Raw genomic sequence first — 54,311 nt, 5'->3', positions numbered from 1 at the left:
CAGCGCCGCCCAGACGCGGCCTTTGAGCACGCGTTTGTGGATGGCATTGCATTCCTCAAGAATCGGCAAAAAAGCACCGCCCGAGAAAATCGCCTGGAGCTGGGCGCGGATGTCGGTTTTCCAGCTGGCGCGCAGCGTGTGGTCCTGCAGTTGCGGGAACAGGGTGGCTACCCCAGCAAGCCAGCCAGACCAGAGCGTGCGCACGTCTGCCACCAGCGCCAGCGCCTGGGCTACGCGGTCCTCCAGCAGTTCGGCTGAGGGAATGTCGTTGGCGTCGTCCGATTTACCCAGCGGCAGGTTGCCCTTGAGGAAGAACGCTTCCAGCTCGTCGCACAGGCGTATTTTGTTGGCCAGGCTGAGCTCGATATTGATCTGCTCGATCCCGTCGGTGTACTCCGCCATGCGGGGCAAAGGAATCACCACGTCTTCATTGATCTTGAAGGCGTTGGTGTGTTTGGAGATAGCGGCGGTGCGCTTGCGGTCCAGCCAGAATTTCTTGCGGGCGTCGGGGCTGATGGCGATAAAACCTTCGCCGTGGCGCGAGTTGGCGATGCGCACGACTTCCGACGTAGCGCGCGCCACGACATCGGCATCGTCACCGGCAATGTCACCAAAGAGCACCATTTTCGGCAGGCCGCCGTGCTTTTTCGACTTGGTCGCATAGCCGACCGCCTTCAGGTAGCGGTCATCCAGGTGCTCCAGCCCCGCCAGAATGGCGCCGCCGCGCTTTTGCTCGGCGAACATGAAGTCCTTGATCTCGACAATGCTAGGCACTGCGTCCTTGGCATTGCCAAAGAACTCCAGGCACACCGTGCGGGTGTGGGCCGGCATGCGGTGCACGATCCAGCGAGCGCTGGTAATCAGGCCGTCGCAGCCCTCCTTCTGGATGCCGGGCAAACCGCTCAGGAATTTGTCGGTGACGTCCTTGCCCAGGCCTTCCTTGCGGAATGTTTTGCCGGGAATATCCAGTCGCTCGGTGCGAATGGGGGTTTTGCCATCGGCTTCGAAGTAATGGAGGTCGAAGCTGGCCATTTCGGCGTCGTGGATCTTGCCGAGGTTGTGGCCCACGCGCGTGACTTCCAGCCACTGCGCTTCGGGCGTGACCATGCGCCACGACGCCAGATTGTCCAGCGCGGTGCCCCACAGCACGGCTTTTTTGCCGCCCGCGTTCATCGCGATATTGCCGCCAATACAGGAGGCTTCCGCAGAGGTCGGGTCGACTGCGAAAACAAAACCGCCGCGCTCGGCCGCATCGGCCACGCGCTGCGTCACCACGCCCGCTTCGGTCCAGACGGTGGCGACCGGTTTCTCAACGCCCGGCAGCGAGACCATTTCGACCTCGGTCATGGCCTCGAGCTTTTCGGTGTTAATGACGGCCGACTTCCAGGTGAGCGGAATCGCCCCGCCGGTGTAGCCGGTTCCGCCGCCGCGCGGAACAATGGTGAGGCCGAGCTCGATACAGGCCTTGACCAGGCCGGCCATCTCGACTTCGGTGTCAGGCGTAAGCACGACGAACGGATACTCCACACGCCAGTCCGTCGCATCGGTGACATGCGACACCCGCGAGAGGCCGTCGAACTTGATGTTGTCGTGCAGGGTCAGCTTGCGCAATTTGCGCTCGGTCAGCCGGCGCAGGTCGTACATTTCGCTGAAGGAGGTGTAAAAGCGGGTGACGGCGCCGCGCGCTGCCTCCAGCAGCTCGCCCACAATGGCGTCGCGCTGCTGGTCCGCCTCCGGTGTGCGGCGTTTTTCCACCTCGGTCAAGCGGTGCTGCAGGGCGTCCACCAGCATCTTGCGCCGTTTGGGGTTGTCCAGCAGGTCGTCTTGCAAATAGGGGTTGCGCTGTACCACCCAGATATCGCCCAGCACTTCATACAGCATGCGTGCAGAGCGGCCGGTGCGGCGCTCGTCACGCAGGCGGTTCAGCAGGTCCCACGCCCGTTCGCCCAGCAGGCGGATGACCACTTCCCGATCGGAAAAAGAGGTGTAGTTATAAGGAATCTCGCGAATGCGAGCTTCGCCGGCCTTTGCGTCATCGGCAAAGACGTTCAATTCTTGAAGGGTAGTAGGGGCGTTCATCGTGAAAAACCAGCGGCTTCGGACCCGTGTCCAGCGCTGTTGCCCTATATTACCGCAGCGCAACATGAGCCGCGGCCCGGTTAAAGTCGTATGTGGCCTTATGGAAATCCCGCTTGTCGGCAGGCGTTCAAATCGCTTAAATCGCTTGTCACAAACAGTTTTTAAACTGTCTCGTTTAACCTGGCGCGCCCAACACGCGTCCAATTCCCAGGAGTTTTGATGAAAAACCGTCTTTCCGCGTTCGCTTTTGCGGCCCTAGGCCTCTGCATGCCTTTGGCCAGCCAGGCCCAGACCGAGATCCAGTGGTGGCATTCGATGACGGCCGTCAACGGTGAATGGGTCAATGACCTGGCCAAGCAATTCAATGAAAGCCAGAAGGAATACAAGATTGTTCCCACGTTCAAGGGCACGTACGACGAGTCCATGACCGCTTCCATCGCGGCCTTCCGCGCCGGCAATGCCCCTCACATCCTGCAGGTGTTTGAAGTGGGCACCGCCACGATGCAGGCCAGCAAGGGCGCCATCGTCCCGGTCGGCAAGATCATGCAGGACGCAGGAGAAAAGTTCGACCCGAAAGCCTACATCCCTGCTGTCGCCGGCTACTACACCGCGCCGAACGGCCAGATGTTGAGCTTCCCGTTCAACAGCTCCACCACCATCTTCTATTTCAACAAGGACGCTTTCAAGGCAGCTGGCCTGCCGACCGACAAAGCCCCCGTCACCTGGCCTGAGGTCGTCAATGCCGCCGCCAAACTGAAGGCATCCGGTCACAAGTGCCCCTTCACGACCGCCTGGCAAAACTGGACGCAGGTAGAGAGCTTCTCGGCTTGGCACAACGTCGAGTTCGCCACCAAAGCCAACGGCCTGCAAGGCATGGATGCGCGCCTGAAGGTGGATTCTCCGCTGCACGTGCGTCACATTGAGAACCTGGCCAACATGGCCAAGCAGGGCCTCTTCGTCTACAAGGGCCGCGGCAATGTGCCTGAAGCCAGCTTCATCTCCGGCGAGTGCGCCATGATCAACACCTCGTCAGGCTTTTACGGCAATGTGGCCAAAAACGCCAAGTTCGCCTACGGCATCGCGCCCCTGCCTTATTACCAGGACGTTCCCGGCGCGCCGCAGAACACCGTGATCGGCGGCGCCAGCCTCTGGGTCATGTCGGGCAAAAAGCCTGCCGAATACAAGGGCGTCGCCAAGTTCTTCAGCTTCATCTCCACGCCTGAAGTGCAATCGGCCAGCCACAAGCGCACGGGTTACCTGCCCGTGACGATGGCTTCGTATGATTTGACCGAAAAGTCCGGCTTCTACAAACAGAACCCGGGCACCGACGTTGCGGTCACGCAGATGATCCGCAAGGTCACGGACAAGAGCCGTGGCATCCGCCTGGGCAACTATGTGCAGATCCGCGCGATCGAGGACGAAGAGCTCGAGCAAGTCTGGAACGGCAAGAAAACGGCCAAGGAAGCGCTGGGCTCCATCGTCAAGCGCGGCAACGAGCAGCTTGAGCGCTTCCAGAAGGCCAACAAGAACTGATCACGCAAGAGACAGAGCCAGCCCGCACGTCGGGCTAAACTCGGCCCGCTGCGCCCTCTCCCCCTCACCGGGGAAGGCCCGGCGGGTTTTTATGTTTTAAGTACTCACCGTACTCACCAGTTTTTTGCCCACTGAAGGCCTTATGGAAAAACGCGTTGTCTTTCGATCCAGCTGGCTGCCCTGGCTGTTGCTGCTGCCGCAAATGGCGGTCATTCTGGTGTTTTTCTTCTGGCCTGCGGCACAGGCTCTCCTGCAATCGCTGCAGCAGCAGGATCCCTTCGGCACTTCCGTCGAATTTGTCGGGCTGGCCAACTTCCGGCAGCTGCTCGATGACCCGAGCTACGTCGAGTCGTTCAAGACCACTGCGTTTTTCTCGGTGATGGTGGCCGGCCTCGGCATCAGCCTGTCGCTGCTGCTGGCCGTTTTTGCCGACCGCATCACGCGCGGCGGCATGTTCTACAAAACCATGCTGGTGCTGCCCTATGCCGTGGCGCCCGCCGTAGCGGCCGTTCTGTGGGTCTTCATGTTTTCACCTTCGCTGGGCGTGGTGGCCTATGCCCTGGGCAAGATAGGCATCAACTGGAACCACCTGCTGGACTCTGACCACGCCATGGCGCTGATCGTGATGGCCTCGGTCTGGAAGCAGATTTCCTACAACTTCCTCTTCTTCCTGGCGGGCCTGCAGTCGATTCCCAAGTCACTGATCGAAGCCGCAGCCATTGACGGCGCAAAACCCTGGCGCCGGTTCTGGACCATACAGTTTCCGCTGCTGTCACCGACCACCTTCTTCCTGCTGGTCATCAATGTGGTTTACGCCTTCTTCGACACCTTCGCGATTGTCGATGCAGCCACACAGGGTGGCCCAGGCAAGGACACAGCCATCCTGGTCTACAAGGTGTATTACGACGGCTTCAAGGCCATGGACCTGGGAGGCTCGGCAGCGCAGTCAGTCGTCCTGATGGTGATCGTCGTGGCCCTCACCGTGATCCAGTTCCGCTACGTCGAGAAGAAAGTCCAATACTGATGAAAACGACAACAAAAAATACGACGGGAGCCTCCCATGGTTGAAAAACGCGGAACCCACGGCATCCTGGCCCACGTGATCGTGATCCTGGGTGTCTTCATCGTCGCCTTTCCCCTTTACCTGGCCTTCGTGGCGTCTACCCATACCGCACAGGAAATCGTGCAGGCACCCATGCCGATGCTGCCGGGCACGAACATGCTCGACAGCTACAAGGCTGCGCTGTTCGGGCGCGAAGCCGCCGTTGGCTCCAACGCGCCCGTGGCACACATGATGTGGGTCAGCTTTGTCACGGCGATGGTGATCGCCGTCGGCAAGATCGCGATCTCGCTGCTGTCGGCCTTTGCCATCGTGTACTTCCGCTTTCCGTTCAAGAAGACCTGCTTCTGGGCCATCTTCGTGACGCTGATGCTGCCGGTGGAGGTGCGCATTCTGCCGACCTACAAGGTGCTGTCGGACCTGAACATGCTCAACACCTATGCGGGCCTGACGGTGCCGCTGATTGCCTCCGCCACGGCGACCTTTTTGTTCCGCCAGTTCTTCCTGACGGTGCCTGAGGAGCTGACCGAGGCCTCTCGCATGGACGGTGCCAGCCCGATGCGCTTTTTCTTCGACGTGCTGTTGCCGCTGTCGAAAACCTCGATCGCTGCGCTCTTTGTAATCCAGTTCATCTACGGCTGGAACCAGTACCTCTGGCCGCTGCTGGCCACCACCAGCGAAGACATGTACCCGGTCGTTGTGGGCATCAAACGCATGATTGCCGGCGGCGACGGACAGAACGAATGGAACGTGGTCATGGCCACCGCCATTTTGGCGATGCTGCCGCCCGCCCTGGTGGTGGTGCTGATGCAGAAATGGTTCGTCAAGGGCCTGGTCGACACCGAGAAATAGAAGCTGCGGCCAAGAACAACAAAAAAACAACGAAGAACAACCCAGACAAACGGAAATACTGACATGGCATCCCTTTCATTCAACAACATCATCAAGCGCTACGGCTCGGGCAAAGACGCGCTACAGGTGCTGCACGGCGTGAGCGCCGAGATCAACGACCACGAGTTCATCGTCATCGTCGGGCCCTCGGGCTGCGGAAAATCCACCCTGCTGCGCATGGTGGCCGGGCTTGAAGAAGTCAGCGACGGACAAATTTCCATTGGCGGCAAGGTCGTCAACGACCTGGAGCCTTCCGAACGCGACATCGCCATGGTGTTCCAGAACTACGCGCTTTATCCGCACATGAGCGTGTATGACAACATGGCCTACGGCCTGAAGATCGCCAAAGTGCCCAAGGACGAGATCAAGACGCGTGTCGACAAGGCCGCCAAGATCCTGGAGCTGGGTCACCTGCTGGACCGCAAGCCGCGTGCCCTGTCAGGCGGCCAGCGTCAGCGCGTGGCCATGGGCCGCGCCATCGTGCGCCAGCCGCAGGTGTTTTTGTTTGACGAGCCGCTGTCCAACCTGGACGCCAAGCTACGCGTGCAGACGCGCCTGGAGATCCAGAAGCTGCACCGCGAGCTCGGCATCACCTCGCTCTTCGTCACCCACGACCAGGTCGAAGCCATGACGCTGGCGCAGCGCATGATGGTGATGAACGCCGGGCGCATGGAGCAGTTCGGCACGCCCGAAGAGGTCTACAACCGGCCGGCCACCACCTTTGTCGCAAGCTTCATGGGCTCGCCGCCCATGAATTTGCTCAAGCAAGCGCCCAATGCCGACTTCGGCGGCAAGCCGGGCGCCATTCTGGGCATACGGCCCGAGCACCTGACGGTGGGCGCCACCGGCTGGGCCGTGCAGGTCGATACCATCGAAATGCTGGGCGCCGAGCGGCTTCTGTATTGCCGTCTGGGCGAAGAATTCCTGATCGTGCGCACCGACGAAAGCCTGTCGACCGCGCCAGAAATCGGCGCCACCATTCATGTGACACCGCGTGCGGACCGCCTGCACTGGTTTGACGCCGAGACGGGGAAACGCCTGTAGCCCCTTCTGTATTCCGCGCAGTTCCAAGAGACGTCATGACAAATCCCGTATCCGCCGCCAATTGGCCGTACCCACGTTGGGTGGCACATCGCGGCGCTGGCAAGCTGGCGCCTGAAAATACCCTGGCCTCCTTCATGCTGGGAGCCAGTCACGGCTACCGCATGTTCGAATGCGACGTGAAACTCAGCGCCGATGGCATTCCCTTTTTGCTGCACGACGCCACGCTGGAGCGCACCAGCAACGGCAAAGGCGTAGCCGGCGAGCAGCCTTGGGAAGCTTTGGCAAAGCTGGACGCGGGGGGCTGGCACTCGCCGGCTTTCGCAGCAGAAGGCTTGGCAACTTTTGAGCGCATTGCGCGCTATTGCCTGGACAACGGGTATTTCCTCAATATCGAAATCAAGCCCACGCCTGGTACGGAAACCCACACAGGGACCGTCGTGGCCAATGAGGCGGCCCGGCTCTGGCAAGGCACGGCCATTCCCCCGCTGCTGACGTCTTTCCAGCCGCTGTCGCTGGAGGCCGCGCGTGCCGCCCAGCCGCAATTGCCGCGCGGCCTGCTGCTCGACGAACTCCCGGCGAACTGGCTGCAAACCGCCGCGCAACTGGGTTGCGTGGCGATTGTCTGCAACCACAAGCTGTGGAACGCGGATTCAGTGGCCGCAGCCAAACAGGCCGGGTTCAAACTGATGAGCTACACCGTGAACGACGAGGCCAACGTGCAAAGATTGCTGGCGCTGGGCACCGACGGCATCATCACCGATGCGGTGGACGTTTTTAAGCCCGACTAGCCGCTCAGGCCCGCCAGGCGCCCAATAGCACCCACTGGCACAGCGCCGCACCGGCCATCACCGCCGCGCAGGTCAGCATCTTCCCGTCATGGCCGAAGAACAGCAGGCCGGCGGCCAGAATCGCCACATTTACTATAAAAACAATAGCTGCTTGCGCCCACCAGCTATGGGCTAGCGGCCTTTTCGAGCCAAACAAACCGCCCAAAAGGCGGCTGGTTAACACCAGCAGCACGGCCACGGCAGCAGCAGGCGCGACAAAATTGAGCAGGTGATTGGCCAGCAGGTAAAAGGTCATGCGTTTGAGCGTTTGGAAGAACAGCCGAATGCCAGAAAAGCAGCCGGAAAAAGGCTATCAGGGTGATTGTCCGGTTTTCCCGCCTGCCGGACCGCTTCAATTTTATAATCGCAGGATGTCAGTCTGGGCCCTTGGGCTAAACCATACCACCGCACCGCTCGATTTGCGCGGGCGATTTGCCTACGCCCTTGACCAGGTCGAGCCCACTTTGCGCGCCCTGCGCGAGTCGCTGGCCCGTCAGCCTGAGGCCACGCTGCTGTCAACCTGTAACCGCACTGAAATCTACTGCGCCGGCGAAAAGACCGACCTGGACCACACCCTGGACTGGCTGGCCCACAGCGGCGGCGTTTCGCCCGCCCTGCTGCGCTCACATGCCTACACCCTGCAAGGCGACCAGGTCGCCCGCCACGCCTTCCGTGTGGCCAGCGGACTTGATTCGATGGTGCTGGGCGAGCCGCAAATCCTGGGCCAGATGAAAGACGCCGTGCGCGCTGCCGAAGACGCGGGCGCCATGGGCACCACCTTGCACCAGCTGTTCCAGCGCTCTTTTGCCGTGGCCAAGGAAGTACGCAGCAGCACCGAAATCGGCGCGCACAGCATCAGCATGGCAGCGGCCAGCGTGCGGCTGGCCGGCCAGCTGTTTGAAGATTTGAGCGACATCAAGGTGCTTTTTGTCGGTGCCGGCGAAATGATCGACCTGGCGGCCACCCACTTTGCCGCCAAAAATCCGAAAGCTATGGCCATTGCCAACCGCACGCTGGAGCGCGGCGAAAAGCTGGCTGGCCGCTTCGGCGCCGAGGTAATGCGCCTGGCCGACTTGCCCAGCCGCCTGCACGAATTCGATGCGGTCATCAGCTGCACCGCCAGCACGCTGCCCATCATCGGCCTGGGTGCGGTTGAGCGCGCCGTGAAGCTGCGCAAGCACCGCCCCATGTTCATGGTCGACCTGGCCGTGCCGCGCGACATCGAACCCGAAGTCAAAGGGCTGCCCGACATTTACCTCTACACGGTGGACGACCTGGCGCACGTGGTGCAGACCGGCAAGGACAGCCGCCAGGCTGCTGTGGCGCAGGCCGAGGTCATCATCGATGCCGGCGTGCAGAACTTCATGCACTGGCTGGGCCAGCGCCGCAGCGTGCCGCTGATCCAGCAGCTCAATGCGCAGACTGACGAGTGGCGCGCTCTGGAGATCGCGCGGGCCAAAAAGCTGCTGGCCAAGGGTGAACCTATCGACACCGTGCTGGACGCGTTGACCCGCGGCCTGACCCAAAAAATGCTGCACGGCACGCTGGCCGAGCTGCATGCAGGTGACGCCGGCAGCCGCGAAGCCACAGCGCAAACCGTGTCCAGGCTGTTTTTGCGCGGCCAGCTGCCCAAGATCAAGCCCGACGACAAAGAGCGTTAGCGGCCGCCGCTGCGCCGTGGCTGCTTCTGCAATCACCCCCATGTCCCTCGGCAGCGGCCCGCGCCGCCCAGCTGAACCCTTTTGAATGCCTTGCGGCTTCCCTTTTCTTCCTGCTTTCTGCTTGCATCGCCATGAAACCCTTTCTCCGCCAAACCCTGGACCGTCAGCTGTTGCGGCTTCACGAGCTGGACTCGCTGCTGTCCGCCAGCGACGTGGTGAGCGATCTGGACCGTTTCCGTTCACTGACCCGGGAACATGCCGAGGCCAGCGTGATCGCCGACCAGTATCTGCGGCTCACCGGCCGTGAGGCTGACCTCAGCGGCGCCGAAAGCATGCTGCTGGAAGCCAAAGACGACCCTGAAATGGCGGCGATGGCAGAGGAAGAAATTAGCGCGGCCAAAACCGACATCGCAGAGATCGACGAAGCCCTGCAACTGATGCTGATTCCCAAGGACCCTGACGACGCGCGAGCGGCTTTCATTGAAATCCGCGCCGGCACCGGGGGCGATGAGTCGGCCCTGTTCGCGGGCGACCTGTTCCGCATGTACACCCGCTTTGCCGAGCGCAACCGCTGGCAGGTAGAGATCATCAGCGAGTCGTCCAGCGAATTGGGTGGCTACAAGGAAGTCGTGCTGCGCATTGACGGCGCTACGGATGCCCTGGGCGTCGGCGTATACGGCAAGCTGCGGTTCGAATCGGGCGGTCACCGCGTGCAACGCGTGCCGGCCACCGAAACGCAAGGCCGCATCCACACCAGCGCCTGCACAGTGGCCGTCATGCCGGAGCCAGACGAGGCCGTGGCCATCCAGATCAACCCTGCCGATCTGCGCATCGACACCTACCGCGCCAGCGGCGCCGGCGGCCAGCACATCAACAAGACCGACTCGGCCGTGCGCATCACGCACCTTCCGACGGGCATCGTCGCGGAATGCCAGGAAGGCCGCAGCCAGCACAGCAACAAAGCCCAGGCACTCAAGGTGCTTACTGCACGCATCCATGAAAAAGACCGCTCCGAACGTGCCGCAAAGGATGCGGCCCTGCGCAAGGGGCTGGTGGGCACGGGCGACCGCAGCGACCGCATCCGCACCTATAACTTTCCGCAAGGACGGCTGACCGACCACCGCATCAACCTGACGCTGTACAAGTTGCTGGCCATCATGGAAGGCGACCTCGGCGACGTGATCACCGCACTGCAAGTGGCGCGCGGAGCCGAGCTCCTGGCGGATCTTGAAACCGCCAACAACGGTGGATGAGTCAGTTCTCAATGCCAAATGAGGCCCCAGCCCAATCAGAATGAGCGCGAGCAGCTATTATTTTTATAGCGCTTCGAGGAGGTGCGCGTGAACCCAGCCACCTTCGCGCAAGCCATCGCGGCCGCTCAGGCCTTGGGGCTGGAGCGCCTGGATGCCCAGCTGTTGCTGCTGCATGTGCTGGACCAGCCCGCGCATGCCCGGGCCTGGCTACTGGCCCATGACACGGACGCACTGGCAGAAGACGCCGCACAGCGCTTTCAGTCGCTGTGCCTGCGCCGCGCTGCCGGGGAGCCGCTCGCCTACATCGTGGGCAGCAAGGAGTTTTTTGGACTGACGTTCCGGGTGGACGCCCGGGTACTGGTGCCGCGGCCTGACACCGAAACCCTCGTGAACTGGACGCTTGAGCTGCTTCAGGCGCCTGGCATGCCAGCCCAGCCGGACATTCTGGATCTTGGCACCGGCAGCGGCGCCATTGCCCTGGCGATTGCCCACAGCCTGCGGGAAACGGGCCACCAAGGCCATGTGACGGCGGTGGATGTGAGTGCAGACTCTCTGGATGTTGCGCGAAGCAATGCGACTCGCCTGACACTGGACGTGAATTTCATCGAAAGCCACTGGCTGGAGAAAGTTAGCGGGTACTTTCACGTAATTGCGAGCAACCCGCCTTACATTGCCAGCGCAGACCCTCACCTGGAAGCCTTGGCCCACGAACCCTTGGGGGCCTTGGCGTCCGGCCCGGACGGGCTGGACGATATCCGGCAAATTGCCCGGCAGGCCCCCGGCAGTCTTCACCCCGGTGGCTGGCTGCTGCTGGAGCATGGCTACGACCAGGCAGAGGCGGTGCGAAAGCTGCTGCTTCGCGAGGGTTTTTTGCAGGTGCAAAGCCGGCGGGACCTGGCGGGCATTGAACGCTGCTCAGGCGGGCTTTGGCCAGGAGAACAGCGGATCCGCACGGGAAATCAAACGGCGGGATAATCGGGTGTTGAATTCTGGTTTCCAGATTCCATCTATTTGACATAACCCCGCCGAAACACCTGTTCGGCCCGGCGCGGGTTTCGGCCCATACCCAAAGGATTTCACCATGAGCACCACAGACCCCACCCAGCAACGTATCGCCGAGATCGTCAAATCAAGCGACGTGGTCCTTTTCATGAAAGGGACGGCCCAATTTCCGATGTGCGGTTTTTCCGGACGTGCCATCCAGGTGCTCAAGGCCTGCGGCGTGACCAAACCCGCCACGGTCAACGTGCTTGAGGATGAGGAAATTCGCCACGGCATCAAGGAATACAGCAACTGGCCCACCATCCCGCAGCTGTACGTGAAAGGTGAGTTCATTGGCGGCTCCGACATCATGATGGAGATGTACCAGAACGGCGAACTGCAGCAAGTGCTGGGAACGCCTGCCAACTAAATGAGGGTTGGGCGGCAGCCTTTGCGCCGCCGCCATCACAATGTGCGCGGAAACTCAGCGCGAATTTATCGCGTGTAGCCCGTGCAAGCGCCCGCGTTGACCGCGCCCTTGCATTCCCGTTTGAGCCTGGCATCCCGCTGGCCGGGTGTTTCGCCCGACCCGGTGATGAACTTAGCCTTGCTACCTGTGCCTGATTTCACCGCGGTCTTTTTGGCCTTGGTTTCGGTCTTTGAGGGTTTCACCCCCTCTTGCGCTGACTGAGCATTCACTGGGCCACCCAGCAAGGCGGTGGCCATCAGCAAAGCGGCGGCTTGCAGGTTGAAAAACTGCTTGTTGTTCATTCTCTTTCCTCCCTTTTTATCGCGACAGGCGGGTGACACCGCCCTGGTCTGACCCAAAGGCTATTGCAGCTTCGGGTCGCCAAATGGTTCGTCATCCGGAGGCGCATCGGCCGGTAACCGGAATCCCTCGCTGGCCCAAGCGCCCAGGTCGATGTTCTTGCAGCGCTCACTGCAAAAAGGACGAAACGGATTGCTGGGCGCGTAAATGCTGTCGCCGCCGCAGCCTGGGCACACGACCCGCTTGGCGCTTGTGGAATCTTTCTTCATCGCAGGCATGTCCAGGAACAGGTCTGAAGGTCAATAGGCAAATGTCAACGCGGCGCTGAAAAATCAGGAGCAGAGCGTCAGCTCAAATGCGGAATCCTCAGTGCTGGCATGCAAGCGGTCATCGTCGCCATGGCGCATGAGGCGCACCGACACAATCAGGCGATTGCCGCTGATTTCGGGGATCAGTCCAAGGGCGGGATCTATCCTGAGGCGCAGCAGCTGAAACGTACGGCCTTGCGGCAGCGTCTGCTGGTACTGGCCGGCAGGTGCCACCACTTTTTGCGGTGCCCCGGAATCACGCAGCAGCGTGAGCAGCACGCGGATGGACTCAGCCAGTGGTACCAGCGAGGTGATCCAGCGCTGCAGGTCCTGCTGGCGCGTTGCGGTATCGAGGTGCTGCCACGCATAGTAGGCAGGCAAATCAAATTCGCAAGTTCCCCCCGGAATGCCCACGCGGCTGCGGATGCTCATCAGCCAATCGTTTTCCGTCAACGACTGGCCAGCCTTGCCCGGCAGGCCGTTCAGGGCGGAGAAACAACCCTCCAGCTGACTGGTCACTTCGTCGAGAACAGCTTCCGAAATGGCCGGATTGCCGCGATAGCCATTGAGAATGTGCTTTTGCTTCTCGAGGTCTTTCAGCACGTCGGTCTTGAGATCGGCGCGTGCTCCCACGTCCATGATTTCGAAAATGGTCGTGATGGCGTAATGGTGATCCGTCGGGCTCTCACGCTCCACCAGTTCGCCAAGGCGGCGGAACAGGTGTTCAAGTCGCAAATAGGTGCGTATGCGTTCGTGAAATGGATACTCGTAAAGGATCACAGCGCTAAATTTCGTCGGCTTTAAATGAGGAGATTTGTTTGCGCATCATAGCCCGAAGCGCGCGGCAAGCTGTCGGACCTGGCCTTCCAGGTCAGCCAGAGTCAATCCGTCGTTATAAAGACAGACGTCGGCCGCCGCGAGGCGCTGCGCGCGGCTTGCCTGGCCCGCCATGATTTTCTCTACCACGTCCCGAGGCCAGCCATTTCGGACCGTCACGCGGTCGATCTGGGTCGCTTCGGCGCAGTCCACGACCAGAACCTGATCAAGCTGCTGTCGCCAGCGCCCCGACTCCACCAGCAGCGGGACATCAAAAATGACACACGCACTGCCGCCTGCGACCGCCTGCTCATATTGCCACAGGGTTTCCCGGCTTACCCAGGGATGCACAATGGATTCAAGCTTGCGCCGGGAAGAAGGATCGTCAAAGACCAGTTGCCGCATCCGATCCCTGTGCATGGCGCCTTCGGGCGTGACCATGCCGTCGCCGAACAATGCTGCAATTTCTGCCATGGCACTTCCACCCGCGGCCGTGACCGCTCGGGAAATGGCATCGGCGTCCACCAGGGTTGCGCCGTGTGCAACCAGAATCGCCGCGATCGTGCTTTTTCCGCTGCCGATACCGCCGGTCAATCCAATACGCAAAGCGGCACGGCGCATGGCATCACAGGCCAACAAACCGCAAAATGGATTGCGGCCCGAAAATCATGGCCGTGAACCCCGCGCCGGCCAGGAAAGGCCCAAAGGGCACATAACCACCCTCACGCAAGCCTGTGGAGAACTTCAGCGCAATGCCTATAACGGCACCTATCACCGAAGCCATCAGAATCATGGGAACCAGCGCAGGCCAGCCGAACCAGGCACCAAGCGCAGCGAAAAGCTTGAAATCGCCATAGCCCATGCCTTCCTTGCCAGTGACCAATTTGAAAGCCCAGTACACCAGCCACAAAGAAAGGTAACCCGCAATCGCACCCCACAGCGCAGTCGGCAGGTTGACCGCGGGATTCCATTGAAGGGCGGCGACGATCAAGCCGGCCCACAGCAGAGGCAGCGTGATATCGTCCGGAAGCAAGGTCGTGTCCCAGTCAATCAGGGCCAGTGCCAAAAGGGCGGCAGAAAAGCCGCACCAGGCCAACGCCGTCAGCGACCAGCCCCAGCGCCACACACAGAAAAAGAACAAAGCCCCGGTCACCGCTTCAACCACCGGATAACGCAATCCGTAGGGTACGCCGCACGCTGAGCATTTGCCTTTCAGAAACACATAACCCAACACGGGAACGTTTTCATACCAGCGAATGGTGTGCCCGCAGCCCGAGCAACGTGAGCGCGGCACGAACAAATTAAACTTTTCTGCGGGCTCGGCAGGCGGGGCTCCTGACAATTCAGCACACTCCTGCGCCCATTGCCGTTCCATCATCTTGGGCAGACGGTAAATCACGACATTCAGGAAGCTGCCAAGCAAGAGCCCGAAAATACCGGCCAGCAGCGCATCCACCGCCGGGCCCAACCCCGTCCCCATCAAACGACTTGACCCAGCTTGAAAATAGGCAGGTACATGGAGACCACGATTCCGCCGATCAACGTGCCCAAAAACACAATGATGATGGGTTCCATCAGGCTCGACAGGCCAGCGACCATCTCGTCGACTTCCGCCTCATAAAAGTCGGCCGCCTTGCCGAGCATGTGATCGACAGAGCCGGACTCCTCGCCAATGGCGCACATCTGCAGCACCATGGTTGGGAACAGGTTGGCATTGCCCATTGCTGCCGTCAGACTGGTGCCGGTAGAGACTTCCTGCTGGATTTTTTCAGTGGCATCGGCATACAGCGAATTCCCGGAAGCACCACCCACCGAATCCAGCGCTTCAACCAATGGAACGCCCGCCGCAAACATGGTGGAAAGCGTGCGGGTCCACCGGGCAATACAGGATTTTTCAATCAACGCACCGAAGACCGGAACTTTGAGCAGCAGCCTGTCCATGAATCTCTGCATTTTTTCGTTGCGCTTCCAGGCCTGGAAGAAGAAATACAGTCCCCCACCGATGCCGCCAAAAATCAACCACCAATAGGCCACAAAGAATTCGCTGATGGCGATCACAAACAAAGTAGGAGCCGGCAAGTCGGCCCCGAAGGAAGAGAACACGCTTTTGAATGCGGGGATCACGAAGATCATGATCACGGCCACCACCACGAAAGCCACAATCACGACCGAGATGGGATACATCAGGGCCGACTTGATTTTGGATTTGATGGCCTCGGTTTTCTCCATGTACACCGCAAGGCGGTCCAGCAGGGACTCCAGAATACCGGCAGCTTCGCCGGCCTCCACCAGATTGCAATACAGGGCATTGAAATACATCGGGTATTTGCGAAACGCTGCGCTGAGGGAGGTGCCGGTTTCCACATCAGTGCGCACATCATTAAGCAGCTTGGTCACGCTGGCATTCGGGTTGCCGCGTCCCACAATATCAAACGACTGCAAAAGCGGAACGCCTGCTTTCATCATCGTGGCAAGCTGACGCGTAAAGATCGCAATATCCCTCGGCTTGATCGACTTGCCCGAGCGCATGCTGCGCTTTTTGATTTTCGTCGGCAACACGCCTTGCCGGCGCAGGGAGGCTTTAACCTGATTCTCTCCGGCTGCCCGGACTTCGCCTCGAACCTGTTTGCCACCCCGGTCCTTGCCCTCCCACTCGAAAACAAATTCCTTGATGCCCTTGGTGGATACTGCAGTTGCCATAATGGTTTCTCGTTTTATCAGTGGCCTCAGGCCACCTTCGCTACAGACGCCGGTTGATCAAACTTCACGTGTGCAATTAGACATTGGTGCAACCCAGAACCTCTTCCAGCGAAGTCATTCCAAGTTTAACTTTTTGCAACCCGGACTGGCGCAGGCTTCTTACGCCCTCAAGCTCAGCCTGCGCCGCGATTTCAAGCGCGCTTCCGTCGCGAAGGACAATACGCTGGATTTCCTCCGAAATAGGCATCACTTGATAAATACCGACCCGGCCCTTGTAACCATTTGTGCACATTGAGCACCCGACAGGCCGGTAAGGTGTCCATGAACCGTCGACGTCCTCTTCCTTGAAACCCGCTTCCAGCAAGGTCTCACGAGGGATGTCAGCGGGCGCCTTGCAATTAGGGCACAGACGGCGCGCGAGGCGCTGGGCGGTGATCAAGATAACGCTGGAAGCAATATTGAAGGGCGCGATGCCCATGTTGCGCATACGCGTCAGCGTCGTCGGCGCATCGTTGGTGTGCAGCGTGGACATGACCATATGGCCGGTTTGTGCGGCCTTGATGGCAATGTCAGCGGTCTCGAGATCCCGGATCTCGCCGACCATGATGATGTCTGGATCCTGCCGCAAGAACGCCTTGAGCGCGACAGAAAAAGTCATGCCCGCCTTGTCGTTCATGCTGACCTGGTTCACACCCGGCAAGGTGATTTCGGCCGGGTCTTCGGCCGTGGCAATGTTGACGCCCGGCTTGTTGAGAATATTCAGGCAGGTATACAGTGACACGGTTTTTCCGGAACCTGTCGGTCCCGTCACCAGCACCATGCCGTAGGGCCGCTGAATGGCGGCCATGAGCCGCTCTTTCTCGATCGTCTCATAGCCCAGCGCATCGATACCCAGCTTGGCACTGCTCGGGTCCAGAATACGGATAACAATTTTTTCGCCGTACATGGTCGGCAGGGTACTCACCCGGAAATCGATGACGCGATCAGGGCCAACCTTGAGCTTCATCTTGCCATCTTGCGGCACGCGCTTTTCCGAGATGTCCAGCTTGGAGATGACCTTGATACGCGCCGCCAGCTTTTCCTTGATGGCCACCGGCGGCGAAGCGATTTCACGCAATTCGCCGTCGACCCGGAAGCGAACCCGGTAGGTGTGCTCAAACGGCTCGAAATGCAGGTCGGACGCGCGCATGCTGAACGCGTCGAGCAGCATTTTTTGCAGAAACTTGACGACCGGCGCATCCTCTACCTCGGAAACCCCAGTGTCGTCTTCGACGGCACCAGAGTCGACGCTGGTCTCATCAAACTCGAAATCATCGCCGATGATGCTTTCCATCGCCTCAGAGGCGCTGGTATTAGAGACTTCAGACAGCTTGGACAGCTTGTCGTACTCGGCAATGACCCAGTCCACCCCCATCTGGGTGGAAAACTTGATCTTCTCGGCAGCCTCCTGGTCAGAGGGATCCGCGGTCGCGACGATCAGCCGGTTATTGCGCTTGCTGAGCACCACAATTCGATACGTTGCGCAAATCTTGGTATCGAGCAGGCCTTTGGGCAGCCGCTGTATATCGATGGCGTCCAGGTCCAGCAAAGGCGCCGCAAAGGCGGTCGACATGGTGTGCGCCAGGTCAGACGCGGAGACCGCCCCGGAGCCTGTCAGCTCGGCAATGAAACTGGTGCGGCCTGTCTGCGCTTTGCGAAAGATGTCTTCTGCGGCCTTCTGGCCGAGCTTTCCCGCAATCACCAAGGCCCTGCCCAGGCCCGGCAATGCCATGGCTGGCGGTTGGTTGATAGCGGTGTCGACTGCGGCCATGGGTTCTCTGTAAGGCTTAAATGGCTATCATCGCTTATAGATTACAAGGTGTAAATCGAAAATGGGCTGCAAGCCCACCGGGCGTTGGAAGTATGCGAAGAAACGCACACAAAGCCCAAAAGCCCAGACATTCCTGGTCGGGGTGAGAGGATTCGAACCTCCGGCCTCTACGTCCCGAACGTAGCGCTCTACCAGGCTAAGCTACACCCCGGTCCAGCAGCCGTCAGAAGCGCCTCTCTAGCAATTGAGAAGCCAGCTGCATCAAGGCATTACTGTAAATGTTCTGGGGCAAGGCTTGCAAGGCGTCCAGCGCGCGCTGCGCTTCCACGGCCGCGGCATTCCGGGTGGCCTGCAAGGCGCCGGTCTGTTGCACGATGGCGATGATCTGGGCCATCTGCCCCGTGCCACCGGTTTCAATCGCCTGCCGAATGGTTGCCCGCTCGACTTCAGTGCCTCGCTGCATGGCAATGATCAAGGGGAGCGTCGCCTTGCCTTCGCGCAGGTCATCTCCCAGGTTTTTCCCCATCTCGGCCACATCCCCGTCGTAGTCCAACACGTCGTCAATCACCTGGAATGCAGTGCCCAATGCCTGGCCATAGTCGGCGCAGCCTTGCTCTATGGCAGGAGACGACTGGGCAAGCAAGGCCGCCAGGCGGGCACTGGCTTCGAACAGCTTCGCGGTCTTGGAACGGATCACCCGGAGATAGCCCTCCTCCGACAGGGTCGCGTCGTGCATGTTCATGAGCTGCAGCACCTCGCCCTCGGCGATCACATTGGTCGCCTCGGCTAATGTTTGCATGACACGCATGTCGCCAGCTTCGACCATCATCTGGAACGCCCTGGAATACAAAAAGTCCCCCACCAAAACACTTGCGGGGTTGCCGAAGGCTTCGTTGGCGGTGGTGCGCCCGCGGCGCAGGGTGGACTCGTCCACGACGTCATCGTGCAGCAGGGTTGCGGTGTGAATGAACTCCACGACAGCCGCCAGGTTGTGGCGCTGGTCTCCCCTGTATCCCAATACGCCGCACAGCAGGAGCAGCAACGCGGGCCGAAGCCGTTTGCCACCCGCCGCCACGATGTACTGCGAAACCTGGCTGACCAGCGGCACCTCGGATTGGAGGCGGCGCTCAATGACGGCGTCCATTCCACGCATGTCGTCGGCAATCAGGGCTAGGGCTGCGGCGGTGCTTGAGGAATTGACGGACAAAGGAAGATCCAGACGTTGGGAATGTGGTTTGCGCCGATTATAGGAAGCGACCCGCTCTCTCACGGGCTCCGCGTAGGCGCAAAACCCCTTCAATTGCCACAAACCAGCTAGGCTAGCCAGATTTACCCTGCCATGCTAGAATACTGGGCTCTGCGGAAATCCGTCTGCAGAACTCAATAAAGAGGTCTTACATGTACGCGGTCATAAAAACCGGTGGCAAACAATACAAAGTTGCTGCTGGAGAAAAAATTAAAGTAGAACAGATTGCTGCGGACGTAGGCCAAGAGATCGTTATTGACCAGGTATTGGCTGTCGGCACCGGCAGCACAATCACGGTCGGTACGCCCTTGGTGTCCGGCGCCACTGTTACAGTCACTGTCCTTTCCCAAGGTAGGCACGACAAGGTTCGCATTTTCAAAATGCGCCGTCGCAAGCACTACCAAAAGCGTCAGGGCCACCGTCAAAACTACACGGAATTGCAAATCGGCGTTATCGCCGGTTAAGCAGTGACGTACCAGGAGTAACGAAAAATGGCACAGAAAAAAGGCGGCGGCTCTACGCGAAACGGGCGTGATTCACAGCCCAAAATGCTTGGCGTCAAGAAATTTGGCGGCGAAGTCATCAACGCTGGCAGCATCATCGTGCGCCAGCGCGGCACCAAGTTCCACCCAGGCGTCAATGTCGGCATCGGCAAGGACCACACCCTGTTTGCACTGGTGGACGGCTCGGTCTCGTTTTCCGTCAAGGGCGCGCTGAACAAGCACACCGTGAATGTGACCCCGGCGTAAGCTGATCACTTCGATAAGTCACTTCGACTGAAACGAAGCCCCGACCTGTCGGGGCTTTTTTGTTTGTAAACTTGATCTCCGGCCCCGAAGCCCTGGTTTAACCGCAGCACTCCATCATGAAATTTGTTGACGAAGCCTTTATTGACATTGCCGCAGGCGATGGCGGGAGTGGCTGCGTCTCCTTCAGCCACGAAAAGTACAAAGAGTTCGGCGGCCCCAACGGCGGCGACGGCGGGCGCGGTGGCCATGTGTATGCAGTGGCCGACATCAACCTGAACACTCTGGTGGACTTCCGCTTTTCACGACGCCACGAAGCCCGCAACGGCCAGCACGGCATGGGCTCGGACATGTTCGGCGCCAAGGGCGACGACATCATCCTCAAGATGCCCGTCGGCACCATCCTGACAGACGGCGAAACCGGTGAAGTGCTGTACGAACTGCTGGTTCCGGGCGAACAAGTGCTGATTGCCAAGGGGGGCGACGGCGGTTTCGGCAACCTGCGCTTCAAAAGCTCGACCAACCGCGCGCCACGCAGCAAGACGCCCGGCTGGCCCGGCGAGCGCAAGAGCCTCAAGCTCGAACTCAAGGTGCTGGCCGACGTCGGCTTGCTCGGGATGCCCAATGCGGGCAAATCGACCTTCATTTCGGCCGTATCGAATGCACGTCCGCGCATTGCCGATTACCCCTTCACCACCCTGCACCCCAACCTCGGCGTGGTGCGCGTAGGCCCGGAGCAAAGTTTTGTGGTGGCGGATCTGCCCGGCCTGATCGAAGGCGCGTCAGAAGGCGCCGGTCTGGGCCACCTGTTCCTCAGGCACCTGCAGCGTACGCGTTTGCTGTTGCACATTGTCGATATGGCCCCTTTCGACGAAGGCGTGGACCCCGTCGCGCAGGCCAAGGCCATTGTGGGTGAGCTCAAAAAATACGACGAGGCGCTCTACAACAAGCCGCGCTGGCTGGTCCTCAACAAGCTCGACATGGTGGACAAAGACAAACGCGCCGCCCTGGTGAAAGACTTCGTCAAGCGCTTCAAGTTCAAGGGCCCTGTATTTGAAATCTCGGCCCTGACGCGCGAAGGTTGCGAGCAACTGGTCAAAACCATTTACCAGCACGTCAAGGACGTCCAGAAAAGCGAACAGCCGGAGGAAGAGGTGGATCCACGTTTCGCCGAGCTGCCACCGGAATCTCCGTAACGGCCCTTTCTCTCGGCGATTTTTGGGCCAGCGCCGCCAGCGTTTGCTATATAAACGATAGCTGCTCGCGCTCATCTATGTTGGGCTAGAGCCCTAAAACATACTTAAATGCAAGAACAAACCGGCTCCCCGATCCTGCGCAACGCCAAACGCATCGTGGTGAAGGTGGGCTCCAGCCTAGTGACCGACGAAGGGCGTGGACTCGACGCCGTGGCCATCGGCCAGTGGTGCGAGCAGCTGGCAGCCCTCGTCAAGGACGGCCGGGAGGTCATCATGGTCAGCAGCGGCGCCATTGCCGAGGGCATGAAGCGCCTGGGCTGGGCGACGCGCCCCAAGGCCATTCATGAGCTGCAGGCCGCCGCTGCCGTGGGTCAGATGGGGCTGGTACAAGTCTATGAAACCAAGCTGCGCGAAAACGGCATCGGCAGCGCGCAGGTTCTGCTGACACATGCCGATCTGGCCGACCGCGAACGCTACATCAACGCACGCTCCACCCTGCTGGCCTTGCTGCAACTCGGCGTGGTCCCGGTTATCAATGAAAACGATACCGTCGTCAACGACGAGATCAAGTTCGGCGACAACGACACCCTGGGCGCGCTGGTAGCCAACCTGGTGGAAGCCGATGCGCTCGTCATCCTGACCGACCAGCGCGGCCTCTACACTGCCGACCCGCGCAAGGACCCGTCCGCGCAGTTTGTGCATGAAGCCAAGGCCGGCGATGCGGCGCTGGAGGCCATGGCGGGTGGCGCCGGCTCCAGCATCGGCAAGGGCGGCATGATCACCAAAATTCTGGCCGCCAAACGCGCTGCGGGTTCGGGCGCATCAACCGTTATCGCCTGGGGGCGCGAGCCCCAAGCCCTGATCCGGCTCACACAAGGCGAGCCCATCGGGACACTGCTGGTGGCGCAAACCCAGAAAATGCAGGCCCGCAAGCAATGGATGGCGGATCACCTGCAAATGCGGGGCTCGGTGACTGTGGACGCCGGCGCTGCAGGCAAGGTGCGTGATGACGGCAAAAGCCTGCTTCCCATCGGCATGACAGCGGTTCAGGGCGAATTTTCACGCGGCGATGTCATCGCCATCAGGGACCCCGGAGGCGCCGAGATCGCCCGCGGCCTGTCCAACTACTCCAGCGCCGAAGCCCGGCTGATCTGCCGCAAGGCATCGTCGGAGTTCGAGAAACTGCTGGGTTATACCGGTGAGCCTGAAATGGTTCACCGCACCAACCTGGTATTGACCCGCTAGTTCTGCCAGTCGCCGCATCACGGCACGCGCACTGCGCCTGAGAAGCGGGCTGATATTTCAGGTTATGGACTGGTCCTGAAATTCGGGTTCTTCAACCGTGACACCAGCAGGTCTACCGTTTGCACAGGTGCCGCGCTGTCACAGGCGCCGGCCCTGGCAAACCGCAAAGGGTGCTTGGATGGCATGTTGTCAAACATCGACTTCCATTCCGGATTACTGACGACAGCCCATTTGTCGCCTGAATAGCGGGCGTAGGTCTTGAATTCGCCGGTGCTGCAGCGTATGCCTTCGTACATCACATTGCGTGCGCCGCTGGCATTTGCAGCCACCACCACGTAACGCACGATGCTGTCCTTGTTCGAAATCTGGATGGTTGCCGGGTCCACTCCATACACCAGCTGGGAATTGAGTGACACCTCAAAAGTCACCAGTTTGGTCAAATCGAATGCAGGCGGCGGCGGGACAGCATCCTCCTTCCACTCGGGGTCTTCCACCATGTTCTGGGCCCAGGACGTAGAACTGAGTCCAAGCAAAAGCGCGGCGGCAACCACAAAGGCGGGTTTGAAATTCATGGTTTGATCGGTTGGGTGTTCGCATCCAGGCTGGTCTGCGGATCGGGTTCAAAAGTGGCGCCGGGCGGCAATTCAAAAGACGCGCCCTGCCTCGTTAATGGCGCATGAAACGGCTCGGCCGCGGGTGCACAACCGCCCTCGCCTGCGTGGTCGCGCTGGTGCAAGCCCCCGCGCAAATAACGGTTGCGGTGGTCGGGCCGCTGCTCAAAACGGGCGTCCGTGCGCGGCACAAAACGCGACAGCTCGGTCAGCGCCATTTCGTACACACCGCGCTTGAACTCCACCACCACATCCAGCGGCACCCAGTAGTCGTTCCAGCGCCAGGCATCGAACTCGGGGTGATCGGTTGCGCGCAGGTTCAAGTCCCAGTCGTGACCGACCAGCTGAAGGAGAAACCAGATTTGTTTCTGGCCTTTGTAATGTCCGCGCGCATCGCGGCGGATGAACCGGTCAGGCACCTCATAGCGCAACCAGTCTCGGGTTCGGGCCAGCACACTCACGTGCTGCGGCAACAGCCCCACTTCTTCATGCAACTCGCGGTACATGGCCTGCTCGGGATTTTCGCCCCGATCAATGCCACCCTGCGGAAATTGCCACGAGTGGGTACGGATACGTTTGCCCCAAAATACCTGACTTCTCTGGTTGAGCAAGATGATGCCGACGTTGGGCCTAAAGCCGTCCCGGTCAAGCATAATCAAACCTCAATTTTTTAAACTGAGTCCATTATGCACAGCGAAGGCCCCAGCGCCAAGCGCACAGCGGGCTGCAGCCCCCCTTTCGATTCATTTCCCCGCCCCTTTCCCACCTCTTTTTTCCGCCCCGGAATTCCAGAAAACCGCCCATGAAAGCCTCCCAGTTCTTCATTTCCACCCTCAAGGAAGCACCTGCCGACGCAGAAGTCGTGAGCCACCAGCTCATGATGCGGGCCGGCATGATCAAGAAGCTGGGCGCCGGCGTGTACAACTACATGCCGATGGGCCTGCGCGTGATCCGCAAGGTCGAAGCCATCGTGCGCGAGGAAATGAACCGCGCCGGCGCGATCGAAATGACGATGCCGGTGATCCAGCCGGCCGAGCTCTGGCAGGAAACCGGCCGCTTTGAAAAGATGGGCCCCGAACTGCTGCGCATCAAGGACCGCCACGGCCGCGACTTCGTCGTCCAGCCGACCAGCGAGGAAGTCGTCACCGACGTGATGCGCCAGGACATCAAGAGCTACAAGCAGCTGCCAAAAAACCTGTACCAGATCCAGACCAAGTTCCGCGACGAACGCCGTCCGCGCTTTGGCCTGATGCGTGGGCGCGAGTTCATCATGAAGGACGCCTACAGCTTCGACCGTGACCAGGCCAGCGCCAAAGCCAGCTACCAGGTCATGGCAGCGGCATACCGCAAGATTTTTGACCGTTTCGGCCTCACCTACCGCGCCGTCGCGGCCGACAGCGGCGCCATCGGCGGCGACCTCAGCGAAGAGTTCCAGGTGATTGCCGCCACCGGCGAAGACGCCATCGTGTATTGCCCCGGCAGCGACTACGCCGCCAACATGGAAAAGGCCGAGGCGCTTGCGCCCCAGGGCGCGCGCAAGGCCGCTTCGCAGGCGCTGACCAAAACCGCCACGCCCGGCAAAGCCACCTGTGCCGATGTTGCTGAATTGCTGGGCATCCCGCTCGCCGCCACCGTCAAGTCGCTGGTGCTGGCCACGGACCAGACCGATGAAACCGGCAAGGTCGTCAAGACGCAGGTCTGGCTGCTGCTGCTGCGCGGCGACCACGACATGAATGAAGTCAAGGTCGGCAAGGTGCCGGGCCTGGCGGACTTCCGCTTTGCCACCCTGCCCGAGATTGAAGACCACTTCGGCTGCAAGCCTGGCTACCTCGGCCCGCTGAACCTGAAAAAGCCCGTCAAGCTGGTGGCAGACCGCGAAGTCGCGGCCATGGCCGACTGGGTCTGCGGCGCGAACGAAGTGGACTTTCACACTACGGGCGTCAACTGGGGCCGGGACCTGCCCGAGCCTGAACTGGTGGCTGACATCCGCAACGTGGTCGCCGGCGACCCTTCGCCGGACGGCAAAGGCGCGCTGGTCATTGAGCGCGGCATTGAGGTCGGCCATGTGTTTTACCTCGGCACCAAATACAGCCAGGCCATGAACGCCACCTTCCTGGGTGAAAACGGCAAGCCCCAATTCCTCGAAATGGGTTGCTACGGCATCGGCATCACGCGCCTGCCAGCTGCGGCCATCGAGCAAAACCACGACGAGCGCGGCATCATCTGGCCCGACGCCATTGCGCCGTTCACCGTGGTGCTGTGCCCCATCAGCCCGGATCGCTTCCCCGAGGTCGAGGCCGCGGCCAACAAGCTCTACGCTGAGCTCCTCGCGGCCGGCGTCGACGTGATCCTGGACGACCGCGGCGAACGCCCTGGCGCCATGTTTGCCGACTGGGAACTGATCGGCGTGCCGCACCGCGTCACCATCGGCGACCGCGGCCTCAAGGAAGGCCAGCTCGAATACCAGCACCGCCGCGACGCAGCTTCCAGCAAGATCGACGTGGCCGGCGCCTTCGACTTCCTCAAGGGAAAGCTGGCGCTTTGACGCCTTCATGGATTCCGTGAGTTCATTGCCTCTGTCTGTATCCGGTGCCCCCCTGGCAAAGGCTCAGGGGCTCTCCAGGCGAGCCTGCCTGCAGGCCTTGCCCATCGCCTGCAGCCCGTGGCTGCTGGCAGGGCAGGCGCATGCCGGTGCGCAGGTTGAAGAGCCGCTGATCGACTCGGTGCGCACCGCACTGAGTTCGGCCATCGCCAACCAGGCGCCGCCCATCCCCGAGTTCAAGGACACCGAGAGCCGCCTGACTTACCTGCGCTGGCTGGGCGCCATGAGCGAGCGGCTGAAGAAAAAGAAACCGGAGTGGCAGATCCGCAAGGAATTCCTGCAAACGGTCTGGTACGAGAGCCGGCGCGCCGGCCTCGATGTGACGCTGGTACTGGGCCTGATTCAGGTGGAAAGCAATTTCCGTAAATTCGCCGTCAGCAACGTCGGCGCGCGTGGCTACATGCAGGTCATGCCCTTCTGGACCCGCGTGATCGGTGACGGGGATCCCTCCAAGCTTTTTCACATGCAGACCAACCTGCGCTTTGGCTGCGTGATCCTGCGCCACTACCTGGACAGGGAACGCGGCGACCTTTTCATGGGCCTGGGCCGCTACAACGGTTCACGGGGCAAGTCACCCTACCCCAATGCGGTGATGGGTGCTAGCAAAGTCTGGGAGTACTAAGTTCACCCCGTCGGACGCTCACTGCGTGTAGCGCCTTCCCCCTTCCAGGGGCGGCGCCTGCGGCCTGGCAGAGCCAGATCCGCGGCCCCCGTTTGGTGGGAGTGCATCTCCGTTCAGGTTGGGTTGGGCTGTTTGAAGAATTTAGCCTCTTCAATCGCTATGATTTTTATAGCTGGTGGCGCACACTTTGATTGGGCTGCAGCCACTTTTCATATTGAAAAGTGACTCAAAATCCGTCCGGACAGCCTCAAACACCCGCCAAACGCCTCCCCGGCGCTCTTTTGAAGCCATCTCAAGCTATTTTTAAAGAAAAAATGGCCGTAGCCCAATCAAAGTGTGCGCCACCAGCTATTGAATTGATAGCGCCCTGCCGCCTTGCCTTGTCAAACAGGGGCCGCAGACCTGGCTTTGCCAGTCTGCAGGCGCCGCCCCTGGAAGGGGGAGGCGCTACACGCAGTGAGCGTCCGACGGGGTGAACTCAGCTCTTGGCTTTGCCAGTCTGCAGGCGCTGCCCCCTGCAAGGGGGGAACAGGCTACACGCAATGAGCCTGGACGGGGGTGAGCCTAGCCACCACGCTCGGCGGCAAACCAGTCCAGTACCGGCACCGTGCCAGGCAATACCGGCTGCACCGTCACGGGCAGGTTTTGCCAGGCAAAGGTCTGGCCTTCGTGCATTTGCAGCTCGCCGGTCCAGTCGAAGACCTTGCAGAAGTTCAGGCGCACCAGGGCATGCGGGTAGTCGACCATTTCGACTTTCCAGGGCTGGGCGGCGCCGATGGTGACGCCGATTTCTTCCTGTAGCTCGCGGCGCAGGGCCTGCTCGACGGTTTCTCCGGCTTCGAGTTTGCCGCCGGGGAATTCCCAATAGCCTTCGTAGACCTTGCCGGGCGGGCGTGAGGTCAGCAGGAAATCACCGTTTGGCCGGAGCAGCACGCCAACCGCTACGTCGACCACCTTGCGGTCAACGCCACCCTCGCGCGGGCGTTCGCCGTCGGCCACCAGCACGTTCATGTCGAATGGTCGGGGGCGTGGTCGCCCTGGTCGGCTGGGTGCGGTGAGGCAGCCGCTGCCGCGCCAGGCCGCTCATAGGCTGCGATGGCCTGCGCCGCCACAGGCCGGCTGGCGCTGTCGCGGCCGGCGTAGTCGCGGGCAAACTGGTAGGCCACGCGGCCGCTGCGCGAGCCTCGCTCCAGCGCCCAGACCAGCGATGCGGGCCTGGCGGCCGCAATGGCTTCCTGGCCCACACCGAAGGACGACAGCCACTGCGCGACGATGATCAGGTATTCGTCCTGGGTGAAAGGGTAAAAGCTGACCCACAGGCCGAAGCGCTCAGACAGTGAAATCTTTTCTTCGACCACTTCACCCGGGTGCACTTCGCCGTCGTCACCGTGGGTGTAGGTGAGGTTTTCCGTCATGTACTCGGGCAGCAGGTGGCGGCGGTTGCTGGTCGCGTAAATCAGCACATTGGGCGTGGCCGCCGCGACAGATCCATCAAGAATGGACTTGAGCGCCTTGTAGCCGGGCTCGCCTTCTTCAAAACTCAGGTCGTCACAAAAGACGATGAATTTTTCGGGCAGCCCGGACACCACGTCGACGATGTCAGGCAGGTCGGTCAGGTCGGCCTTGTCGACCTCGATCAGCCGCAGGCCACGCGCCGCATATTCATTGAGGCAAGCCTTGATCAGCGAAGACTTGCCGGTGCCGCGCGCGCCGGTCAGCAACACGTTGTTGGCGGGCTTGCCGCTGACAAACTGCTCGGTGTTGCGCCTGATTTTTTCTTTCTGGTCCTCGATTTCCTTGAGGTCACCCAGGCTCATGTTGCCGATGTGGCGCACCGGCTCCAGCGAGCCGTGGCCGGAGCTGCGTTTGCGGTAGCGGTAGGCGATCGAGGCGCTCCAGTCCGGGGCGCTCAAGGGCTGGGGCAGCACGGACTCAATCCGCGCCATCAGCTGTTCCGCACGGCTTATCAATCGCTCCAGTTTGTCGCTCACAAGCAATCCCCTTCGCGGGCCACCGCGGAACCGGCCTTGGCCTGTCCTGAGCCTGTCGAAGGGCCGGGCCGCTGGTGGCGCCCCCTTGAGGGGCTGAGAGCCGCGGCTCCAAGCCTGCCCGCGCAGGCTTGGACGGCTCGGAAGAGCCGTCGCCTCTGGCGACGGTGCGGGGCGCCGCAGGCGCTTCGGGGGTGTTTCATGACCGGTAATCCGCGTTGATCTTGACGTAGTCGTAGGAGAGATCGCAGGTCCAGACGGTGTCGGCTGCATCGCCGCGGCCCAGCACCACGCGTACGGTGATCTCGCTCTGTTTCATCACGCGCTGGCCGTCGGCCTCCACATACCCGGGATGCCGGCCGCCATTTTTGGCGACCAGTACATCGTCCAGGTACAGGTCAATTTTGGTCTGGTCCAGGTCGTCGATGCCGGCGTAGCCGACTGCTGCCAGGATGCGGCCGAGGTTGGGGTCGCTGGCAAAGAAGGCGGTTTTCACCAGCGGCGAATGCGCAATCGCATACGCCACCCTGCGGCACTCTTCGCCGGTCTTGCCGCCTTCAACGGTGATCGTGATGAACTTGGTGGCGCCTTCACCGTCGCGCACGATGGCTTGCGCCAGCTTTTTCGCGATGTCGAGCATGGCGGCGCGCAGGGCCTTGCCTTCCGGACTGTCCAGCGAGGTGATGGGCGGATGCTTGGCCTTGTTGGTGGCCATCACAACGAAGGAATCGTTGGTCGAGGTGTCGCCGTCTACCGTCACGCGGTTGAAGGAACCCTCTGCCAGTTCCCTGGCCAGTTGCGCCATCAGGCCTTGCTCGACGTTGGCGTCCGTTGCCATGAAGCCGAGCATGGTGGCCATGTTGGGCCGGATCATGCCGGCGCCCTTGCTGATGCCGGTGATGGTGACGTCGGTGCCCGCAATCTTGACGCGTGCAGAAAAAGCCTTGGCGACGGTATCCGTCGTCATGATGGCTTCGGCAGCGTTGCCCCAGTTGTCGGCCTTGGCGGCATCGAGCGCGGCCGGCAGGCCCGCGGCAATGCGGTCGTTGGGCAGCGGCTCCATGATGACGCCGGTGGAAAACGGCAGGATCTGCTCGGGCGCAATATCGAGCAGGCGGGCCAGCGCAATACAGCTGGCGTGCGCACGGTTCAGGCCGTCGTCGCCGGTGCCGGCGTTGGCATTGCCGGTGTTGATCAGCATGGCGCGTATGCCGGCTGTCTTGCCGCCGTTTTTGGCCAGGTGCTCGCGGCAGATCTGCACGGGCGCCGCACAAAAGCGGTTTTGCGTGAACACCGCGCCGACGGACGCCCCTTCATCGAGCAACAACACCGACAAATCTTTGCGATTGGCCTTGCGGATGCCCGCCTCGGTAATGCCCCAGCGCACGCCGGGTACAGGGTAAAGGTCCGCGGCGGGCGTGGCAACCAGATTGACGGGCATGTTCCAGGACTCCGGAAAATCAGGGGTAAGTCGGGCGATGTTCAGCGCAGCGTGGCGCTCAGTTCAGGCGGCCGTGGCAGTTTTTGTACTTCTTGCCCGAGCCGCAGGGGCACGGGTCGTTGCGGCCCACACGCGGAACTTCGTCGGCCGGGATGGCCGATGCACGGCGCTGCGACTCGCTGTCCGTCGTCGTTTCCACTTCGCCGGTTTCGGTCGGCGCGGTGTAAGTGACGTTGGTGATGTTCTCGGCCCGGTTTTCCATTTCCTCGGCGGCCTGCTCGAGCTGCTCGCCCGACTGGATCTTGACCGTCATCAGCACCTTGGTGACTTCGTTCTTCACGCTGTCCAGCAACTGGCCAAAGAGTTCAAACGCTTCGCGCTTGTATTCCTGCTTGGGCTGCTTTTGCGCGTAGCCGCGCAGGTGAATGCCCTGGCGCAGGTAGTCAAGGGCGCTCAGGTGCTCACGCCAGTGGCTGTCGATGCTTTGCAGCAGGACAATGCGCTCGAACTGCGTGAAGTTTTCTTCACCGATTTTTTCGACCTTGTCATCAAACGCGGCGTTGGCTGCGGTGATGACTTTTTCCACCACGTCGTCGTCGGTGATGGCGGTGGCGGCTTCCAGCTCCTGGCGCAGGGGCAGATCGATCTGCCACTCATCGCGCAGCACGTTCTCGAGCCCGGCAATATCCCACTGCTCTTCAACGCTTTCAACCGGCACGTACTGCCGCGCCAGATCGGTGAAACAGCCTTCGCGCAGCGAAGCGATCTGGGCCTGCAGGTTGCTCGCGTCCATGATGTCGTTGCGCTGCTGGTAGATCACCTTGCGCTGATCATTGGCCACATCATCGTATTCAAGCAATTGCTTGCGGATGTCGAAGTTGCGCGCCTCCACCTTGCGCTGGGCCGACTCGATGCTGCGGGTCACAATGCCCGCCTCGATAGCCTCGCCGTCCGGCATCTTGAGGCGCTCCATGATGGCCTTGACGCGGTCGCCCGCGAAAATGCGCATCAGCGGATCGTCCAGGCTCAAGTAAAAGCGCGAGGAGCCGGGGTCGCCCTGGCGGCCAGAACGGCCGCGCAACTGGTTGTCGATACGGCGCGATTCATGGCGCTCGGTCGCAATGATGCGCAGGCCGCCCAAGCCGGTGACCTGCTCGTGTTCGTCTTTCCACACGGCGCGAAGGCGCGTAATTTCCACGTCCTTGGCGCCTGCGTCCAGGGCCTCGTCGGCCTCAACCGCTTCGATCAGCTTTTCAACATTGCCGCCCAGCACAATGTCGGTGCCGCGGCCCGCCATGTTGGTGGCGATGGTGATCATCTTCGGGCGGCCGGCCTGGGCCACGATGTCCGCTTCGCGCGCATGCTGCTTGGCGTTCAGCACCTGGTGCGGCAGGTTTTCCTTGGTCAGCAGCTGGTCGATGATCTCGGAGTTTTCAATCGACGTCGTGCCGACCAGCACGGGCTGGCCGCGTTCGTAGCATTCGCGAATGTCCTTGATCGCTGCTTCGTATTTCTCGCGCGTGGTCTTGTAGACGCGGTCCAACTGGTCGTCGCGGCGGCTCACGCGGTTGGGCGGAATCACCGTGGTTTCGAGACCATAGATTTCCTGGAACTCGTAGGCTTCGGTGTCGGCCGTGCCGGTCATGCCGGAGAGCTTGCCGTACAGGCGGAAATAGTTCTGGAAGGTGATGGACGCCAGCGTCTGGTTTTCTGCCTGGATCTGCACACCCTCTTTGGCTTCAACAGCCTGGTGCAGGCCATCGCTCCAGCGGCGGCCCGACATCAAGCGGCCGGTGAACTCATCAACAATCACCACTTCGCCGTCTTGCACCACATAGTGCTGGTCGCGGTGATACAGCAAGTTGGCGCGCAGCGCTGCATACAGGTGATGCATCAGCGAAATATTGGCCGGGTCGTAGAGCGTGGCGCCTTCCGGAATAAGGCTCAGGTTGAACAGCAGGCGCTCGGCGTTCTCGTGGCCCTGCTCGGTCAGGAACACCTGATGGGTTTTCTCGTCGATGGTGTAGTCGCCGGGCTTGGTCACGCCCTCGCCGGTGCGCGGGTCGGCTTCGCCTTCCTGGCGCGTCAGCAAGGGCACAACCTTGTTCATCGCCAGGTACATCTCGGTATGGTCTTCGGCCTGGCCGCTGATGATGAGCGGCGTGCGGGCTTCGTCGATCAGGATCGAGTCGACCTCGTCGATGATGGCGTAGTTCAGGCCGCGTTGCACGCGGTCGGCCACCTCGTAGACCATGTTGTCACGCAGGTAGTCGAAGCCGTATTCGTTGTTGGTGCCGTAGGTGATGTCGGAGCCGTAGGCCGCCTGCTTTTCTTCGCGCGACATATTGGGCAGGTTGATGCCGACTGTCAGGCCGAGGAAGTTGTAGAGCTTGCCCATCCAGCGCGCGTCGCGACTGGCCAGGTAATCATTGACCGTCACCACATGCACGCCCTTGCCGGTCAATGCATTGAGGTACACCGGCAGCGTCGCCGTCAGGGTTTTGCCCTCACCGGTGCGCATTTCCGAAATCTTGCCGTTGTGAAGCGACATGCCGCCCAGCATCTGGACGTCAAAGTGGCGCATCTTCATGACGCGTTTGCTGCCTTCCCTGACCACGGCAAACGCTTCGGGAAGCACCGCATCGAGTTCTTCACCTGCGGCCACCCGGTCTTTGAGTTCCTGGGTTTTGGCGCGCAACTGATCGTCGGTCAGCTTCTCGTACTGGATTTCCAGTGCATTGATGCGTTCTACGGTTTTGCGGTAGGTCTTGAGCAGCCGGTCGTTGCGGCTGCCGAAAATTTTGGTCAGGATGTTGGAAGCCATAAATACGAGGCCGCCTTTGACCGCTCCCGCGAGCTAGGCAATGCGGCCGAAATCCCTTTTTGTGTACGGAACCTAGGTGTGGGCGCCTACGGTTACTTCAACCGGGCCCAAACTCCTGATTTTAACTCTGCCAGGGGAGAGTCATGGCCACTCGCCGTAAAACCGCAATGACGGCAAAAAGCCCTGCTACCGTGCACGGCAGCAATCAACCGCCTAGTGAGGGCGGGGCAGCTGCGAAACAGGCACCGGAGACCGCGAAGAAACGGCCGCAACCGTGGGCCCAGGCAGTTTTTGCCCTGCGGTCAGGAACTTCTGCGGATCCTGAAAAACCCCCTGGACCAGCACCTCGAAGTGCAGGTGCGGGCCGGTGGAACGGCCCGTGGTGCCCACCTCAGCAATTTTTTGCCCGCGCCTGATCAGGTCGCCTTTTTTGACCAGTACCCGGGAAGCGTGGGCGTAGCGTGTGACGAGTTCGTTGCCGTGGTCAATTTCCACCATGTTGCCGTAGGCGGGGTGGTATTCCTGCGTGACGACCACGCCGCCCGCAGCGGCAAGAATCGCAGTGCCTGGCTCGGAAGGAAAATCGAGCCCGGTGTGCAAGGCGGAGCGGCCGTTCAGGGGGTCAATGCGCCAGCCGAAGGCCGAGCCCAGATTGCCGCCGGCCACGGGCTCCTGCGTGGGAACCATCATTTTCTTGATCTTCTGGTCGAAAAGACGCGACTCCATCACGGTCATCAGGTCCACGCGCTGGTCGGTTAATTTGTCCAGCTCCGCCAAAGTGGCCTGCAGCTCTTCCATGGTCAACGAAGGGCCCGCCACCAATGCACCGCCGCGGCCTGGCGTCACCTTGATGTCATTCGGGCTGACGCCGGCCAGGCCCGACACCCGCTCACCGAGTGCTTCGAGCTGCATCATCTTGGCCTGCATTTCACCGACCCGTTTGGCCATGACGTCGAGGTTTTCGCGCATGAAGCGGTCGCGTTGGTCGAATTCGTCCTTGACCATGAGTTTGACCAGGGACCCAATGACGGGCCAGCCTTCGCGGGCGCCCTTGAGGAACACCCAGTGGTACAGGCCGGCCGCGACGAGCATGAGCGCCAGCGCGGCGACAAAGCCGGCCAGCACCAGTTTGGTACCGCTTAAATAAATGGCCCGGCTTTTCGCCAGCCACGCATCCGTGATAATCAAATGCACTTGTCTACCTCTTTTTTTACAGCCTGCGCTTGCCAGGCTGCGATCTGCTCACCATGACCACTGACCGGCGCCTTCCTCAGGCAGTTTCCGTCTACCAGGCGGCCGGGAATTCACCGTCCCTGGCCCGGCTGACGGAGCTTGTCCAGGAGTCCGGTGAGCGGCTCAAGGCCATTGAGTCACTGATTCCTGAAGCCCTGCGACCCGCCGTCCAGGCCGGTCCGATTGACGGTGAAACCTGGTGCCTGCTGGTCAGCGGGAATGCCGCCGCCGCAAAAATCCGGCAGTTGCTCCCCCTGATCCAGGCGCGCCTTCTCGGCAAAGGTTGGAAGGTTACCTCAATTCGCCTGAAGATACTAATACTCAGAAAGTAGTCTTCCAGACCACCTCCTGGTGCCTCAGTGCGTCTGAGCCCGCACACTGATGGCGTTACCTGCTACTAATTTTGTAGCGATGGTACCCATATGGCATGGGAAAGGCAAGAACCTGGGGAAATGGTGCCGCTTGTCGGAATCGAACTGACGACCTACCGCTTACAAGGCGGTTGCTCTACCAACTGAGCTAAAGCGGCACATAGAAAACTATTTTACTTGACCCGTTTCAGCGAAGGCCGGGCCCGAGGCGATTTCGGAGGGTCGGGCGGCTCGGAACCGTCGTCATCTTGCGCCTCGGCACTGCTTTCCGGCACCAGCTGCATGATCTTTTCAGGACCGTCCCCTGGGCTGTGGGGGTGCACAGGCGTGACGGCCGTCACCGGTGTGCCATCAGGAACATCGGTGCCGGGCTCTGCAGCCGAAACCGGTACCGGCGACGAGGTTGCAACCATGGGAAAAGCCATGCCTTGCCCGTTTTCACGCGCGTAAATCGCAATCACGTGGCTGATAGGCACCATGATTTCGCGGGCACTCCCGGCAAATCGCGCCTTGAATTCGATGAAATCATTGCCCAGCTTGAGCGACGAGGTCGCATCGAAACTGATGTTGAGCACGATCTCATTGTTTTTGACGTATTCACGCGGAACCTGGACCGAGTCGTCCACCGTCACGGCCACATAAGGCGTGAACCCGTTGTCGGTGCACCATTCGTACAAAGCCCGTATCAGGTACGGACGCGTCGACGTGGAGTCCAGGACGTTCATGAATTCAGCCAAGTGAAACCCGACGCAATGTGCGAGCATCCTCTTCACCAGCAGGGGCCGCGGAACCGGCTTCGCCGGGCCGCAGGCGCAGCGCCCCCTCGGGGGGCAGCGCATTACACGCAGCCGAAGGCGAAGTGAAAAGCGTGGGGGCCATTATTTCCGCATGACCTTTTCAGAAGGCGTCAGCGCTTCAATGTAAGCCGGACGCGAGAAAATGCGTTCCGCATACTTGAGCAGCGGTGCGGCATTTTTCGACAGGTCGATGTCGTAGTAATCCAGGCGCCACAGCAGCGGGGCAATCGCCACGTCCAGCATGGAGAAGTTGTCACCGAGCATGAATTTGTTCTTCAGGAAGATCGGTGCGAGCTGGGTCAGGCGGTCGCGGATGTGCGAGCGGGCTTTTTCCAGCGCCTTTTCGTTGCCCTTGGAAGCGCGCGATTCCAGCGTGCTGACATGGACAAACAGCTCTTTTTCGAAATTGAGCAAAAAGAGGCGGACACGCGCACGGTCAACCGGGTCGCCGGGCATCAGTTGTGGGTGCGGAAAACGCTCGTCGATGTACTCGTTGATGATGTTCGATTCGTACAGGATCAGGTCGCGTTCGACCAGAATCGGCACCTGTCCGTAAGGGTTCATCACATTGATGTCTTCGGGCTTGTTGTAAAGGTCGACATCGCGAATTTCGAAGTCCATGCCTTTTTCAAACAGCACAAAACGGCAGCGGTGCGAGAAAGGGCAGGTTGTGCCTGAATAAAGGACCATCATGGTGCGGAACTCCTAAATGCAAAGGAGTGGATACGCTGAAAAGCATCCACTCCAGAAGGTGCCGGGGGCTTTAGCCCCGGCGAAAAATTTACTTGACGTCTTTCCAGAACGCCGCATTCAGGCGCCAGGCAACAAAGGTCAAGCAAAGAAGGAAAAGCAGCACCCAGACACCGACCCGAATACGCGTGTTCTGGGCCGGCTCACCCATCCACTGCAGATAACCCACGAGGTCGCCCATCGCCTGGTCGTATTGCAAAGGCGTCATGGTGCCGGGCGTAACCTGCGTCCAGCCCTTGAAGACGGACACCTTGTGGCCGTGCTCTTCTTTTTCGTCAAACACCGGGGTGCGAACACCCTGCAGCTCCCACAACACATGCGGCATGGCCACATTGGGGAATGCGAGGTTGTTCCAGCCCGTGGCTTTGGTCTCGTCGCGGTAATAGGTGCGCAGGTAGGTGTAGAGGTAGTCAGCCCCCGTGCCGCCATGGCCGGAACGCGAACGCGCAATGACGCTCAGGTCGGGCGGGTTGCCGCCAAACCAGTCCTTGGCCTGCTTGGGGTCAATCGCGGCTTTCATGGTGTCGCCCACTTTTTCGGTGGTGAACAGCAGGTTGTCCTTGATTTCCTTGTCGGTCAGGCCGATGTCCTTCAGGCGGTTAAAACGCATGAAGGCGGCGGAGTGGCAGTTCAGGCAGTAATTGACAAACAGCTTGGCACCGTTCTGCAGGGAACCGACGTCGTTGGTCTTGTCAGGTGCCTTGTCCCAGGCGAGGCCGCCTTCGGAGGCGTGTGCACCGGCAACCAGACCGAAGGCCGCGATCAGGGAAAAAATGAGTTTTTTCATTGTTGTTATCTCCTGCTTAGTGGCCGTGGAAAACAATACGGTCCGGCGGCGTCTTGGCCGTCCCCAGACGGCTCCACCACGGCATCAAAAGGAAGAAACCAAAATAGAACAGAGAGCCCAGCTGGGACACACGCTCGCCGATGGCCGACGGGGGCTGAACGCCCAGATAGCCGAGCACCAGGAAATTGACGACGAAGATGCCGTACATGTATTTGTGCCAGTCAGGACGGTAACGGATGGACTTGACCGGGCTGTGGTCCAGCCATGGCAGGAAGAACAAAATGATGACCGCACCACCCATGACCACGACGCCCCAGAACTTGGCGTCAATGCCCTTGATCAGCATGCCCCAGAGCTCACCGAGGAAAGGCACCTGGGCCAGCGGTTTGACGATGGCATTCAGCACGGCGGTAAGACCGGCGCCGGCCGAAGGAATCACCGAGCCCACCACGCCGGCGATGAACGGCAGCAAGCCCAGCAACAATGCGGCACCGATCGCCACCAGCAACACGGCAGGCTTCCACAGCCCGCTGAGTTTTTTGCCTGCCAGCACCGCAGCAACGATCACGATAACGCCCAGTGCACCGGCCATCTCGCTGGTAATGGCGCGCAGCATGGAGTAATACGGCGTGAAGTACCAGACCGGAGCAATGTGCGCCGGCGTCTTCAGCGGATCGGCCGGGATGAAGTTGTTGTATTCGAGGAAGTAGCCGCCGAATTCGGGGGCGAAGAAGATGATCGCCGTGAAGATCATCAGGAAGACGCTCACACCGAAAATGTCGTGCACCGTGTAGTACGGGTGGAAGGGAATGCCGTCCAGCGGATGGCCTGCCGCGTCTTTCGGTGCGTTCGGGCCCTTGATCTCGACGCCGTCGGGATTGTTGGAGCCGACTTCGTGCAGCGCGATGATGTGCGCAGCCACCAGGCCGAGCAGCACCAGCGGCACGGCGATCACGTGGAAAGCGAAGAAGCGGTTCAGCGTGGCGTCGCCCACCACATAGTCGCCGCGAATCAGCAGCGCGAGGTCAGGGCCGATGAAAGGAATGGCGGCAAAGAGGTTGACGATCACCTGGGCGCCCCAGTAGCTCATCTGGCCCCATGGCAGCAGGTAGCCCATGAAGGCCTCGGCCATCAGGCACAGGAAAATCGCACAGCCAAAAATCCAGACCAGCTCGCGCGGTTTGCGGTAGCTGCCATACAGCAGGCCGCGGAACATGTGCAGGTACACCACCACGAAGAACGCGGAAGCGCCGGTCGAATGCATGTAGCGGACCAACCAGCCCCAGGGCACGTCGCGCATGATGTATTCCACAGAGCCGAAGGCCAGTGCGGCGTCGGGCTTGTAGTTCATCGTGAGGAAGATGCCGGTCACGATCTGGATGACGAGCACCAGCATGGCGAGCGAGCCGAAGATGTACCAGAAGTTGAAGTTCTTCGGCGCGTAGTACTCGCTCATGTGCTCTTTGTAGAGCTTGCTTGCGGGAAACCGGTTGTCGACCCAGTTCATCGCCTTGGCGGCGAGCGGGGCATCGGGAGAAATTTCTTTGAATTCAGCCATAACTGATCCTGGTTCGGTGGGATTCTTTGGCAAGCGCCTGGTACGTGGCAGACAAGTCGGCGGGTATCAGGTGCTGGCTACAGGGTCTTGTGAAGGAGCTTGGTTAACGCGGGTTAAGGAAGCGCCTTCAGGCCTTCTTGTCTTCACCAATCAGCAGACGGGTGTCCGAGAGGTACATGTGCGGCGGAACTTCCAGGTTGTCCGGTGCGGGCTTGTTTTTGTAGACGCGGCCGGCCATGTCGAAAGTCGAACCATGGCAGGGGCACAGAAAACCGCCGGCCCAGTCATCGGGCAGCGAGGGCTGTGCGCCGGGCTGGAATTTGTCGGAGGGCGAGCAGCCCAGGTGCGAGCAAATACCCACCACCACCAGCGTGTCGGGCTTGATGGAGCGGTTTTCGTTGCGGGCGTATTCGGGGGTCAGTTCGTCGGGCTTGCGTTCCGATTTGGGGTCGGCCAGCAGGGCATCGACCTTGGGCAGCTCGGCGAGCTGCTCGGGCGTGCGCTTGACGATCCAGACGGGCTTGCCGCGCCATTCCACGGTGATTTTTTCACCGGGTTTCACACCGGAAATATCGACCTCGACAGCCGCGCCGGCTGCCTTGGCTTTTTCGGAGGGCTGGAACGTGCTGACAAAGGGAATTGCGGTGGCGGCTACGCCGGCGCCGCCAACAGCGCAGGTGGCCACGAGCCAGTTTCTTTTATCTTTATCGACGGAGGCGCCGTGGGGCACACCGTTTGCGCTTGCTTCGCTTGCTTGAGTCATGAGAGTCCTTCAAGAACTGGCTTGAAATAGGCTTGTTGGGAGGCTTGGTGGGGTCAACCCGCAATTGTAGCGGAGCGCGATGTCGTTTTTCAAGGCAGAGGGCCCGGCCGGGGTGGCGGCGGCTCGCAGGGCCACGCTGGAAGTGCCTCTTTTTAAGGCAGACCGGCGCCTTCGCATACTTTGTTGCAAGCCGCCCCTGTGCACGGGGTCTGAAAACTCGGCGAGCGCTCATAATCCTGCCAACAAAAGGAGAGACTCATGGGAATGATGCAGGAATTCAAGGAATTTGCCATCAAGGGCAACGTAGTCGATCTGGCCGTGGGCGTGATCATCGGCGCGGCCTTCGGCAAGATCGTCGACGCCGTGGTGAGCGACCTGATCATGCCGGTGGTGGGCCTGGTCTTTGGCAAACTCGACTTTTCCAGCATGTACGTGCTTCTGGGCAATGTGCCGCCGGGAACCGATATGTCGCTGGAGGCCCTTAAAAAAGCCGGCGTCCCGGTGTTTGCCTATGGTCACTTCCTGACCGTGACGGTCAACTTCGTCATTCTGGCTTTCATCATTTTCCTGATGGTCAAGCAGATTAACCGCCTCAAGCGCAACCATGAAGCCGCCCCGCCGCCTGCACCACCCGCAACGCCTGAAGACATCGTGCTGCTGCGCGAAATACGCGACAGCCTAAAAAAGAGCTAACCCCCTGAGTCGCTTCGCGCCTTCCCCCTCAGGGGGACGGCACCTACGGCTGGCAAGATTAGCTCACCCTGTCGGGCGCTCACTGCGTGTAGCGCCTTCCCCCTTCCAGGGGCGGCGCCTCCGCGCCGGCAAAGCCGGACGCGCGGCCCCTGCTTGCGAAGATGTGGCGCTTGCTATTGATTTAATAGCTGCTTGCGCAGGTATCTATTGGGATAGAGCCCGATTTCGCTTGAATTTTTAGCCAACAACAAGCTGCCGTGCCATGCGGACGGCGGCCAGCAGGCTGGAGGCGTCTGCGCGTCCGGTGCCGGCAATGTCGAAAGCCGTGCCATGGTCAGGGCTGGTGCGCACCAGCGGCAGGCCCAGCGTGACATTGACGCCTTGCTCCACGCCCAGGTACTTGACCGGAATCAGCCCCTGGTCGTGGTACATGGCCACCACCACGTCAAACTCGCCGGGTTTGCCGAGTGCATGGCGGGCCCGCATGAACACCGTGTCGGGCGCGAAGGGGCCGCTGGCATCCAGCCCCTCAGCCCGTGCTGCCGCAATGGCCGGCGCAATGATGGCCTGCTCCTCGCTGCCAAACAGCCCACCCTCGCCGGCGTGCGGGTTCAGTCCCGCCACCGCGATGCGAGGCGCGCGGCCCAGGCTGTTGCCCACGGCCTGGTGCGTAATGCGCAGGGTTTGCAGCACATTCTCGAAGGTCACCGACTCAATGGCTTGGCGCAGCGACATGTGAATGCTCACCAACACGGTCCGGAGTTCGTCATTGGCCAGCATCATGCGCACCGGCACCTCGCTGACGGGTTTGCCCAAAAAAGCGGCCGCCTCGGCCTGCAGCATTTCGGTGTGGCCCGGGAACCCGGCGGCCCAGCCTCCGGCGGCCGCCAGAGCCTCCTTGTGGATGGGCGCGGTGACCAGCGCTGCGGCCTCGCCGGCCAGCACGCTGCGCGCCGCCCAGACAATGCAGTCGGCCGCGGCTTGCCCGGCCAAACCATTCACCTGCCCATACGCCACGGGCGCGGCCAGCTCACATTTTTGTAGCACGCCGATGCAGTGCGGTGGCAGGCCCGCCACGTCGGCCAGGCTGCCCAGCTGTGCCACCGGCAACGCCAGCGGAGACGCCGTCAGCGCGGCGGCGCGGCGCAGGGTGGCCACATCGCCCACCACGGCACACCCGGCCATGTCATCCGGCGCGTCCCGAAAAACCTTGGCAATGATTTCCGGGCCGATGCCTGCGGCATCGCCCATGGTGAGCAGCAGCAGCTTGTTCACCGGGCCCTCCCCACACAGGTTGCTTCACCACTCACCGCGATGAATTCAGGCTGCAGGGTGCATTTGGCTGCCGGACGGCCCATAATCGCCAAAAAACGAAGCGTCACGCCAGCGGTCCAGCGCGGCGGCAGGTCTGAAGTTTCCGGGGGTTCAATCAAATGCATGCTTGGGGTATTTTGGCGCAAACCACACGCTGGCGGCCGGCTTGCCGCTACGCGACACCTTAACGTGCGATGAATGCAGCCGCGCCCGCCCTGATGACCAGCACGGAAATGATGCTGTGGAGCGCCGCGGCCGGGGCGCTTGGCCTGGTGGTGTTGCTGGCTTTGGCCGATGCGTTTTACAGCCGTAGCCGTGCAGCCTGGCATACCCTGGCCTACCTCGCTTTTTGCTGGCTCGTCGTGCTGCTGTTGTGCGGCTTGCCTGGCGAGCTGTGGCCCGCCGCCATCGAGCCCCTGCGCATCGCACAAATCCTTATAGGGCCTTTTGGCGCCGCCATCGGCAGTGTCGGCGCGAGCGAATGGCTGTCGGCCCATCAGCGCGACCGCCTGATGAAGGTCAGCCTTCTGGCCATGACCCTGGTGTGCATCACGGGCGGGCCGTTGTGCCTGTTGCTGCCGCCGCAATGGGCCCTGCCCGTTTCGGCCGCGCTGGCAATTGCCAACCTTTCGGTGGTGCTCTGGCTGTCGGTGCGTGCCACGCAGCTGGGCGACCGGCTGGCATGGGGTCTGGCGCTGGGCTGCCTGCTGACCCTGCCCGCACAAATCGGCCTTTACGCCCTGGCGCTCAACCCCACCCGGCTCGCCCTGCTGGCGCAAGCCGGCGTGGCGCTGGCGGCATTGCTCAGCGTGGTCATCACCGCGGCGATGCTGTGGTTGCGCAACCGGCAGATCCGGCAAATGATGGATGGCGACGTGTCGCGGCGCGACCCGATCACCCAGCTCTATGACGGCGTGGCCATGGTGCAAAAAATCATCCGTGCGCAGCGCCGGCGTCTGCGCACACGGCGCGACGGCGCTTTGATGGCGGTGTTGCTGTTCGAGCCCGAAGCCCTGCTGCCGCAAATCGGGCAGGCGGGCCTGAACGACATCTACATCCAGCTGGCACGGCGCATGCAGCGCCATACAGGCGCCGTCAACCCGGCCGGCCGCTACTACGACCGCTGCTTTGTGGTGCTGCTGGAAACCATGCATTCGCCGCGCTGGATACGCACGCTGGGCCTGCGCGTGGCGTCCAGTCTGCGCCGGCCCATGGACGTGACCGCCCTGGGCGGGCAGCGCATCCGGGTCAATCCGGATATTGCCGTCGGCATCGTGCATCTGTCGGTCGCCGGCAAGGACGTAGCGCAGCTGCTGCACGAAGCGCAGTCGGTGGCGCAGGCGGCGCGCGCCATGCGCTCCCGTGCCGCGATGCTCGACCCCGAAACCCGCATCGCCGTGCCGGTGGAACATGCCGAGCTGGGCTCCAGCTGGCGCGCACTGCGAAACGCCACCCCGCAAACCCCGACACGCCCCAAAACGTCCAGCCCCAAAGCACCGCGTGCCGGCCGACACCGCCACAAGCCAGCCTAACGCCTCCCGGGGTGATCCAGCGGAGCTGCGGTGCCGCTTCAGTACGGCTTCATGCCGGGTTGTCGATGTCGATGAACTGGTGGGCCAGGCCCAGCTGCCTGGCCACATGCGCGGCTACAGCCGGCGCACCGTAGCGCTCCGACGCATGGTGCCCGCAGGCAATAAAGGCCACGCCCATCTCGCGCGCGTAATGCGCCTGGGGCTCCGAAATTTCGCCGGTGATGAAGGCATCAGCGCCCGCGACGATGGCTGCCTCAAAGTAGCCTTGCGCGCCGCCCGTGCACCATGCTATGTTTTTTATAGCTGCTTGCGCTGGTCCTGCCTGGGTTACAGGCCGATTTAGCACTTTTTTGACATGCGCGGCCAGCGCCCCGGCATTGGCAAATTGGCCGCCGTCGGTTCGCCCGCCGAGGAAGCCCAGGTCGTGTTCGCCAAAGCGCCCGGTCGCCGCCAGGCCCAGCTGCACGCCGAGCTGCGCGTTGTTGCCGAGTTCGGGGTGCGCGTCCAGCGGCAGGTGGTAGGCGTAGAGGTTGATGTCGTGCGCCAGCAGCAGCGCCAGGCGCTGCTTCATCCAGCCAGTGACCCGGCCGTCCTGGCCACGCCAGAACAGGCCGTGGTGCACAAATATCGCATCGGCCTGCGCTGCAACGGCCGCCTCGATCAACGCCAGGCTGGCCGTAACGCCCGAGACGATCTTGCCCACTTCGGGCTTGCCTTCGACCTGCAAACCGTTGGGGCCGTAGTCCTTGAAGCGCGCGGGCTGCAACAGCGTGTCAAAAGCCTGCAACAGGTCCTGTCGTGGGGTGGTGCTCATGCCGCAATTGTCTCAGGCCGCTCAGCTTTTTTCGATACCCAGCAGAGCGTCCTTGAGCATAAAGTCGGCCGGCTGGGAGCCCAGCCAGATGCCCAGCACCAGGCGGAAAAACTCCGCATCACCGACCGGCGCGCCTTGCAGCTGCTCTGCAATGAAAAAGCTGGTGCCCTTGCCCGGCACGAACTCCATCGCGAACGAATCACCAGGCATCAGCTTGCTGCGGCCCGAGAAGATGTCGATCAGCCGGTTGCTTGACACCGAATGGCGGCTGACAGCGTCGCGGCTCGCGTTTTCGGCCATGCCGCGCAGAAACAGCCGGCCCAGGTCGGTGCCGGAGACCTCGCGCAGCGCCACAAAAGCCAGACGAACGGGTGTGCCCAGCTTCATGGCCTCGTCAGCCGACGTGACCTTGCGGCTCGTGTACAGCGCCATGTCGTAGACCTTGAAGATGGCCTTGAAGCGCGTGCCGGCGCCATTGAGCTGCAACGTGGTGCCCTGCACCACCAGGCTGTCCGGGAATTTTGTCGCGGTGGGCGCCGCCAGAACCGGCAGCGCCAGGCCCGCCGAGCCGGCAGCCAGCGTGGCCGCACCGCGCGCAAGCCAGTTTCGCCTTGAATACTGATGCATGAATGTCTCCTGCTTATGGTTGTTGATCTCGGGCGCCGTTCCCGGCCGGCCCTGCGCGCAGCCTCGCGGCAGCCGCAAGCATGGTAGCGGACCCAACCGGCGTGCTTGCTTACAGCGACCAGGGGTGCGAAGCGATAAACTCATCATCCGGCGCGGCACCCTCCGGACCTGCGCCGCGGGACCTCCCTCTTTTTTGATCCTTTACCGGCGCCCTGGCTCCTCACCGCTTCATGAAACGCACCTGGCTTCTTTTCTCGCAAACCGTCACCGTCCTGCTGGCGGCTTACTTCGTGGTGGCTACGCTCAAGCCGCAGTGGCTGGACCGCGGCAACGCGCCGGGCGTGTCTGTCCTTGAAGCGCCGGCCGGCAATGCGCCACGCGGCGCCGGTCCGGGCGTTGGCTTTGCCTCGGCCGCCAAGGTCGCGTCCGCAGCGGTCGTGAGCATCAACACCAGCAAGGCCGCGGCCAAAAACCCGCATGCCGAAGACCCGTGGTTCAAGTTTTTCTTCGGCGACCAGAGCCCCAACGAACCGCAAGGCGGCCTGGGCAGCGGGGTGATCATCAGCGCCAGCGGCTACATCCTGACCAACAACCACGTGGTTGAAGGCGCCGACGAGATCGAGGTCATCCTCAACGACACGCGCAAGGCCAAGGCCCAGGTCATCGGCACCGACCCGGACACCGACCTGGCCATCCTCAAGATCAACCTCGACAAACTGCCGGTCATCGTGCTGGGCAACTCCGACGCCCTGCAGGTAGGCGATGCGGTGCTGGCCATTGGTAACCCGTTTGGCGTGGGCCAGACGGTCACCGGCGGCATCGTGAGCGCCCTGGGGCGCAACCAGCTGGGCATCAACACGTTTGAAAACTTCATCCAGACTGACGCTGCCATCAACCCCGGCAACTCGGGCGGCGCGCTGGTCGACGTGAACGGCCACCTGATGGGCATCAACACCGCGATCTACTCGCGCTCGGGCGGCTCCATGGGCATCGGGTTTGCCATTCCCGTGTCGACCGCCAAGCTGGTGCTGGACGGCATCGTGAAAGACGGCCAGGTCACACGCGGCTGGATCGGCGTGGAGCCGCAGGACCTCAACCCCGAACTCGCGGAAACGTTTGGCCTTCCGGTAGCGGCGGCCAAAGAGGGCGGCGTCATCATCACCGGGGTGCTGCAAAACGGCCCGGCCGCGCAAGCCGGCATTCTGCCCGGCGACGTGATCACCGCCGTGAACGGCAAGGGTGTGCGCAACGTGAGCCAGCTCTTGACCGCCGTGGCGGCCCTCAAGCCCGGCACGCCCGCGCCTTTGACGGTGCTGCGCAAGGACAAGCAGACCGAGATTGCCGTGACACCGGGCAAACGCCAACGGCCGAAAGTTCAGCAGCGCTGATTCGTTGAGGCGTAGCGCAACGCCATGCCAATGGGAGCAAGGGAAAAAGGACGCGGTTTGCTATTAAATTAATAGCTGCTTGCGCACGTCACGATTGGGCTACAGCCCTTTTTGTTTATTTTTTTAGTGGCCCGGCATGCCCTGGGGGCCAGCCCCTGGGCTTGGCAAGCCCGAGGAAATCAGGGCTTGGCGGCTTCTGCGTCGCCGTCGGTGTCCGGCGCCTTGGTGTGCTTGACGAACAGCTGGGCCGCGACGATGCCGACCTCGTACAAGCCACCCACCACCATCAGCAGCATGATCATGGAGCCCGCATCGGGCGGCGTGACCAGGGCGGTGCCGACGGCGGCAATCACCCAGAAATAGCCGCGGTACTGGCGCAGCTGGGCCACGGTGAGTATGCCCATGCGCACCAGCAGGATCACCGCAATCGGTACCTCAAAGGCCAGCCCGAACGCCAGGAACATGCCCAGCACAAAGCTCAGGTATTCCTCGATGTCCGGCGTGGCCGTGATCGACTTGGGCGCAAAGCTCTGGATAAAGGCAAACACCTGGCCGAACACGAAGTAATAGCAGAAGGCCACACCCACAAAAAACAGCAGGGTGCTGGAAACGACCAGCGGCATGACCAGTTTTTTCTCATGCGAATACAGGCCCGGGGCGACGAAGGCCCACACCTGGTACAGCACCACCGGCAACGCGATCATGAATGCCGCCATGAAAAGGATCTTGATGGGCACCACAAAAGGCGTGATCACGCTGATGGCGATCAGCTTGGAGCCCGCCGGAAGCGAGGCCACCAGCGGAGCGGCCATCAGGTCATAAAGGGCGCTGGCGCCGGGGTACACCGCCAGCACGGCGGCCGCAATGCCGATGGCAATCACCGCCCTGATCATCCGGTCGCGCAGCTCCACGAGGTGCTGCACAAAAGGCTGCTCGGTGCCCGCGAGTTCGTCAGGCTTGTCGGTGTGGGGATCGCTCATGAGGAGAATTTGCGCTGGTGGGGCTGCGCGGGGAAGCACGCAAACAGGAGGGAATCAGCAGGAAAGCTCAAGGCATGCGGCCCGGCTGCGGACGGAAACGCGCCACGCGCGCCGCACCGGACTGCGCCCGGGTGCGCACGCCCGAACGGGCCTTGTACCACTGGGGCGTAGCGCCCTGCTTGAGCCGCCATTTCTTTTTCGGGTGTTTGTATTCGGGAAAGATTTCCATGCCCGGCAATGCGCTTGAGGAAGCATCGCCTGTCGCCTCGGCCCACGACTTCTCGAAGTCGCTGGCATTGGTCTGGATGGAGTTTTCCACGTCGCGGGCAGCGCCCTCGACAGTTTCCTTCATCTTCTTGAGCTCGTCCAGCTCCATGGAGCGGTTGACCTCGTTTTTGACATCGGCCACATAGCGCTGCGCCTTGCCCAGCAAGGTGCCTACGGTGCGCGCCACGCGCGGCAGTTTTTCGGGGCCGATGACAATCAGCGCCACGGCGCCGATAAGCGCCATCTTGGAAATGCCGAGATCAATCATGGAGATTCAGGCAAAGCTTGTTATGCCAGCATGGGCCGCGGAACCGGCTTTGCCGGGCCGCAGGCGCAGCGGCCCCCTCGGGGGGCAGCGCAGTACGCGAAGCGACAAGCGTGGGGGCTCATGACTTCTGGCGTGCTTCGACGTCGATGGTGGTCTTGTCGGCGGCCTGTGCGTTGGTGACGCTGGCAGGCGGTACGGGCACGTCGGCCGGGGGCTGGCCGCCCTCCTTCATGCCGTCCTTAAAACCTTTGACGGCGCCGCCTAGGTCGCTGCCCATGTTTTTCAGCTTCTTGGTGCCGAAAACCATCACCACGATCAACAGCACGATCAACCAGTGCCAAATGGAAAATGAACCCATGATTTGCTCCTAATCTGGAATTGAGAGGTGTAAGTGCAGGTAAATGCGGAATTGCCGGTTTGCACGCAACTGACTTGATTCTAAAGGCCCGGCCTGTCAGGACGCTGATTACACACATTGCCCTACCGGGTTAGTGTGATTGGGGGCGTCAGGGTTCCCTTTGGCGACACCTGATTCTTCACTCAACACTGCGCGGCAGACACGATTTTCTGCCGCCAGCCAGGGCCGCGGGACCGGCTTTGCCGGGCCGCAGGCGCAGCGCCCCCTCGGGGGGCAGCGCAGTACGCGAAGCGACAAGCGCGGGGGCTAACCCTTCAGCCAGGGTCGGGGCCCGCCAATTACGTGGAAGTGCAAGTGATGCACCTCCTGCCCGCCCTCCGCGCCCGTGTTGGTCACGATGCGGTAGCCGCCCTCAGGGTAAGGGTTACAGCCCTGCTCCATCGCCAGCCTGGGGGCCAGCGTCATCAGGCGGCCCAGCATCGCGGCATGCTCGGGGCCGACCTGCGCCATCGAGGGGATGTGCTCCTTGGGGATGATCAGGAAATGCACCGGCGCCCAGGGGTTGATGTCGTGGAAGGCAAAAAACTCGTCGTCTTCGTACACCTTGCGGCTGGGGATAGCGCCTGCGGCAATCTTGCAGAAGAGGCAGTTGTCTGAGTGGCTCATGGCTTGGTCGGAATCCTTAGGCAAAAGCAAAAAGCGCGATTCCATGTTCAGTTCGGCGCGAGATTAGGCGCACCGCCGCAGACAGTGCTGAAGCACGGCAAGGCGGGGCAACGACATGTCGCATCGAACTGGGCATGGAATCAGGTCGGGCGGTGGCTGTTAAAGCGCATCCAGCCCCGCACGCAGCGGTACAGGTACCACAGCCACACGATGCCGTAAGCCACAGCACCCGGCAGCACGAACAGCAGCCACAGCGGCGACAACAGCACCAACCAGGCCAGCGTCCACCAGAAGGTGCGGATCATGTAGCTGTGGTGGTCGATGTAGAGGGGATCGGACTCGTCGGCGCGGCGGATGTAATTGATGATGACGGCAATCACCGCGAACACGCCGCCGCTGAACCAGGCCAGCGTGTGCAGGGCATACAGCACATGCATGACGGTTCGGTCGTTGGGGTTCTTGCCTTCGAATTCGGCCAGGTCGGTTTCCATCGGGTCAGGTTCCTGTCGTGGTCAAGTCAGATGAATACGGGTTGCACAAGCTCAAGGTTTTTCCGCAGCATCGCGGTGCTGCGCCTTGCGCAAGGCTTTTTCTTCGATGCCGCTGGTGCCTTCGCGGCGCTCCAGCTCGGTAATCACGTCGAGCGGGCTGAGGCCGTAGTGTGACAGCGCAATCAGGCTGTGAAACCACAGGTCGGCCACTTCACCGACCAGCTTGCCCTTAAGCTCTGCGGTGGGCCCGCCGTGGTCAATATCTTTGGCGGCCATCACCGTTTCAGTGGCCTCTTCGCCGATTTTTTTCAGGAAGGCGTCGGGGCCTTTGTGCAGCAGGCGCGCTACATAGCTGGTGTCCGGATCGCCGCCATTGGCCGCCTTGCGGCTTTCTATGATCTGCGCCAGGCGCTGGAGGGAGTCATTCGTGGTCATGTTTGCCCGGAGTCTGTTTGTACATGGTTGTCGGGTCTTTAAGGACCGGCTCGGTCACCACCCACTGGCCGTCTTTATAGACACTGAAAAAGCAGCTGTGGCGGCCCGTGTGGCAGGCGATGCCTGGCGTGTGGCCAAGCTGCGTCACCTTGAGCAGGATCACGTCGTTGTCGCAGTCAAGGCGAATTTCATGCACCGTTTGCTGGTTACCGGATTCCTCGCCCTTGTGCCAGAGGCGCCCGCGCGAGCGGCTGAAATACACCGCCTGGCCGAGCTCGGCGGTCTTTTGCAACGCCTCACGGTTCATCCACGCGAACATGAGCACATCGCCGCTGGAGGCTTCTTGTGCAATCACAGGGATCAGGCCCTTGTCGTCCCAGCTGACTTCATCCAACCAATTCATAAGCCTATTGTCGGGGATTTAGGGACACGATAAAGCAAGGATATCGTGGGACCGGCTTCGCCGGACTGCAGATATCGCCCCAGCAGGGGGGAAGGCGTAGCGCAGCGAAGCCTGCAGGGGTTGCTTTTTTTCAGGGGGAAGGCGCTACACGCAGTGAGCGTCCGACGGGGGTTACGTTATTCGAACTGGAATTCCGCGTGAAGCCATGTGGGCCTTGGCCTGCTGCACGGTGTATTCGCCGTAGTGAAAAATGCTGGCGGCCAGCACTGCATCGGCGCCGCCGGTCTGTATGCCGTCGGCCAGGTGTTCCAGGTTGCCGACGCCGCCGGAGGCAATCACCGGCACGCTGATGGCGTCGCTCACCGCGCGGGTCAGCGCCAGGTCAAAGCCGGACTTGGTGCCGTCACGGTCCATGCTGGTCAGCAAAATTTCGCCGGCGCCGCGCCGCGCCATGTCGGTGGCCCAGGCTACGGCGTCCAGGCCGGTGTTTTTGCGCCCGCCGTGGCTGTAAACATCCCAGCCCGGGCCCACAGGTTCACCGGCAGGCGTCAGGCGCTTTTCGTCTTCGGCGCTGCGGCGCTTGGCGTCAATCGCCACCACGATGCACTGCGAGCCGTATTTGGCGGACGCGTCGGCAATCACCTGCGGGTTGGCGATGGCGGCGGAGTTGAAGCTGGTCTTGTCGGCCCCCGAATTCAGCAGGCGCCGCACGTCCTCAACGGTGCGCACGCCGCCACCCACGGTAAGGGGGATGAAGACTTGCGAAGCCACGGCCTCGATGATGGGCAGAATCAGATCGCGGCCGTCGCTGGTGGCGGTGATGTCGAGAAAGGTGAGTTCGTCGGCGCCCTGCTCGTTGTAACGCGCAGCGATCTCGACCGGATCGCCTGCGTCGCGCAGCTGGGTGAAGTTGACGCCCTTCACAACGCGGCCGCCGGTCACGTCGAGGCAAGGAATGATTCGTTTGGCTAACATGCGCCCCCACGGTCGCTCACTGCGTGTAGCTCCCTGCCCCCCGAGGGGGCCGCCCGCCCTGCGGCCCGGCAAAGCCGGTTCCGCGGCTCATGCTGGCATACAGAATTGCCCTTCATCGCAACAGCGGTCATCCATTCAACTCATCTGCACGAGCCTGCGCCTTCTCAAAGTCAAGGTCACCGCTGTAAATCGATCGGCCGCAGATCACGCCTTCCACGCCCTCTTCCTCGACTTCGCAGAGCTTTTCGATATCGGCCATGTTCGAAAGGCCGCCCGAGGCGATCACGGGAATGGTCAGCGCTTGCGCCAGCTTGACGGTGGCGTCGATGTTGATGCCGGTGAGCATGCCGTCGCGGCCGATGTCGGTGTAGATGATGGATTCGACGCCGTAGTCCTGGAATTTTTTGCCGAGGTCGATGACTTCGTGGCCGGTCATCTTGCTCCAGCCGTCGGTGGCGACCTTGCCGTCTTTGGCGTCCAGGCCGACGATGATGTGACCGCCGAAGGCCGTGCAGGCGTCTTGCAGGAAGCCGGGGTTCTTCACGGCGGCCGTGCCGATGATGACGTAGCGCAGGCCGGCGTCGAGGTAGCGTTCAATGGTGTCCAGGTCGCGGATGCCGCCACCCAGCTGCACGTCGATTTCGCTGCCGACTTCGGCCAGGATCTGCTTGATGGCAGCCTCGTTCTTCGGCTTGCCCGCAAAAGCGCCGTTCAGGTCCACCAGGTGCAGGCGGCGCGCGCCCTTGTCGACCCAGTTGCGCGCCATGGCGGCCGGGTCTTCGCTGAAGATCGTGGATTGATCCATGTCGCCCTGTTTGAGGCGGACGCAGTGACCGTCTTTCAGGTCAATCGCGGGGATGAGTAGCATGTGGCGGTAGAAAAGACGGTGAAAAAAGAAAAACGGGTGCTCAGGGTAACAAAAAGTCCGGCGTCCGGGTACCGGGTCTGACCCAAGGCATTTGTGGTGGCTAGGGGTTCCAGTGCAGGAAGTTGCGGTACAGGGCCAGCCCGTGGTCGGCGCTTTTCTCGGGGTGGAACTGGGTGGCAAAAATATTATCGCGTGCAATCGCCGCCGTAAAGCGCGCGCCGTAGTCAGCCTCGCCCGCGATGTGGTGCGCATCTGACGGACGGGCATAGAAACTGTGCACGAAATAAAAGTAAGAGCCGTCTGGCACACCGGCCCAGACCGGGTGGGCTTTGGCCGTGCCCGCCCCATTTTGGTGAACCTGGTTCCAGCCCATTTGCGGCACCTTGTAGCGGCTGCCGTCGGGTTGGGTCTGGCCAGCCAGCTCAAACTTGATGACCTGGCCGGGGATGAGGTTCAGGCCGTTTGTTCCGGCGCCGCCGTCGCCGGGCACGCCTTCGTCGCTGTGGGTGAGCAGCATCTGCATGCCCACGCAGACACCAAAGAGAGGTTTGTGCGCTGCGGCGTGCAGCACCGACTCCAGCATGCCGGAGTCGGCCAACTCGCGCATGCAGTCGGCAATGGCGCCCTGGCCGGGGAGTACGATGCGCTCGGCGTTCATCACGTCTTCGGCTTTGGAGGTGACCATCACCTCAAAGCCGCTGCCTGCGGCCACATGCCGCACGGCCTGCGACACGGAGTGCAGGTTGCCCATGCCGTAGTCGACCACGGCCACTGTTTTGGGTTTTGCCATCAGGTTTGAGAATGTATTTTTGCTACAAGTTTAATAGCTTCTTGCGCACGCCCTTATTGGGCTAGAGCCCTAAAAGGCTTAAATTTATTCAATGCTTAAAGCGATCCCTTGGTCGAAGGAATCACACCGGCAGCGCGCGGGTCGATCTCCAGCGCCATGCGCAGCGCACGGGCAAACGCCTTGAACACCGTTTCAGCCTGGTGGTGGGCGTTTTCGCCCTTGAGGTTGTCGATGTGCAGCGTGACGAAGGCGTGATTGACGAAGCCCTGAAAGAATTCGTAGGCCAGCTGGCTGTCGAAGGTGCCGATCATGCCGCTCTTGAAGGGCACATGCATCTCCAGGCCCGGGCGGCCCGAAAAATCGACCACTACGCGCGACAGCGCCTCGTCGAGCGGCACATAGGCGTGGCCGTAGCGGCGCAGGCCTTTTTTGTCGCCCACAGCCTTGGCCACTGCCTGCCCGAAGGTAATGCCCACGTCTTCCACCGTATGGTGGCCGTCGATGTGCAAATCGCCCTTGGCCTGGATGTCCAGGTCGATCAGGCCGTGGCGGGCGATCTGGTCGAGCATGTGGTCGAAGAAGCCGATGCCCGTGGAGAGGTTGGCCTGACCGGTGCCGTCCAGGTTGAGCTTGACGGTGATCTGGGTTTCGGCGGTGTTGCGCGAAACCTCGGCGGTTCTCGGGAGAGAGGGAGCAAGTAGGGGGGTGGTCATAGGGATTCTTTAAGCGCCGCCAGCATTTGCGTGTTCTCGTCCGCGGTGCCGACCGTCAGGCGCAAACAATTGGCCAGCAATGGATGCATTTTAGAAACGTTTTTGATAAGAACCTTGCGCGAGCGCATGCCCTCAAAGGTTTTGGCGGCATCGGGCACGCGCACCAGGATCATGTTGGCGTCGCTTTTCCAGGCCTTCACGCCCGGCAAGGCCTGCAGTTCGTCAAAAATCCTCACGCGTTGCGCCAGGATGTCTTTCGCCTGGGCGGCAAACACCTCCTGGTAGGCCAGCGCAAACAGCGCGCACTCGTAGTTGAGCACGCTGATGTTGTAGGGCGGGCGCACCTTGTCGACTTCCGCGATCAGCGCTTTCGGGCCCATCATGTAGCCCAGGCGCACGCCGGCGAGGCCAAATTTGCTCATGGTGCGCATCAGCAGCACATGTTTGTGTTTCGCGATGCGGTTGATATAACTTTTGCTGGAAAACGGCTGGTAGGCCTCGTCCATGACGACCAGGCCACCTTGCTCGCCCACGGCCTCGATGATTTTTTCAATCACCGCGTCGTCCCACAGGTTGGCCGTGGGGTTGTTCGGGTAGGCCAGGTAAATCAGCGAAGGCTTGTGCTCCTTGATGGCGGCCAGCATGGCGGCTTCGTCGAGTTCAAAGTCGGCCGTCAGCGGCACGCCGATGAATTTCAGGCCCTGGAGCTGCGCACTCATGGCGTACATCACAAAGCCTGGCAGCGGCGCCAATATGGAACCCCCTTCTACATCGCAAGCCATGGCCAGCAACGAAATGAGTTCGTCCGAGCCATTGCCCAGCATGATGTCAAAGCCCTCGGGCATGCCCGCATGGGCCGCCAACGCGCGGCGCAGGTCGTTGACGCGGCCATCGGGGTAGCGGTTGAGCGCCACCGCGCCCAGGCGCTCGCCCAGTTTGGCCTGCAGCTCAGCCGGCAGGCGGTGCGGGTTCTCCATCGCGTCGAGCTTGACCATGCCGGCCGAGTCCTGAATGGCGTAGGCGTGCATAGACTGCACATCCTGGCGGATCAGGGATTTGATTCTGGGGTCCAGTAGAGATGAAGGCTCGATCATGGGGTTTGCTCCAGCAGTTCAATGCCGGTTTTAAAAGGGTTGATCACCTGGACGCCGCCGTAGTGCTGTTCGTGCGCCAGGTCTTCGCTCAGCAGGTAGCGGCATCCCAAATGCTGGGCCGCGGCGATAACCAAACAATCGCGGTAATGCAGTCCGTAGCGGCTTTCGACTGCCCAGGCGGATTCAACCGTGGCATGGTCGGTTTGCCACGGCTGCCAGAGCTCATAGCGGCGCACCTCGGCGCGCGCATCGCCCGCCGGCATGGGCGGCTGGATCTTGCGGGTAGCCAAGAGGTAAAACTCATTGAGCACCTGCGTGCTGATGCGGCCCATGCCGCGCTGCCACAGCACCGTCAACCAAGCCAAGGCGGCTTGCTGCCTGGCCGGGTCAGCCCCGTCTTCGCTGTAAATCAGGATGTTGGCGTCGACAAACACGCCGGTCGTGGTGGCGGCGCTGCTCATGCGCCGCGCTCGTCAAGGTCGATACGCGTGGGGTAAGGCTGCCCGTCGGACACCCAGAGCCGCGCCTTGTTCTGCCAATCGTGCATGGCGCGCTGGTAGGCGTCGGTGCGCTGCATCTTTTCCGTCAACATCTCGCCCACAAGGCGCGACACACTGGTATTGCGCTTGGCCGCCTCCACCCGCACCCATTCGAGGGCGGCGTCGTCCACGGTGATGGTGACGTTCTTCATAGGCTGAAGTTTACACGAATTTCGTGCAACACGAAGTTCGTGTAATTTTGGAGGGTTTTATTTCAACCGCATCTCAGCCGCACGCGCATGCGCCTGCAGGCCTTCGCCGTAGGCCAGTTCGGCGGCGATCTTTCCCAGCACCTGAGCGCCGGCTTCGCTGACTTCAATCAGGCTGGAGCGTTTCTGGAAGTCATAGACGCCCAGCGGCGAGCTGAAACGCGCAGTGCCACTGGTGGGCAGTACGTGGTTGGGGCCGGCGCAGTAGTCGCCCAGCGATTCGCTGGTGTAGGCGCCCAGGAAGATGGCGCCGGCGTGTTTCAACAAAGGTTCCCATTGGTGCGGATCACGGCTGGAGACCTCGAGGTGTTCCGGTGCGATGCGGTTGCTGATCTCGCAGGCCTCTTCCATGCTGCGGGTGTGGATCAGCGCGCC

60 protein-coding genes and 2 tRNA genes (1 of these 62 running past the window's edge) are annotated in these 54,311 nt (G+C 61.4%); 19 read left to right on the top strand and 43 right to left on the bottom strand.

The window, feature by feature from the left end; all coding sequences use genetic code 11:
- Positions 1-2,079: the 5' portion of an FAD/FMN-binding oxidoreductase gene (locus tag ABI546_RS07375; protein ID WP_348045595.1), read on the bottom strand. The gene continues 1,854 nt to the left of window position 1, outside the view; only the first 2,079 of its 3,933 coding nucleotides appear in the window; the start codon lies at positions 2,077-2,079; the stop codon falls past the left edge of the window.
- A 219-nt stretch (positions 2,080-2,298) separates the two neighbouring features.
- On the opposite strand from ABI546_RS07375, the gene ugpB reads away from it, so the two are divergent.
- From ugpB to ugpQ, 5 genes are all read left to right on the top strand, one after another.
- A complete protein-coding gene (ugpB, locus tag ABI546_RS07370) occupies positions 2,299-3,612 on the top strand; it encodes a sn-glycerol-3-phosphate ABC transporter substrate-binding protein UgpB (protein WP_348045593.1) in 1,314 nt (437 codons plus the stop codon).
- A 142-nt stretch (positions 3,613-3,754) separates the two neighbouring features.
- On the top strand, positions 3,755-4,636 hold the full coding sequence (gene ugpA, locus ABI546_RS07365; protein WP_348045591.1) for a sn-glycerol-3-phosphate ABC transporter permease UgpA: 882 nt from the start codon (positions 3,755-3,757) through the stop codon (positions 4,634-4,636).
- 36 nt (positions 4,637-4,672) lie between these two features.
- Complete coding sequence (gene ugpE / locus ABI546_RS07360; RefSeq protein ID WP_348045589.1) at positions 4,673-5,524, top strand: sn-glycerol-3-phosphate ABC transporter permease UgpE; 852 nt, start codon at positions 4,673-4,675, stop codon at positions 5,522-5,524.
- A 63-nt stretch (positions 5,525-5,587) separates the two neighbouring features.
- Positions 5,588-6,607 carry a sn-glycerol-3-phosphate import ATP-binding protein UgpC gene (locus ABI546_RS07355; RefSeq protein WP_348045587.1) on the top strand — a complete coding sequence of 340 codons (1,020 nt, stop codon included), beginning with the start codon at positions 5,588-5,590 and terminating at the stop codon, positions 6,605-6,607.
- A 35-nt stretch (positions 6,608-6,642) separates the two neighbouring features.
- Positions 6,643-7,395, top strand: coding sequence for a glycerophosphodiester phosphodiesterase (ugpQ, locus tag ABI546_RS07350; RefSeq protein ID WP_348045585.1), 753 nt, complete (start codon positions 6,643-6,645; stop codon positions 7,393-7,395).
- A 4-nt stretch (positions 7,396-7,399) separates the two neighbouring features.
- On the opposite strand, the gene ABI546_RS07345 is transcribed toward ugpQ, so the two are convergent.
- Entirely contained in the window at positions 7,400-7,690 is a 291-nt protein-coding gene (locus tag ABI546_RS07345) for a hypothetical protein (RefSeq protein ID WP_348045583.1), read from the bottom strand.
- Between the two features lie 115 nt (positions 7,691-7,805).
- Here ABI546_RS07345 and hemA point away from each other — a divergent pair, with 115 nt between their 5' ends.
- The 4 genes from hemA to grxD all read left to right on the top strand — a co-directional run bounded on the left by hemA (position 7,806) and on the right by grxD (position 11,759).
- The gene (gene hemA / locus ABI546_RS07340; RefSeq protein WP_348045581.1) at positions 7,806-9,095 is read left to right on the top strand and encodes a glutamyl-tRNA reductase; all 1,290 of its coding nucleotides are present in this window, start codon (positions 7,806-7,808) and stop codon (positions 9,093-9,095) included.
- A 131-nt stretch (positions 9,096-9,226) separates the two neighbouring features.
- Complete coding sequence (gene prfA, locus ABI546_RS07335; RefSeq protein WP_348045579.1) at positions 9,227-10,348, top strand: peptide chain release factor 1; 1,122 nt, start codon at positions 9,227-9,229, stop codon at positions 10,346-10,348.
- Positions 10,349-10,435: 87 nt separating this feature from the next.
- A complete protein-coding gene (prmC, locus tag ABI546_RS07330; protein ID WP_348045577.1) occupies positions 10,436-11,323 on the top strand; it encodes a peptide chain release factor N(5)-glutamine methyltransferase in 888 nt (295 codons plus the stop codon).
- Between the two features lie 106 nt (positions 11,324-11,429).
- Positions 11,430-11,759 carry a Grx4 family monothiol glutaredoxin gene (gene grxD / locus ABI546_RS07325; protein WP_348045575.1) on the top strand — a complete coding sequence of 110 codons (330 nt, stop codon included), beginning with the start codon at positions 11,430-11,432 and terminating at the stop codon, positions 11,757-11,759.
- 65 nt (positions 11,760-11,824) lie between these two features.
- Here the strand turns inward: grxD and ABI546_RS07320 are convergent, their stop codons facing one another.
- From ABI546_RS07320 to ABI546_RS07280, 9 genes are all read right to left on the bottom strand, one after another.
- Positions 11,825-12,100 (bottom strand): hypothetical protein, encoded by a 276-nt coding sequence (locus ABI546_RS07320; RefSeq protein ID WP_348045573.1) that lies wholly within the window; start codon positions 12,098-12,100, stop codon positions 11,825-11,827.
- A gap of 60 nt (positions 12,101-12,160) precedes the next feature.
- Positions 12,161-12,367 (bottom strand): DNA gyrase inhibitor YacG, encoded by a 207-nt coding sequence (locus ABI546_RS07315; protein ID WP_348045572.1) that lies wholly within the window; start codon positions 12,365-12,367, stop codon positions 12,161-12,163.
- 63 nt (positions 12,368-12,430) lie between these two features.
- Positions 12,431-13,186, bottom strand: coding sequence for a cell division protein ZapD (gene zapD, locus ABI546_RS07310; RefSeq protein WP_348045571.1), 756 nt, complete (start codon positions 13,184-13,186; stop codon positions 12,431-12,433).
- Positions 13,187-13,231: 45 nt separating this feature from the next.
- Positions 13,232-13,843: a dephospho-CoA kinase gene (coaE, locus tag ABI546_RS07305; protein WP_348045570.1), complete on the bottom strand. Its 612-nt coding sequence runs from the start codon at positions 13,841-13,843 to the stop codon at positions 13,232-13,234.
- Between the two features lie 4 nt (positions 13,844-13,847).
- Positions 13,848-14,702, bottom strand: coding sequence for an A24 family peptidase (locus tag ABI546_RS07300; RefSeq protein WP_348045568.1), 855 nt, complete (start codon positions 14,700-14,702; stop codon positions 13,848-13,850).
- Positions 14,702-15,922 (bottom strand): type II secretion system F family protein, encoded by a 1,221-nt coding sequence (locus ABI546_RS07295; protein ID WP_348045566.1) that lies wholly within the window; start codon positions 15,920-15,922, stop codon positions 14,702-14,704. The genes ABI546_RS07300 and ABI546_RS07295 overlap by 1 nt, the downstream gene beginning before the upstream one ends.
- Before the next feature lie 76 nt (positions 15,923-15,998).
- On the bottom strand, positions 15,999-17,732 hold the full coding sequence (gene pilB, locus ABI546_RS07290; RefSeq protein ID WP_348045564.1) for a type IV-A pilus assembly ATPase PilB: 1,734 nt from the start codon (positions 17,730-17,732) through the stop codon (positions 15,999-16,001).
- 134 nt (positions 17,733-17,866) lie between these two features.
- Positions 17,867-17,943: transfer RNA gene (locus tag ABI546_RS07285), tRNA-Pro, on the bottom strand.
- A gap of 12 nt (positions 17,944-17,955) precedes the next feature.
- Positions 17,956-18,939 (bottom strand): polyprenyl synthetase family protein, encoded by a 984-nt coding sequence (locus ABI546_RS07280; RefSeq protein ID WP_348045562.1) that lies wholly within the window; start codon positions 18,937-18,939, stop codon positions 17,956-17,958.
- Positions 18,940-19,130: 191 nt separating this feature from the next.
- On the opposite strand from ABI546_RS07280, the gene rplU reads away from it, so the two are divergent.
- The 4 genes from rplU (at position 19,131) to proB (ending at position 22,165) form a co-directional block, all read left to right on the top strand.
- The gene (rplU, locus tag ABI546_RS07275; RefSeq protein ID WP_348045560.1) at positions 19,131-19,442 is read left to right on the top strand and encodes a 50S ribosomal protein L21; all 312 of its coding nucleotides are present in this window, start codon (positions 19,131-19,133) and stop codon (positions 19,440-19,442) included.
- A 27-nt stretch (positions 19,443-19,469) separates the two neighbouring features.
- On the top strand, positions 19,470-19,727 hold the full coding sequence (gene rpmA, locus ABI546_RS07270; RefSeq protein ID WP_122955354.1) for a 50S ribosomal protein L27: 258 nt from the start codon (positions 19,470-19,472) through the stop codon (positions 19,725-19,727).
- Positions 19,728-19,843: 116 nt separating this feature from the next.
- A complete protein-coding gene (gene cgtA / locus ABI546_RS07265) occupies positions 19,844-20,920 on the top strand; it encodes an Obg family GTPase CgtA (RefSeq protein WP_348045557.1) in 1,077 nt (358 codons plus the stop codon).
- A 108-nt stretch (positions 20,921-21,028) separates the two neighbouring features.
- A complete protein-coding gene (gene proB, locus ABI546_RS07260; protein ID WP_348045555.1) occupies positions 21,029-22,165 on the top strand; it encodes a glutamate 5-kinase in 1,137 nt (378 codons plus the stop codon).
- Positions 22,166-22,227: 62 nt separating this feature from the next.
- Here the strand turns inward: proB and ABI546_RS07255 are convergent, their stop codons facing one another.
- Both ABI546_RS07255 and ABI546_RS07250 read right to left on the bottom strand, forming a co-directional pair.
- Positions 22,228-22,737: a CNP1-like family protein gene (locus ABI546_RS07255; RefSeq protein ID WP_348045553.1), complete on the bottom strand. Its 510-nt coding sequence runs from the start codon at positions 22,735-22,737 to the stop codon at positions 22,228-22,230.
- Entirely contained in the window at positions 22,734-23,429 is a 696-nt protein-coding gene (locus ABI546_RS07250) for an RNA pyrophosphohydrolase (RefSeq protein ID WP_348045551.1), read from the bottom strand. Before ABI546_RS07250 ends, ABI546_RS07255 begins: the two co-directional genes overlap by 4 nt.
- A gap of 149 nt (positions 23,430-23,578) precedes the next feature.
- Between ABI546_RS07250 and ABI546_RS07245 the strand changes: the two genes are divergently transcribed.
- Entirely contained in the window at positions 23,579-25,321 is a 1,743-nt protein-coding gene (locus ABI546_RS07245) for a proline--tRNA ligase (RefSeq protein WP_348045549.1), read from the top strand.
- A 7-nt stretch (positions 25,322-25,328) separates the two neighbouring features.
- The gene (locus ABI546_RS07240) at positions 25,329-26,000 is read left to right on the top strand and encodes a lytic transglycosylase domain-containing protein (protein ID WP_348045547.1); all 672 of its coding nucleotides are present in this window, start codon (positions 25,329-25,331) and stop codon (positions 25,998-26,000) included.
- A 564-nt stretch (positions 26,001-26,564) separates the two neighbouring features.
- Here the strand turns inward: ABI546_RS07240 and ABI546_RS07235 are convergent.
- The 5 genes from ABI546_RS07235 to ABI546_RS07215 form a co-directional block, all read right to left on the bottom strand.
- A complete protein-coding gene (locus tag ABI546_RS07235) occupies positions 26,565-27,011 on the bottom strand; it encodes an NUDIX domain-containing protein (RefSeq protein ID WP_348045545.1) in 447 nt (148 codons plus the stop codon).
- Positions 27,008-27,991: an ATP-binding protein gene (locus ABI546_RS07230; protein WP_348045543.1), complete on the bottom strand. Its 984-nt coding sequence runs from the start codon at positions 27,989-27,991 to the stop codon at positions 27,008-27,010. The genes ABI546_RS07235 and ABI546_RS07230 overlap by 4 nt, the downstream gene beginning before the upstream one ends.
- A gap of 196 nt (positions 27,992-28,187) precedes the next feature.
- Positions 28,188-29,429, bottom strand: a complete 1,242-nt coding sequence (gene argJ / locus ABI546_RS07225) for a bifunctional glutamate N-acetyltransferase/amino-acid acetyltransferase ArgJ (protein WP_348045541.1) — start codon at positions 29,427-29,429, stop codon at positions 28,188-28,190.
- Between the two features lie 58 nt (positions 29,430-29,487).
- A complete protein-coding gene (secA, locus tag ABI546_RS07220) occupies positions 29,488-32,253 on the bottom strand; it encodes a preprotein translocase subunit SecA (protein WP_348045539.1) in 2,766 nt (921 codons plus the stop codon).
- Between the two features lie 213 nt (positions 32,254-32,466).
- The gene (locus ABI546_RS07215) at positions 32,467-33,447 is read right to left on the bottom strand and encodes a M23 family metallopeptidase (protein ID WP_348045537.1); all 981 of its coding nucleotides are present in this window, start codon (positions 33,445-33,447) and stop codon (positions 32,467-32,469) included.
- Between the two features lie 53 nt (positions 33,448-33,500).
- On the opposite strand from ABI546_RS07215, the gene ABI546_RS07210 reads away from it, so the two are divergent.
- Entirely contained in the window at positions 33,501-33,818 is a 318-nt protein-coding gene (locus ABI546_RS07210; protein ID WP_348045535.1) for a hypothetical protein, read from the top strand.
- Between the two features lie 121 nt (positions 33,819-33,939).
- Here ABI546_RS07210 and ABI546_RS07205 read toward each other — a convergent pair.
- From ABI546_RS07205 to petA, 6 genes are all read right to left on the bottom strand, one after another.
- Positions 33,940-34,015 (bottom strand) — tRNA-Thr (locus ABI546_RS07205).
- Between the two features lie 15 nt (positions 34,016-34,030).
- Positions 34,031-34,582, bottom strand: coding sequence for a ClpXP protease specificity-enhancing factor (locus ABI546_RS07200; RefSeq protein WP_348045533.1), 552 nt, complete (start codon positions 34,580-34,582; stop codon positions 34,031-34,033).
- 153 nt (positions 34,583-34,735) lie between these two features.
- Entirely contained in the window at positions 34,736-35,347 is a 612-nt protein-coding gene (locus ABI546_RS07195; protein ID WP_007868077.1) for a glutathione S-transferase N-terminal domain-containing protein, read from the bottom strand.
- A gap of 88 nt (positions 35,348-35,435) precedes the next feature.
- Entirely contained in the window at positions 35,436-36,191 is a 756-nt protein-coding gene (locus ABI546_RS07190) for a cytochrome c1 (protein WP_348045530.1), read from the bottom strand.
- 16 nt (positions 36,192-36,207) lie between these two features.
- On the bottom strand, positions 36,208-37,749 hold the full coding sequence (locus ABI546_RS07185) for a cytochrome bc complex cytochrome b subunit (RefSeq protein WP_348045528.1): 1,542 nt from the start codon (positions 37,747-37,749) through the stop codon (positions 36,208-36,210).
- A 127-nt stretch (positions 37,750-37,876) separates the two neighbouring features.
- Entirely contained in the window at positions 37,877-38,512 is a 636-nt protein-coding gene (gene petA, locus ABI546_RS07180; protein WP_348045526.1) for a ubiquinol-cytochrome c reductase iron-sulfur subunit, read from the bottom strand.
- A 258-nt stretch (positions 38,513-38,770) separates the two neighbouring features.
- Between petA and mscL the strand changes: the two genes are divergently transcribed.
- A complete protein-coding gene (gene mscL, locus ABI546_RS07175) occupies positions 38,771-39,205 on the top strand; it encodes a large conductance mechanosensitive channel protein MscL (RefSeq protein ID WP_348045524.1) in 435 nt (144 codons plus the stop codon).
- A gap of 237 nt (positions 39,206-39,442) precedes the next feature.
- Here mscL and pdxA read toward each other — a convergent pair whose 3' ends face one another.
- Together pdxA and ABI546_RS07165 are read right to left on the bottom strand one after the other, a co-directional pair.
- Positions 39,443-40,480, bottom strand: coding sequence for a 4-hydroxythreonine-4-phosphate dehydrogenase PdxA (gene pdxA / locus ABI546_RS07170; protein WP_348045522.1), 1,038 nt, complete (start codon positions 40,478-40,480; stop codon positions 39,443-39,445).
- Positions 40,477-40,644, bottom strand: coding sequence for a hypothetical protein (locus ABI546_RS07165; protein ID WP_348045520.1), 168 nt, complete (start codon positions 40,642-40,644; stop codon positions 40,477-40,479). The genes pdxA and ABI546_RS07165 overlap by 4 nt, the downstream gene beginning before the upstream one ends.
- 69 nt (positions 40,645-40,713) lie before the next feature.
- Between ABI546_RS07165 and ABI546_RS07160 the strand changes: the two genes are divergently transcribed.
- Positions 40,714-42,051, top strand: coding sequence for a hypothetical protein (locus ABI546_RS07160; protein WP_348045518.1), 1,338 nt, complete (start codon positions 40,714-40,716; stop codon positions 42,049-42,051).
- A 49-nt stretch (positions 42,052-42,100) separates the two neighbouring features.
- Here the strand turns inward: ABI546_RS07160 and ABI546_RS07155 are convergent, their stop codons facing one another.
- Positions 42,101-42,865 carry a Nif3-like dinuclear metal center hexameric protein gene (locus ABI546_RS07155; RefSeq protein ID WP_348045516.1) on the bottom strand — a complete coding sequence of 255 codons (765 nt, stop codon included), beginning with the start codon at positions 42,863-42,865 and terminating at the stop codon, positions 42,101-42,103.
- A 21-nt stretch (positions 42,866-42,886) separates the two neighbouring features.
- Positions 42,887-43,492: a chalcone isomerase family protein gene (locus ABI546_RS07150; protein WP_348045514.1), complete on the bottom strand. Its 606-nt coding sequence runs from the start codon at positions 43,490-43,492 to the stop codon at positions 42,887-42,889.
- Between the two features lie 230 nt (positions 43,493-43,722).
- Here ABI546_RS07150 and ABI546_RS07145 point away from each other — a divergent pair, with 230 nt between their 5' ends.
- Positions 43,723-44,880, top strand: coding sequence for a trypsin-like peptidase domain-containing protein (locus ABI546_RS07145; RefSeq protein ID WP_348045512.1), 1,158 nt, complete (start codon positions 43,723-43,725; stop codon positions 44,878-44,880).
- 179 nt (positions 44,881-45,059) lie between these two features.
- Here the strand turns inward: ABI546_RS07145 and tatC are convergent, their stop codons facing one another.
- The 15 genes from tatC to ABI546_RS07070 all read right to left on the bottom strand — a co-directional run.
- Positions 45,060-45,860, bottom strand: a complete 801-nt coding sequence (gene tatC, locus ABI546_RS07140) for a twin-arginine translocase subunit TatC (protein ID WP_348045510.1) — start codon at positions 45,858-45,860, stop codon at positions 45,060-45,062.
- A gap of 67 nt (positions 45,861-45,927) precedes the next feature.
- Positions 45,928-46,395, bottom strand: coding sequence for a Sec-independent protein translocase protein TatB (gene tatB, locus ABI546_RS07135; protein ID WP_348045508.1), 468 nt, complete (start codon positions 46,393-46,395; stop codon positions 45,928-45,930).
- Positions 46,396-46,513: 118 nt separating this feature from the next.
- Positions 46,514-46,753 carry a Sec-independent protein translocase subunit TatA gene (gene tatA / locus ABI546_RS07130; RefSeq protein WP_348045506.1) on the bottom strand — a complete coding sequence of 80 codons (240 nt, stop codon included), beginning with the start codon at positions 46,751-46,753 and terminating at the stop codon, positions 46,514-46,516.
- A 306-nt stretch (positions 46,754-47,059) separates the two neighbouring features.
- Positions 47,060-47,419 (bottom strand): histidine triad nucleotide-binding protein, encoded by a 360-nt coding sequence (locus ABI546_RS07125; RefSeq protein WP_348045504.1) that lies wholly within the window; start codon positions 47,417-47,419, stop codon positions 47,060-47,062.
- Between the two features lie 140 nt (positions 47,420-47,559).
- Positions 47,560-47,910 carry a hypothetical protein gene (locus ABI546_RS07120; RefSeq protein WP_348045502.1) on the bottom strand — a complete coding sequence of 117 codons (351 nt, stop codon included), beginning with the start codon at positions 47,908-47,910 and terminating at the stop codon, positions 47,560-47,562.
- 51 nt (positions 47,911-47,961) lie between these two features.
- Positions 47,962-48,345, bottom strand: a complete 384-nt coding sequence (locus ABI546_RS07115) for a phosphoribosyl-ATP diphosphatase (RefSeq protein WP_348045500.1) — start codon at positions 48,343-48,345, stop codon at positions 47,962-47,964.
- Positions 48,332-48,748, bottom strand: coding sequence for a phosphoribosyl-AMP cyclohydrolase (hisI, locus tag ABI546_RS07110; protein WP_348045498.1), 417 nt, complete (start codon positions 48,746-48,748; stop codon positions 48,332-48,334). Before hisI ends, ABI546_RS07115 begins: the two co-directional genes overlap by 14 nt.
- A gap of 171 nt (positions 48,749-48,919) precedes the next feature.
- Positions 48,920-49,723 carry an imidazole glycerol phosphate synthase subunit HisF gene (gene hisF, locus ABI546_RS07105; RefSeq protein WP_348045496.1) on the bottom strand — a complete coding sequence of 268 codons (804 nt, stop codon included), beginning with the start codon at positions 49,721-49,723 and terminating at the stop codon, positions 48,920-48,922.
- Between the two features lie 127 nt (positions 49,724-49,850).
- Complete coding sequence (gene hisA / locus ABI546_RS07100; protein ID WP_348045494.1) at positions 49,851-50,591, bottom strand: 1-(5-phosphoribosyl)-5-[(5-phosphoribosylamino)methylideneamino]imidazole-4-carboxamide isomerase; 741 nt, start codon at positions 50,589-50,591, stop codon at positions 49,851-49,853.
- A 100-nt stretch (positions 50,592-50,691) separates the two neighbouring features.
- The gene (gene hisH / locus ABI546_RS07095) at positions 50,692-51,381 is read right to left on the bottom strand and encodes an imidazole glycerol phosphate synthase subunit HisH (RefSeq protein WP_348045492.1); all 690 of its coding nucleotides are present in this window, start codon (positions 51,379-51,381) and stop codon (positions 50,692-50,694) included.
- 95 nt (positions 51,382-51,476) lie between these two features.
- Positions 51,477-52,094 carry an imidazoleglycerol-phosphate dehydratase HisB gene (gene hisB, locus ABI546_RS07090; protein ID WP_348045490.1) on the bottom strand — a complete coding sequence of 206 codons (618 nt, stop codon included), beginning with the start codon at positions 52,092-52,094 and terminating at the stop codon, positions 51,477-51,479.
- On the bottom strand, positions 52,091-53,188 hold the full coding sequence (gene hisC, locus ABI546_RS07085; RefSeq protein WP_348045488.1) for a histidinol-phosphate transaminase: 1,098 nt from the start codon (positions 53,186-53,188) through the stop codon (positions 52,091-52,093). The genes hisB and hisC overlap by 4 nt, the downstream gene beginning before the upstream one ends.
- Entirely contained in the window at positions 53,185-53,649 is a 465-nt protein-coding gene (locus tag ABI546_RS07080; RefSeq protein ID WP_348045486.1) for a PIN domain-containing protein, read from the bottom strand. The genes hisC and ABI546_RS07080 overlap by 4 nt, the downstream gene beginning before the upstream one ends.
- Positions 53,646-53,879, bottom strand: coding sequence for a CopG family transcriptional regulator (locus ABI546_RS07075; RefSeq protein WP_092129187.1), 234 nt, complete (start codon positions 53,877-53,879; stop codon positions 53,646-53,648). Before ABI546_RS07075 ends, ABI546_RS07080 begins: the two co-directional genes overlap by 4 nt.
- Before the next feature lie 57 nt (positions 53,880-53,936).
- Positions 53,937-54,311 (bottom strand): histidinol dehydrogenase (locus ABI546_RS07070; RefSeq protein ID WP_348045484.1); only part of this gene is annotated, 375 nt, incomplete at its 5' end.

Origin of the sequence: Polaromonas sp. (assembly GCF_039932935.1) — a bacterium.
GTDB lineage: Bacteria > Pseudomonadota > Gammaproteobacteria > Burkholderiales > Burkholderiaceae_C > Polaromonas.
Note: the sequence above shows the minus strand (reverse complement) of the source record. Positions and strands in the feature narration are given on the sequence as shown.

What these genes read in the sequence shown, in the direction of transcription:
- ugpB (WP_348045593.1), top strand. Translation starts at nt 2,299, where the DNA reads ATGAAAAACCGTCTTTCCGCGTTCGCTTTTGCGGCCCTAGGCCTCTGC.
- ugpA (WP_348045591.1), top strand. Translation starts at nt 3,755, where the DNA reads ATGGAAAAACGCGTTGTCTTTCGATCCAGCTGGCTGCCCTGGCTGTTG.
- ugpE (WP_348045589.1), top strand. Translation starts at nt 4,673, where the DNA reads ATGGTTGAAAAACGCGGAACCCACGGCATCCTGGCCCACGTGATCGTG.
- ABI546_RS07355 (WP_348045587.1), top strand. Translation starts at nt 5,588, where the DNA reads ATGGCATCCCTTTCATTCAACAACATCATCAAGCGCTACGGCTCGGGC.
- ugpQ (WP_348045585.1), top strand. Translation starts at nt 6,643, where the DNA reads ATGACAAATCCCGTATCCGCCGCCAATTGGCCGTACCCACGTTGGGTG.
- ABI546_RS07345 (WP_348045583.1), bottom strand. Translation starts at nt 7,690, where the DNA reads ATGACCTTTTACCTGCTGGCCAATCACCTGCTCAATTTTGTCGCGCCT.
- hemA (WP_348045581.1), top strand. Translation starts at nt 7,806, where the DNA reads ATGTCAGTCTGGGCCCTTGGGCTAAACCATACCACCGCACCGCTCGAT.
- prfA (WP_348045579.1), top strand. Translation starts at nt 9,227, where the DNA reads ATGAAACCCTTTCTCCGCCAAACCCTGGACCGTCAGCTGTTGCGGCTT.
- grxD (WP_348045575.1), top strand. Translation starts at nt 11,430, where the DNA reads ATGAGCACCACAGACCCCACCCAGCAACGTATCGCCGAGATCGTCAAA.
- ABI546_RS07320 (WP_348045573.1), bottom strand. Translation starts at nt 12,100, where the DNA reads ATGAACAACAAGCAGTTTTTCAACCTGCAAGCCGCCGCTTTGCTGATG.
- ABI546_RS07315 (WP_348045572.1), bottom strand. Translation starts at nt 12,367, where the DNA reads ATGAAGAAAGATTCCACAAGCGCCAAGCGGGTCGTGTGCCCAGGCTGC.
- coaE (WP_348045570.1), bottom strand. Translation starts at nt 13,843, where the DNA reads ATGCGCCGTGCCGCTTTGCGTATTGGATTGACCGGCGGTATCGGCAGC.
- ABI546_RS07300 (WP_348045568.1), bottom strand. Translation starts at nt 14,702, where the DNA reads ATGGGGACGGGGTTGGGCCCGGCGGTGGATGCGCTGCTGGCCGGTATT.
- ABI546_RS07295 (WP_348045566.1), bottom strand. Translation starts at nt 15,922, where the DNA reads ATGGCAACTGCAGTATCCACCAAGGGCATCAAGGAATTTGTTTTCGAG.
- pilB (WP_348045564.1), bottom strand. Translation starts at nt 17,732, where the DNA reads ATGGCCGCAGTCGACACCGCTATCAACCAACCGCCAGCCATGGCATTG.
- rplU (WP_348045560.1), top strand. Translation starts at nt 19,131, where the DNA reads ATGTACGCGGTCATAAAAACCGGTGGCAAACAATACAAAGTTGCTGCT.
- rpmA (WP_122955354.1), top strand. Translation starts at nt 19,470, where the DNA reads ATGGCACAGAAAAAAGGCGGCGGCTCTACGCGAAACGGGCGTGATTCA.
- cgtA (WP_348045557.1), top strand. Translation starts at nt 19,844, where the DNA reads ATGAAATTTGTTGACGAAGCCTTTATTGACATTGCCGCAGGCGATGGC.
- proB (WP_348045555.1), top strand. Translation starts at nt 21,029, where the DNA reads ATGCAAGAACAAACCGGCTCCCCGATCCTGCGCAACGCCAAACGCATC.
- ABI546_RS07255 (WP_348045553.1), bottom strand. Translation starts at nt 22,737, where the DNA reads ATGAATTTCAAACCCGCCTTTGTGGTTGCCGCCGCGCTTTTGCTTGGA.
- ABI546_RS07250 (WP_348045551.1), bottom strand. Translation starts at nt 23,429, where the DNA reads ATGCTTGACCGGGACGGCTTTAGGCCCAACGTCGGCATCATCTTGCTC.
- ABI546_RS07245 (WP_348045549.1), top strand. Translation starts at nt 23,579, where the DNA reads ATGAAAGCCTCCCAGTTCTTCATTTCCACCCTCAAGGAAGCACCTGCC.
- ABI546_RS07240 (WP_348045547.1), top strand. Translation starts at nt 25,329, where the DNA reads ATGGATTCCGTGAGTTCATTGCCTCTGTCTGTATCCGGTGCCCCCCTG.
- ABI546_RS07235 (WP_348045545.1), bottom strand. Translation starts at nt 27,011, where the DNA reads ATGAACGTGCTGGTGGCCGACGGCGAACGCCCGCGCGAGGGTGGCGTT.
- argJ (WP_348045541.1), bottom strand. Translation starts at nt 29,429, where the DNA reads ATGCCCGTCAATCTGGTTGCCACGCCCGCCGCGGACCTTTACCCTGTA.
- secA (WP_348045539.1), bottom strand. Translation starts at nt 32,253, where the DNA reads ATGGCTTCCAACATCCTGACCAAAATTTTCGGCAGCCGCAACGACCGG.
- ABI546_RS07210 (WP_348045535.1), top strand. Translation starts at nt 33,501, where the DNA reads ATGACCACTGACCGGCGCCTTCCTCAGGCAGTTTCCGTCTACCAGGCG.
- ABI546_RS07200 (WP_348045533.1), bottom strand. Translation starts at nt 34,582, where the DNA reads ATGAACGTCCTGGACTCCACGTCGACGCGTCCGTACCTGATACGGGCT.
- ABI546_RS07195 (WP_007868077.1), bottom strand. Translation starts at nt 35,347, where the DNA reads ATGATGGTCCTTTATTCAGGCACAACCTGCCCTTTCTCGCACCGCTGC.
- ABI546_RS07190 (WP_348045530.1), bottom strand. Translation starts at nt 36,191, where the DNA reads ATGAAAAAACTCATTTTTTCCCTGATCGCGGCCTTCGGTCTGGTTGCC.
- ABI546_RS07185 (WP_348045528.1), bottom strand. Translation starts at nt 37,749, where the DNA reads ATGGCTGAATTCAAAGAAATTTCTCCCGATGCCCCGCTCGCCGCCAAG.
- petA (WP_348045526.1), bottom strand. Translation starts at nt 38,512, where the DNA reads ATGACTCAAGCAAGCGAAGCAAGCGCAAACGGTGTGCCCCACGGCGCC.
- mscL (WP_348045524.1), top strand. Translation starts at nt 38,771, where the DNA reads ATGGGAATGATGCAGGAATTCAAGGAATTTGCCATCAAGGGCAACGTA.
- ABI546_RS07165 (WP_348045520.1), bottom strand. Translation starts at nt 40,644, where the DNA reads ATGCATTTGATTGAACCCCCGGAAACTTCAGACCTGCCGCCGCGCTGG.
- ABI546_RS07160 (WP_348045518.1), top strand. Translation starts at nt 40,714, where the DNA reads ATGAATGCAGCCGCGCCCGCCCTGATGACCAGCACGGAAATGATGCTG.
- ABI546_RS07155 (WP_348045516.1), bottom strand. Translation starts at nt 42,865, where the DNA reads ATGAGCACCACCCCACGACAGGACCTGTTGCAGGCTTTTGACACGCTG.
- ABI546_RS07150 (WP_348045514.1), bottom strand. Translation starts at nt 43,492, where the DNA reads ATGCATCAGTATTCAAGGCGAAACTGGCTTGCGCGCGGTGCGGCCACG.
- ABI546_RS07145 (WP_348045512.1), top strand. Translation starts at nt 43,723, where the DNA reads ATGAAACGCACCTGGCTTCTTTTCTCGCAAACCGTCACCGTCCTGCTG.
- tatC (WP_348045510.1), bottom strand. Translation starts at nt 45,860, where the DNA reads ATGAGCGATCCCCACACCGACAAGCCTGACGAACTCGCGGGCACCGAG.
- tatB (WP_348045508.1), bottom strand. Translation starts at nt 46,395, where the DNA reads ATGATTGATCTCGGCATTTCCAAGATGGCGCTTATCGGCGCCGTGGCG.
- tatA (WP_348045506.1), bottom strand. Translation starts at nt 46,753, where the DNA reads ATGGGTTCATTTTCCATTTGGCACTGGTTGATCGTGCTGTTGATCGTG.
- ABI546_RS07125 (WP_348045504.1), bottom strand. Translation starts at nt 47,419, where the DNA reads ATGAGCCACTCAGACAACTGCCTCTTCTGCAAGATTGCCGCAGGCGCT.
- ABI546_RS07120 (WP_348045502.1), bottom strand. Translation starts at nt 47,910, where the DNA reads ATGGAAACCGACCTGGCCGAATTCGAAGGCAAGAACCCCAACGACCGA.
- ABI546_RS07115 (WP_348045500.1), bottom strand. Translation starts at nt 48,345, where the DNA reads ATGACCACGAATGACTCCCTCCAGCGCCTGGCGCAGATCATAGAAAGC.
- hisI (WP_348045498.1), bottom strand. Translation starts at nt 48,748, where the DNA reads ATGAATTGGTTGGATGAAGTCAGCTGGGACGACAAGGGCCTGATCCCT.
- hisF (WP_348045496.1), bottom strand. Translation starts at nt 49,723, where the DNA reads ATGTTAGCCAAACGAATCATTCCTTGCCTCGACGTGACCGGCGGCCGC.
- hisA (WP_348045494.1), bottom strand. Translation starts at nt 50,591, where the DNA reads ATGCTACTCATCCCCGCGATTGACCTGAAAGACGGTCACTGCGTCCGC.
- hisH (WP_348045492.1), bottom strand. Translation starts at nt 51,381, where the DNA reads ATGGCAAAACCCAAAACAGTGGCCGTGGTCGACTACGGCATGGGCAAC.
- hisB (WP_348045490.1), bottom strand. Translation starts at nt 52,094, where the DNA reads ATGACCACCCCCCTACTTGCTCCCTCTCTCCCGAGAACCGCCGAGGTT.
- hisC (WP_348045488.1), bottom strand. Translation starts at nt 53,188, where the DNA reads ATGATCGAGCCTTCATCTCTACTGGACCCCAGAATCAAATCCCTGATC.
- ABI546_RS07080 (WP_348045486.1), bottom strand. Translation starts at nt 53,649, where the DNA reads ATGAGCAGCGCCGCCACCACGACCGGCGTGTTTGTCGACGCCAACATC.
- ABI546_RS07075 (WP_092129187.1), bottom strand. Translation starts at nt 53,879, where the DNA reads ATGAAGAACGTCACCATCACCGTGGACGACGCCGCCCTCGAATGGGTG.